Origin of the sequence: Micromonospora sp. CPCC 205546, assembly GCF_036902715.1 — a bacterium.
Classification (GTDB): domain Bacteria; phylum Actinomycetota; class Actinomycetes; order Mycobacteriales; family Micromonosporaceae; genus Micromonospora.
Map to the genome: position 1 here is coordinate 114,280 of NZ_JBAKHL010000006.1, position 57,671 is coordinate 171,950.

At 72.2% G+C, this 57,671-nt stretch carries 48 protein-coding genes, 1 tRNA gene and 1 pseudogene (2 of these 50 only partly in view); 18 read left to right on the forward strand and 32 right to left on the reverse strand.

Features of this window, described 5'->3' with window-relative positions:
- Positions 1 to 685, forward strand: partial view of an FUSC family protein gene (locus V6U77_RS05405; RefSeq protein ID WP_334605048.1) — the 3' portion only. 455 nt of this gene lie to the left of the window's left edge; 685 of the gene's 1,140 nt are visible here — the last part of the coding sequence; its start codon lies off the left edge, out of view; it ends in the stop codon at positions 683 to 685.
- Here V6U77_RS05405 and V6U77_RS05410 read toward each other — a convergent pair.
- The 3 genes and pseudogenes from V6U77_RS05410 to V6U77_RS05420 all read right to left on the reverse strand — a co-directional run.
- Positions 652 to 1,344 (reverse strand): RibD family protein, encoded by a 693-nt coding sequence (locus tag V6U77_RS05410; protein ID WP_334605049.1) that lies wholly within the window; start codon positions 1,342 to 1,344, stop codon positions 652 to 654. The two genes, V6U77_RS05405 and V6U77_RS05410, sit on opposite strands and share 34 nt — an antisense overlap.
- Positions 1,337 to 1,993, reverse strand: coding sequence for a GTP cyclohydrolase II (locus V6U77_RS05415; RefSeq protein ID WP_334605050.1), 657 nt, complete (start codon positions 1,991 to 1,993; stop codon positions 1,337 to 1,339). Before V6U77_RS05415 ends, V6U77_RS05410 begins: the two co-directional genes overlap by 8 nt.
- 11 nt (positions 1,994 to 2,004) lie before the next feature.
- Positions 2,005 to 2,472, reverse strand: a pseudogene (locus V6U77_RS05420) (UPF0104 family protein); the annotation flags it as partial.
- A gap of 198 nt (positions 2,473 to 2,670) precedes the next feature.
- Between V6U77_RS05420 and bcp the strand changes: the two are divergent.
- Positions 2,671 to 3,147, forward strand: a complete 477-nt coding sequence (gene bcp, locus V6U77_RS05425; protein WP_101414399.1) for a thioredoxin-dependent thiol peroxidase — start codon at positions 2,671 to 2,673, stop codon at positions 3,145 to 3,147.
- A gap of 135 nt (positions 3,148 to 3,282) precedes the next feature.
- Positions 3,283 to 3,365 (forward strand) — tRNA-Leu (locus V6U77_RS05430).
- A gap of 23 nt (positions 3,366 to 3,388) precedes the next feature.
- On the opposite strand, the gene V6U77_RS05435 is transcribed toward V6U77_RS05430, so the two are convergent.
- The 3 genes from V6U77_RS05435 to V6U77_RS05445 all read right to left on the reverse strand — a co-directional run bounded on the left by V6U77_RS05435 (position 3,389) and on the right by V6U77_RS05445 (position 5,457).
- Positions 3,389 to 3,628, reverse strand: coding sequence for a hypothetical protein (locus V6U77_RS05435; protein WP_334605051.1), 240 nt, complete (start codon positions 3,626 to 3,628; stop codon positions 3,389 to 3,391).
- 40 nt (positions 3,629 to 3,668) lie between these two features.
- Complete coding sequence (locus V6U77_RS05440; RefSeq protein WP_334605052.1) at positions 3,669 to 4,496, reverse strand: MOSC domain-containing protein; 828 nt, start codon at positions 4,494 to 4,496, stop codon at positions 3,669 to 3,671.
- 127 nt (positions 4,497 to 4,623) lie between these two features.
- The gene (locus tag V6U77_RS05445) at positions 4,624 to 5,457 is read right to left on the reverse strand and encodes a class I SAM-dependent methyltransferase (protein WP_334605053.1); all 834 of its coding nucleotides are present in this window, start codon (positions 5,455 to 5,457) and stop codon (positions 4,624 to 4,626) included.
- 165 nt (positions 5,458 to 5,622) lie between these two features.
- Here V6U77_RS05445 and V6U77_RS05450 point away from each other — a divergent pair, with 165 nt between their 5' ends.
- Both V6U77_RS05450 and V6U77_RS05455 read left to right on the forward strand, forming a co-directional pair.
- Positions 5,623 to 6,672, forward strand: coding sequence for an LCP family protein (locus V6U77_RS05450; RefSeq protein WP_334605054.1), 1,050 nt, complete (start codon positions 5,623 to 5,625; stop codon positions 6,670 to 6,672).
- Positions 6,673 to 6,782: 110 nt separating this feature from the next.
- On the forward strand, positions 6,783 to 8,333 hold the full coding sequence (locus V6U77_RS05455; protein WP_334605055.1) for a sugar transferase: 1,551 nt from the start codon (positions 6,783 to 6,785) through the stop codon (positions 8,331 to 8,333).
- Between the two features lie 88 nt (positions 8,334 to 8,421).
- Here the strand turns inward: V6U77_RS05455 and rfbD are convergent, their stop codons facing one another.
- Complete coding sequence (gene rfbD / locus V6U77_RS05460; RefSeq protein ID WP_334605056.1) at positions 8,422 to 9,285, reverse strand: dTDP-4-dehydrorhamnose reductase; 864 nt, start codon at positions 9,283 to 9,285, stop codon at positions 8,422 to 8,424.
- The gene (gene rfbB, locus V6U77_RS05465) at positions 9,282 to 10,295 is read right to left on the reverse strand and encodes a dTDP-glucose 4,6-dehydratase (protein ID WP_334605057.1); all 1,014 of its coding nucleotides are present in this window, start codon (positions 10,293 to 10,295) and stop codon (positions 9,282 to 9,284) included. The genes rfbD and rfbB overlap by 4 nt, the downstream gene beginning before the upstream one ends.
- A gap of 87 nt (positions 10,296 to 10,382) precedes the next feature.
- On the opposite strand from rfbB, the gene rfbA reads away from it, so the two are divergent.
- Complete coding sequence (gene rfbA / locus V6U77_RS05470) at positions 10,383 to 11,270, forward strand: glucose-1-phosphate thymidylyltransferase RfbA (protein WP_334605058.1); 888 nt, start codon at positions 10,383 to 10,385, stop codon at positions 11,268 to 11,270.
- A complete protein-coding gene (locus V6U77_RS05475; protein WP_334605059.1) occupies positions 11,267 to 11,890 on the forward strand; it encodes a dTDP-4-dehydrorhamnose 3,5-epimerase family protein in 624 nt (207 codons plus the stop codon). The genes rfbA and V6U77_RS05475 overlap by 4 nt, the downstream gene beginning before the upstream one ends.
- Before the next feature lie 113 nt (positions 11,891 to 12,003).
- Here V6U77_RS05475 and V6U77_RS05480 read toward each other — a convergent pair whose 3' ends face one another.
- From V6U77_RS05480 to V6U77_RS05525, 10 genes are all read right to left on the reverse strand, one after another.
- Positions 12,004 to 13,110 (reverse strand): DUF1501 domain-containing protein, encoded by a 1,107-nt coding sequence (locus V6U77_RS05480; RefSeq protein WP_334605060.1) that lies wholly within the window; start codon positions 13,108 to 13,110, stop codon positions 12,004 to 12,006.
- Positions 13,111 to 13,264: 154 nt separating this feature from the next.
- Positions 13,265 to 14,530, reverse strand: a complete 1,266-nt coding sequence (locus V6U77_RS05485; protein WP_334605061.1) for a DUF1800 domain-containing protein — start codon at positions 14,528 to 14,530, stop codon at positions 13,265 to 13,267.
- A 173-nt stretch (positions 14,531 to 14,703) separates the two neighbouring features.
- The gene (locus tag V6U77_RS05490; RefSeq protein WP_334605062.1) at positions 14,704 to 16,677 is read right to left on the reverse strand and encodes a S8 family peptidase; all 1,974 of its coding nucleotides are present in this window, start codon (positions 16,675 to 16,677) and stop codon (positions 14,704 to 14,706) included.
- Positions 16,678 to 17,125: 448 nt separating this feature from the next.
- Entirely contained in the window at positions 17,126 to 18,298 is a 1,173-nt protein-coding gene (locus V6U77_RS05495; protein ID WP_334605063.1) for a glycosyltransferase family 4 protein, read from the reverse strand.
- Positions 18,295 to 19,125, reverse strand: coding sequence for a glycosyltransferase family 2 protein (locus tag V6U77_RS05500; RefSeq protein WP_334605064.1), 831 nt, complete (start codon positions 19,123 to 19,125; stop codon positions 18,295 to 18,297). The genes V6U77_RS05495 and V6U77_RS05500 overlap by 4 nt, the downstream gene beginning before the upstream one ends.
- Positions 19,122 to 20,273 carry a glycosyltransferase gene (locus V6U77_RS05505; RefSeq protein WP_334605065.1) on the reverse strand — a complete coding sequence of 384 codons (1,152 nt, stop codon included), beginning with the start codon at positions 20,271 to 20,273 and terminating at the stop codon, positions 19,122 to 19,124. The genes V6U77_RS05500 and V6U77_RS05505 overlap by 4 nt, the downstream gene beginning before the upstream one ends.
- Positions 20,273 to 21,382 (reverse strand): polysaccharide pyruvyl transferase family protein, encoded by a 1,110-nt coding sequence (locus V6U77_RS05510; protein WP_334605066.1) that lies wholly within the window; start codon positions 21,380 to 21,382, stop codon positions 20,273 to 20,275. The genes V6U77_RS05505 and V6U77_RS05510 overlap by 1 nt, the downstream gene beginning before the upstream one ends.
- Positions 21,379 to 22,818: a lipopolysaccharide biosynthesis protein gene (locus V6U77_RS05515; RefSeq protein WP_334605067.1), complete on the reverse strand. Its 1,440-nt coding sequence runs from the start codon at positions 22,816 to 22,818 to the stop codon at positions 21,379 to 21,381. The genes V6U77_RS05510 and V6U77_RS05515 overlap by 4 nt, the downstream gene beginning before the upstream one ends.
- Complete coding sequence (locus V6U77_RS05520; protein ID WP_334605068.1) at positions 22,805 to 24,085, reverse strand: O-antigen ligase family protein; 1,281 nt, start codon at positions 24,083 to 24,085, stop codon at positions 22,805 to 22,807. The genes V6U77_RS05515 and V6U77_RS05520 overlap by 14 nt, the downstream gene beginning before the upstream one ends.
- Before the next feature lie 404 nt (positions 24,086 to 24,489).
- Positions 24,490 to 25,860, reverse strand: a complete 1,371-nt coding sequence (locus V6U77_RS05525; protein ID WP_334605069.1) for a hypothetical protein — start codon at positions 25,858 to 25,860, stop codon at positions 24,490 to 24,492.
- A gap of 194 nt (positions 25,861 to 26,054) precedes the next feature.
- Between V6U77_RS05525 and V6U77_RS05530 the strand changes: the two genes are divergently transcribed.
- The 6 genes from V6U77_RS05530 to hutH all read left to right on the forward strand — a co-directional run bounded on the left by V6U77_RS05530 (position 26,055) and on the right by hutH (position 33,965).
- Entirely contained in the window at positions 26,055 to 26,906 is an 852-nt protein-coding gene (locus tag V6U77_RS05530; RefSeq protein ID WP_334605070.1) for a MurR/RpiR family transcriptional regulator, read from the forward strand.
- A 17-nt stretch (positions 26,907 to 26,923) separates the two neighbouring features.
- Positions 26,924 to 28,582, forward strand: a complete 1,659-nt coding sequence (hutU, locus tag V6U77_RS05535) for a urocanate hydratase (RefSeq protein ID WP_334605071.1) — start codon at positions 26,924 to 26,926, stop codon at positions 28,580 to 28,582.
- Positions 28,579 to 29,778, forward strand: coding sequence for an allantoate amidohydrolase (locus tag V6U77_RS05540; protein WP_334605072.1), 1,200 nt, complete (start codon positions 28,579 to 28,581; stop codon positions 29,776 to 29,778). The genes hutU and V6U77_RS05540 overlap by 4 nt, the downstream gene beginning before the upstream one ends.
- Positions 29,779 to 29,890: 112 nt before the next feature.
- Positions 29,891 to 31,249: a formimidoylglutamate deiminase gene (locus V6U77_RS05545; RefSeq protein ID WP_334605073.1), complete on the forward strand. Its 1,359-nt coding sequence runs from the start codon at positions 29,891 to 29,893 to the stop codon at positions 31,247 to 31,249.
- Complete coding sequence (hutI, locus tag V6U77_RS05550; protein WP_334605074.1) at positions 31,246 to 32,433, forward strand: imidazolonepropionase; 1,188 nt, start codon at positions 31,246 to 31,248, stop codon at positions 32,431 to 32,433. Before V6U77_RS05545 ends, hutI begins: the two co-directional genes overlap by 4 nt.
- The gene (hutH, locus tag V6U77_RS05555) at positions 32,430 to 33,965 is read left to right on the forward strand and encodes a histidine ammonia-lyase (protein ID WP_334605075.1); all 1,536 of its coding nucleotides are present in this window, start codon (positions 32,430 to 32,432) and stop codon (positions 33,963 to 33,965) included. Before hutI ends, hutH begins: the two co-directional genes overlap by 4 nt.
- A gap of 51 nt (positions 33,966 to 34,016) precedes the next feature.
- Here the strand turns inward: hutH and V6U77_RS05560 are convergent, their stop codons facing one another.
- The 10 genes from V6U77_RS05560 to V6U77_RS05605 form a co-directional block, all read right to left on the reverse strand.
- Positions 34,017 to 34,931, reverse strand: coding sequence for an AEC family transporter (locus V6U77_RS05560; protein WP_334605076.1), 915 nt, complete (start codon positions 34,929 to 34,931; stop codon positions 34,017 to 34,019).
- A gap of 22 nt (positions 34,932 to 34,953) precedes the next feature.
- Positions 34,954 to 35,571 carry an RdgB/HAM1 family non-canonical purine NTP pyrophosphatase gene (rdgB, locus tag V6U77_RS05565; protein ID WP_334605077.1) on the reverse strand — a complete coding sequence of 206 codons (618 nt, stop codon included), beginning with the start codon at positions 35,569 to 35,571 and terminating at the stop codon, positions 34,954 to 34,956.
- A gap of 52 nt (positions 35,572 to 35,623) precedes the next feature.
- Positions 35,624 to 36,355, reverse strand: coding sequence for a ribonuclease PH (gene rph, locus V6U77_RS05570; RefSeq protein ID WP_334605078.1), 732 nt, complete (start codon positions 36,353 to 36,355; stop codon positions 35,624 to 35,626).
- A 65-nt stretch (positions 36,356 to 36,420) separates the two neighbouring features.
- The gene (locus V6U77_RS05575) at positions 36,421 to 37,167 is read right to left on the reverse strand and encodes an MBL fold metallo-hydrolase (protein ID WP_334605079.1); all 747 of its coding nucleotides are present in this window, start codon (positions 37,165 to 37,167) and stop codon (positions 36,421 to 36,423) included.
- Positions 37,168 to 37,468: 301 nt separating this feature from the next.
- Positions 37,469 to 38,434, reverse strand: a complete 966-nt coding sequence (locus V6U77_RS05580; protein ID WP_334605080.1) for a PLP-dependent cysteine synthase family protein — start codon at positions 38,432 to 38,434, stop codon at positions 37,469 to 37,471.
- Between the two features lie 12 nt (positions 38,435 to 38,446).
- Positions 38,447 to 38,791, reverse strand: coding sequence for a MoaD/ThiS family protein (locus tag V6U77_RS05585; protein ID WP_334605081.1), 345 nt, complete (start codon positions 38,789 to 38,791; stop codon positions 38,447 to 38,449).
- A 73-nt stretch (positions 38,792 to 38,864) separates the two neighbouring features.
- The gene (locus tag V6U77_RS05590) at positions 38,865 to 39,353 is read right to left on the reverse strand and encodes a M67 family metallopeptidase (RefSeq protein ID WP_334605082.1); all 489 of its coding nucleotides are present in this window, start codon (positions 39,351 to 39,353) and stop codon (positions 38,865 to 38,867) included.
- A 53-nt stretch (positions 39,354 to 39,406) separates the two neighbouring features.
- Positions 39,407 to 39,901: a DUF2017 domain-containing protein gene (locus tag V6U77_RS05595; protein WP_334605153.1), complete on the reverse strand. Its 495-nt coding sequence runs from the start codon at positions 39,899 to 39,901 to the stop codon at positions 39,407 to 39,409.
- 2 nt (positions 39,902 to 39,903) lie between these two features.
- The gene (gene clpS / locus V6U77_RS05600; RefSeq protein ID WP_089001780.1) at positions 39,904 to 40,194 is read right to left on the reverse strand and encodes an ATP-dependent Clp protease adapter ClpS; all 291 of its coding nucleotides are present in this window, start codon (positions 40,192 to 40,194) and stop codon (positions 39,904 to 39,906) included.
- 178 nt (positions 40,195 to 40,372) lie between these two features.
- On the reverse strand, positions 40,373 to 41,908 hold the full coding sequence (locus V6U77_RS05605; protein ID WP_334605083.1) for a hypothetical protein: 1,536 nt from the start codon (positions 41,906 to 41,908) through the stop codon (positions 40,373 to 40,375).
- A 202-nt stretch (positions 41,909 to 42,110) separates the two neighbouring features.
- Here V6U77_RS05605 and V6U77_RS05610 point away from each other — a divergent pair, with 202 nt between their 5' ends.
- The 4 genes from V6U77_RS05610 to V6U77_RS05625 are packed head-to-tail and all read left to right on the forward strand — an operon-like array spanning position 42,111 to position 47,968.
- Positions 42,111 to 44,786, forward strand: coding sequence for a helix-turn-helix transcriptional regulator (locus tag V6U77_RS05610; RefSeq protein ID WP_334605084.1), 2,676 nt, complete (start codon positions 42,111 to 42,113; stop codon positions 44,784 to 44,786).
- Positions 44,787 to 44,802: 16 nt separating this feature from the next.
- Positions 44,803 to 46,089, forward strand: coding sequence for a nicotinate phosphoribosyltransferase (locus V6U77_RS05615; RefSeq protein WP_334605085.1), 1,287 nt, complete (start codon positions 44,803 to 44,805; stop codon positions 46,087 to 46,089).
- A 13-nt stretch (positions 46,090 to 46,102) separates the two neighbouring features.
- On the forward strand, positions 46,103 to 46,684 hold the full coding sequence (locus V6U77_RS05620) for an isochorismatase family protein (protein WP_334605086.1): 582 nt from the start codon (positions 46,103 to 46,105) through the stop codon (positions 46,682 to 46,684).
- A 48-nt stretch (positions 46,685 to 46,732) separates the two neighbouring features.
- Entirely contained in the window at positions 46,733 to 47,968 is a 1,236-nt protein-coding gene (locus V6U77_RS05625) for an MFS transporter (protein ID WP_334605087.1), read from the forward strand.
- A gap of 453 nt (positions 47,969 to 48,421) precedes the next feature.
- Here V6U77_RS05625 and ctaD read toward each other — a convergent pair whose 3' ends face one another.
- Both ctaD and V6U77_RS05635 read right to left on the reverse strand, forming a co-directional pair.
- Positions 48,422 to 50,182 carry an aa3-type cytochrome oxidase subunit I gene (gene ctaD, locus V6U77_RS05630; protein WP_334605088.1) on the reverse strand — a complete coding sequence of 587 codons (1,761 nt, stop codon included), beginning with the start codon at positions 50,180 to 50,182 and terminating at the stop codon, positions 48,422 to 48,424.
- A 157-nt stretch (positions 50,183 to 50,339) separates the two neighbouring features.
- The gene (locus tag V6U77_RS05635) at positions 50,340 to 51,452 is read right to left on the reverse strand and encodes an FAD-dependent monooxygenase (RefSeq protein ID WP_334605089.1); all 1,113 of its coding nucleotides are present in this window, start codon (positions 51,450 to 51,452) and stop codon (positions 50,340 to 50,342) included.
- A 300-nt stretch (positions 51,453 to 51,752) separates the two neighbouring features.
- On the opposite strand from V6U77_RS05635, the gene V6U77_RS05640 reads away from it, so the two are divergent.
- Positions 51,753 to 52,895 carry a GH12 family glycosyl hydrolase domain-containing protein gene (locus V6U77_RS05640; RefSeq protein WP_334605090.1) on the forward strand — a complete coding sequence of 381 codons (1,143 nt, stop codon included), beginning with the start codon at positions 51,753 to 51,755 and terminating at the stop codon, positions 52,893 to 52,895.
- A 146-nt stretch (positions 52,896 to 53,041) separates the two neighbouring features.
- On the opposite strand, the gene V6U77_RS05645 is transcribed toward V6U77_RS05640, so the two are convergent.
- On the reverse strand, positions 53,042 to 53,440 hold the full coding sequence (locus tag V6U77_RS05645; RefSeq protein ID WP_334605091.1) for a hypothetical protein: 399 nt from the start codon (positions 53,438 to 53,440) through the stop codon (positions 53,042 to 53,044).
- A gap of 12 nt (positions 53,441 to 53,452) precedes the next feature.
- A protein-coding gene (locus V6U77_RS05650; RefSeq protein ID WP_334605092.1) for a polymorphic toxin-type HINT domain-containing protein crosses the window boundary here: on the reverse strand, positions 53,453 to 57,671 show its 3' portion. Its footprint extends 2,603 nt past the window's final position; 4,219 of the gene's 6,822 nt are visible here — the last part of the coding sequence; its start codon lies off the right edge, out of view — the gene reads right to left on this strand; its stop codon occupies positions 53,453 to 53,455.

Sequence of the window (57,671 nt, forward strand, 5' to 3'; positions counted from 1 at the left end):
GAGCCAGCTCCTGGTGGTCCGTGACCCGCTCGCCCCGCTGGTCGTGCAGGCCCGGCAGAGCTTCGCCGACCTCGCCGAACTGCTCGACGAGCTCGACGACGCGCTCGCCCGGTGCGACGAGACCGCCGCCCGGGCGGTGCTGGAGCGGGCCCGGCGGCTGGACGAGTGCGTGGACCGGCTGCGCACCGCGGTACGGGCCACCGGGGAGACGCTGCGCTTCCGGGTGCGTCGGCGACGGCACGTCGGGCAGGTGCGGGAGGTGGAGGCGACCACCCGGCAGTTGGACTACGCCGTGCGCAACGTGCGGGTACTGGCCCGCGCCGGGGTGACCCTGACCCGGCTGCGCACTCGGACGCCGCCGGAACTCGGCGACGCGATCCCCGCCCTGGCCGCCGCCGTACGCGCGGCGGGCGAGGCGGTCGCGACCGACCTGACCGGCGAGGGCGCCGACCGGCACGCGGCACGGGCCGACGAGGCGGCCATGACGGCGGTACGGGTCGCCGGCCGGCTGGTCGGGTCCGACCCGGCGCTGCCCGTCATGATGATCGTCGGTCAGATCCGGGCGACCGCCATCGACCTGCTGCGGGGGGTGGGCCACGACGACGTCGCCGTGCTGGAGCGGGTGGACGAGGCGCTCGGGGTGGTGCCCGCTCAGGCCTCGTCGCAGCGCTCCGAGAGCGCATAGCGGACCAGCACGACGTCGCCGATCTGGCGGGTCTCCGCCACCCGGGCCCGGCGGCCGGGGTGCCAGGGGAACCGCCCGTCGCCGACGAACCGGGGCGCCCGCCGGTCGCCGACGAAGAACGGGGCCACCACCAGCTGCAGCTCGTCGGCGAGGCCGGCGGTGAGGAACTGCCCGAGCACGCTCGCCCCGCCCTCCACCATCAGCCGGCGCACGCCCCGGGCGGCGAGGTCCGCCAGCAACCACGCCGGGTCCACCGGCTCGCCCGCGTCGACCACGGTGGCCCGGCCGGCCAGCCGCTCCCCCGTCTTCGCCACGGCCGCGGTGGCACAGTAGACGATCCGGTCGGTGTCGCCGGTGGTGAAGAGGCGGGCCGCCGGGTCCAGGTCACCGCAGCCGGTCACCGTCACCCGGGTCGGCGAGGCGGGCAGGCCGCGCGCGACACGCGCGGCGCGGCGCCGCGCGGAGCGGACCAGCAGCCGCGGGTCGTCGCTGCGGACCGTGCCCGCGCCCACCAGGATCGCGTCGCAGCCCGCCCGGACCTCGTCGACCCGGTCCAGATCGGCCTCGTTGGACAGCAGCAGCCGCTGCCCGCTGGCGTCGTCGAGGTAGCCGTCGATCGACGTGGCGCAGCTGAGCAGGACGTACGGGCGCTCATTCACGGACGAGGGGAAGGTCGAGGGCGTGCCCGCCACGCCCGGCCTTGGCCGCCAGGTAGCCGGCGTTCGCGGCGGACAGGTACACCCCGGTGGGTACGCGTGAGGTGATCGTCACCCCGAGCCGACCGAGCTGCGCGGCCTTGTCCGGGTTGTTGCTCAGCAGGGCGATCCGCTCCACGCCCAGGGCGGCGAGCATCTGGGCGGCCACCGTGTAGTCCCGCTCGTCGCCGCGGTGGCCCAGCGCCAGGTTCGCCTCGTAGGTGTCCAGCCCGGCGTCCTGCAACGCGTACGCGTCGAGCTTGGCGTACAGGCCGATTCCGCGTCCCTCCTGCCGCAGGTAGAGCAGGTAGCCGCCGACGGTGGCGATGCGCTCGACCGCCTCCCGCAACTGGGGGCCGCAGTCGCAGCGCCGGCTGCCGAACACGTCCCCGGTCAGGCACTCGCTGTGCGGGCGGACCAGCGGCGACGACGGGTGTGCCGCGCCCCCGGTGGCGGACCCGGCCCGGTGGCCGAGGCCGAACGCGAGGTGCTCCCGGCCGTCGACGAGACCGTGGAAGGAGAACACCCGGGCGGTAGCGTGGTATCCGTCGGGGAACCGCAGCGGCACCGTGACCTGCGTACGGATGGTGGCGGCGGGCGGGGCTTCGGACATCGGGCTCCTCGTCAGACGGTGCCGGCGGGCACGCGGGCACGGCGGACCAGCAGGACGGCGGCGCCGGGCAGGCTCGCGGCGAGCACCAGGGCCCCGTACACCGTGGCGGTGGCGACGCCCTCGGCGGCGCCCAGGCCGGCCGCGCCGAACGCCCACGCCGCCACGCCCTCGCGGGGGCCGAAGCCGGCGACGTTCGCCGGCACCCCCATGGCCAGCAGCGCCAGCAGCGTCAGCGGCACCAGCAGGGTCAGCGGCGCGGTGGAGCCGGCGGTGCGCGCGGCCAGCACGAACGTGGCCAGGTGGCCGGCGACGGCGACGGCGGAGGCCACGAGCACGCCCAGCCAGGCGCGGCGGCCGAGCAACCCGCCGCGGACGTCGGCCGCCGCCGCGCGTGCCGCGCGGGCCCACCGCGACGGCCCGACGGTGGGCAGCGCGCGGGCCAGCAGGACGACGCCCAGCCCGGCCGCCGCCACCGCCGCCGGCCCCCTCCGTCTCCACGCCACCTCCCACCCCCCACCCCCTGCCCACCCCCCCGTCCCCACCCCACCCCCTCCTTCGCGGGTCGATCATGGAGTTGTGGTGGGTGACGAACCAGAGCAGAACGGGTCCGATCGGGCGCCATGAGTGCATGATCGACGCACCGGCGGGCGGGGGCGGGGCGGCGGTAGGGTCGGGTCATGACCGCGCCCGACCGCCTCTCCCCCGGTGACCCCGCCCCGGAGTTCAGCCTCCCCACCGACACCGGCGAGACGCTCTCGCTGGCCGACCTGCGCGGCCGCAAGGTCGTCCTGTACGCCTACCCGGCGGCCATGACGCCCGGTTGCACCAAGCAGGCCTGCGACTTCCGCGACTCGCTCGCCTCGCTCCAGGCCGCCGGCTACGAGGTCGTCGGGATCTCCCCCGACAAGCCGGAGAAGCTGGCGAAGTTCCGCGAGCGCGACGCCATCACCTTCCCGCTGGTCGCCGACACCGACAGGTCCGTGCTGACCGCCTACGGCGCGTACGGCGAGAAGCAGTCGTACGGCAGGACGGTGACCGGTGTGATCCGCTCGACCTTCGTGATCGACGCGGACGGCAAGATCGAGCGCGCGCTCTACAACGTCAAGGCCACCGGTCACGTCGCCAAGCTGCGCCGGGACCTCGGGCTGGACTGAGACGCCGGCGCACGCCGTTCACCCGTTGTTTCGCGGGCCTCGGGGCCCGGTCGCGCCGCCGGCCGGGCACCGGAGGGTCGCCCCGTGGCCGGGCCCACCACCGATGCGGCGCGACGCTCTAGACTCAGCGGGTCGGCGGGAGTGGCGTAACGGCAGCCGCGGTAGGTTTAGGTCCTATTGTCCGAAAGGACGTGGGGGTTCGAATCCCCCCTCCCGCACCGAGCACCGCCTGTCGCGCGGGTCACGATCGCGGGTCGGCGCGGTCGCGCGCGGTCAGGATCACCGGGTGAGGCGACGAGATCCTCATGTGGCTGGGCCTCACCGCCCCGCCGGCACCCGCTGGCTGATCCGTTCCGCCTCGGCCCTCCACGAGCGCCTCGTTCGGCGGCTGCTCTTCCTGCGTCTCCGCCAGGGCCCCGCGGGCGCCGACGGACAGCGCACGCGCGAGCCGCTCGGCAGCCGTCGCGATCCGCCACTCCACCCGCTGCCCCGTCCAAGGGGCGCGATCCGCGGTGGGCCACTCAGCTCTGCATCGAGGGCGGCATGAGCGGATCGCCCACCGCGATCCTGCCCGGCTCCTCGGGCACCAGGTGCAGTCCGAAGAGGAGCTTCCGGCCGACGTTGCGGTGCCGGGCGAGGGTGCGCAGCGGTTCCTTCCCGCGTACGCCCGTCTCCTGGTCGGTGGTCGTGACCACGCAGCGGTCGCACGGCCCGGCGGCGCGGAAGCGGACGGCGCCGATGCGCAGCGGGCGCCCGACCCAGTCGTCCTCCGCCCAGGCCGGCGTGCCCTCCACCACCAGGTTGGGGCGGAACCGCGCCATCGGCACGGGCTCCTCGCCGGCCTCGCCGAGCCAGCCGTTGAGCGCGTCGAGCGAGGCGGCGGAGGCCAGCAGCAGCGGGTAGGCGTCGGCGAAGCTGACCTGGTCGCCGGTGTCGTGCTCCCGGTCCCCCGGCGGGATGTGCCGGCTCGGCCGCGCGAGCCAGACCAACCGGACGGCACGGCCCAGGAACGCGCTGACCCAGGCGTCGGCCGCCGGCCCGGCGGGCAGCGCGGGCACCGGCAGCTTCCGGTTGCGGAAGGTCCGCACCGCGACCGGCACGCCGCCGGCCGGCTCCGGCACCTCCAGGTCGGCGTGGCCCTCGCCGCGCAGCAGCAGGCCGCCGTCGCGGGGCGTGGCGTGCAGCGCGACCAGGCGGGTGGTCTCCCGCTGGGTGACGCCGACGCCGTCGGCGTCGACGATCATCCAGCGCCGGTCGCCGGCCAGACCCCACGCCTCGACGCCCGCGGCGTCGTGGTCGAGCCGGTGACAACCCTTGACGGGGTACGTGTGGATGGCGCTCAACCGCATGCGCCCACCCTGCCACGGCACTCGGGCGACCGTTGCCCCGAGCGCGCGCCGGAAGGCTTGCCGCGCGGGCGTGGTCGCGGCGGGACGCCCCGCTCACGGCGAGAGGCCGACGCTCACTCCCGCGGTCTCACCAGGCCACGCCGATGCCGTCGCCCGGGTACCAGTGGTTGGCAGGGGTCTCCCGGTAGGCGAGGAACCGCCGGCCGGTGCGCTCGGCGTGCTCGGCGAGGACGTTGGTGGCGGTGACGTTGTCGGTGAGCAGGACCGCCCCCGGAGCCAGCTTGCCCTCGACCGCCTCGAACTCGCGCTTCTCGTGGGCCCGGCTGTGGTCGCTGTCGTGCAGGAAGAGGTCGACCGGCCGGTCCAGCGCGGCGATGGAGGCGATGGAGTCGCCGATGACCAGGTCGACCACCTCGGACCAGGGCGCCGTCCGGGCGAGGTAGCCGGCCTCGGGATTGATGTCCAGCGAGGTGACCCGACCGGGGTGCCCGTCGGCGGCGTTGCGCAGCAGCGCGGCGGCGAGCACGCAGCTGCCGAGCCCCTTGTCGACGCCGGTCTCGACCACGTGCGACGGCTTCGTGGCGCGCACGATGGCGTACCAGCCGATCCGGCGGGCGTAGCGGACCTGCCGGTCGGCGAGGCCCCGGCGGGCGGCGGTGGCGGTGGCGGACTCGATGTGCCCGCGCAGCGCGTCGTCCGACTCGATCTCGGCGAAGTACGCGCGGACCTGCTTGACGGGCACGTCGCAGACGACGCTGACGAACCAGGCGAGGTGGTGCCGGCTCAGCTTGGTCAGCTCGTACGTGTAGTTGTGGTGTTCCCGCGAGGTGACCAGCCAGCGGGCCGAGGTGCGCAGCACCTTGGCGTCGTGGCGGACGACGCGGGCCAGGCGCTTGGGGAAGGCCGCCACGGGGGCGAGGCGGGTGCGAGCGATGGCCCGTCGGAGCTTCGTTGCGTCCACGCAAGGGTTCTACCAGGCGGAGGCGGACAGGTGTAGGGGAAAGCTGCGTTGGCCCGGGCGAGGTGGACGGTGTGCGACGGGATGGGACGGGTCGACACGGATGGGGGCCGTCACCAGCCGGATGAGGGTACGCGCACACCCCCGCGGATAAGTAGCATCGCCGCCATGCCAGTTCCACAACAGTTCGTCGAGCCGGATCCGGTCGCCGGCCGCACCGGGCGTCAGCCGGGGAAGCACGCCGGGCCTCGTCGCCGGTGGCGGCGCGTCGTCCTCATCAGCCTGCTGGTGGTGGCGCTGCTCGGCGGCGGCGGCATGATCGCCGGCGGGCTCTACCTGCGTTCCGTGGAGTCGGACATCGAACGCGTCGACGCCTTCGCGGACGTTCCCGAGCAGGGCCGTCCGCAGACGGTGGCCAAGGGCGCGATGAACATCCTGATCCTGGGCAGCGACACCCGCGACCCGGAGAGCACGTCGGGTTCCCGCACGGACACGATCATCCTGGCCCACCTGCCGAAGGACCGGTCGAGCGCCCAGCTGATCTCGATCCCCCGCGACACCTGGGTCTCCGTGCCGCGGTCGAAGGACGGCAGCCAGGGCGGCCGGGACGCGAAGATCAACGCCGCGTACGCGTGGGGTGGCGTGCCGTTGATGGTGCAGACCGTCGAGAAGTTCACCAGCGTGCGGGTCGACCACGTCATGATGGTCGACTTCGCCGGCTTCAAGGAGATCATCGACGCCCTGGGTGGCATCGACATCGACGCGGAGAAGTCCTTCACCTCGATCCACCCTCCATTCCGCACCTTCCGGCAGGGGGTGCAGCGGATGGACGGTGAGACGGCGCTCGACTACTCACGCCAGCGCCAGCAGTTCCCGGACGGGGACTTCGCCCGCATCCGGCACCAGCAGCAGGTCATCAAGGCCATCCTGGACCGCGCCGTGTCCGGGGGCATCGTCACGAACCCGGGAAAGCTGAACTCCTTCGTCAAGGCGACGTCGAACGCGGTGTCGGTGGACGAGAGGATGTCCCTGTTGAGCATGGCGAGTGACCTGCGTGGACTGCGCGGCGACAACCTGCGCTTCATCACCAGCCCGACGAAGGGCACCGGTCGGGTGGGCAGCGAGAGCGTCGTGTTCGCGAACACCGACAAGGCCCGGTCCTTCTACGACGCGGTGCGACGCGACGCGGTATCGGAGATCGTCAGCGCCGGAAAGTAGGAGGTCGTACTGCCGTCCCGGCTCTGGTGACATGCGCGGACCGGTCGTATCCTTCGTTCGCCTCGAAGCTGCCACGAGCCGCCGAGGCGGTCAACGGGGGAAGGACCGACATGTCCAGGCAACAGGCGATGGGCCACCACGCCACCGCACCGCAGCGCGACGACATGGCGGCGCAGGGCACGGGGGCGGAGGCGCGCGGCGGGGCCGACGCCGGAGGCGGCGCCACCGGGCCGCCGCCCACCTCCACGCCGCCGGCAGGCGGCCAGACGGGCGACGCGCCGCCCCGCCCCGGCCTCGACGTGACGGCGGTGCTGCCGTACGCGAGCTCCCGTGCCTCCACGCGCACCCGGGGGCTGCGGGCCTGGATGATGACGGCGCCCGTCGACGTGGCCGCCCTGCTGACGCCCCTGCTGATCACCCTCCAGTACTGGCGCGGGACGCTGGCCATGGCCGGCCTGACGGTCGCCATCTTCGCGGCGGGCGGGCTCTACCGGGCCCGTCGCCACGTGAGCATCCTCGACGAGCTGCCGAGCCTCTGCGGGCGGCTGCTCGCGTCCGCGGCCGTGATCATCATCGTCGCGGCGCTGCGTCACGACTCCGCGGAGTACGTGGGCGGGTTCGCCCGCGGGGTGATCATCGCGGCCGGGCTGGTCCTCGTCGGTCGTGTCTTCTCGCGGGAGTTCGCCATCATCGCGCGCAAGCGTCGGTGGGTGGAGCACAACGCCATCATCATCGGCAGCGGGCCGATCGCCGTGGAACTCGCCCGGCTGCTGCGCCGCTATCCGCAGTACGGGCTGCGCTTCGTCGGCTGCGTCGACTCCACGCCTCCGCAGGCGTCGGCGGGGCTCCCCCTGCTCGGCACCCTGGACCAGCTGGAACCGCTCGTCCGGATGGTCGAGTGCGACGTGCTCGTCATCGCGGACCCGAGCTGCCCGGAGCTGACCCTGATGGAGGTCCTCCGCCAGCCGAGGAGCGCGAGCTGCGACCTGTGGGCCGTGCCCCGGCTCTGGGGCTCCCGCTCGTACGGCGACCACATCGGCGCGATCCCGATCGTCAAGGTCGGCGACATCACCCTGTCCGGCCCACGCTGGGCGCTCAAGCGTGCGTCGGACATCCTCTTCGCCGCCACCGCGTTGCTCCTGCTGAGCCCCGTCCTCCTGCTCTGTGCCCTCGCGACGCTCCTCGACGGCGGCCCGGGCATCTTCTTCTACCAGGAACGGATCGGCCGTCACGGCAAGCCGTTCCACATCATCAAGTTCCGCTCGATGCGTCCCGTCGACGAGCACGAGTCGCAGACGAACTGGTCGATCGCGCACGACCGGCGGGTCGGACCGATCGGCCGCTTCATGCGCCGCACGTCGCTCGACGAGCTGCCGCAGCTCTGGAACATCCTGCGGGGCGACATGAGCGTGGTCGGGCCGCGCCCCGAGCGGCCGTACTTCGTCGAGAAGTTCTCCGCCGAGTACCCCAACTACGCCATGCGCCACCGGGTCGCGGTGGGGCTCACCGGGCTGGCACAGGTCAGTGGCCTGCGCGGCGACACGCCGATCTCCGACCGGGCGCGCTTCGACAACTACTACATCGAGAACTGGTCGCTGTGGCTCGACGCGAAGGTGCTCATCCGGACGGTCGCGGAGGTGTTCCGCGCTGGGGGTCGTTGACAGGCACGGCCGCCGCCGGACGGCGTGGCCACAGCATGGACAGGTGCAGGGAGGACGCGCCCGGCGTCGCCGCCTCGGCCGCGACCCCCTAGTGGAGGGTGTCCAGCGCCTGGGTGAGGGCCGAGCGCCAGTCCGCCAGGGGCCGCAGGCCCGCTGCGGCCCAGCGGTCGTGGGCCAGAACGCTGTACGCGGGACGGGGAGCCGGGCGCCGGTAGCGGTCGCTGGTGGTGGGCCGGACGCGGTCGGCGTCGAGGCCGCGGAGCGTGAACACCGCGCGGGCGAGGCCGTACCAGGTGGTCTGGCCCGACGCGGTGCCGTGGTAGACGCCCGGGGCCGCGCGACCGGCGAGCGCCGCGTCGGCCAACGCGACGAGCTGCTCGGCCAGCGCGTACGACCAGGTCGGCTGCCCCCGCTGGTCATCGACGACGTCGAGGTGCTCGCGCTGCTCGGCCAGCCGGAGCATGGTGGCGACGAAGTTCGGTCCGTGTGCGCCGTAGAGCCAGGCGGTGCGCACGACGAAACCGGCGTCGGGGAGCAGCCGGGTGACGGCGAGTTCCCCGGTGAGCTTGCTGCGCCCGTACGCGTTGACCGGGGACGTGGTGGCATCCTCCGCGTACGGTGCGGTGGCGTCGCCGGAGAAGACGTAGTCGGTGGACAGGTGGATCATCCGCGCGCCGGTTGCGGCACAGGCCTCGGCGAGGTGGGCGACGGCGTGGCCGTTGACGGCGGTGGCGGCTTCCTCCTGCGCCTCGGCCCCGTCCACGTCGGTCCACCCGGCGGTGTTGATCACCATGTCGTGTCCGGCGACGGCGGCTCGTACCGCCTGCGGGTCGGTGATGTCGAGCTCGGCGCGCGTGGTCGCCCTGACGGAGAGGTCACCGCGGGAGCGCAGGACGGCGACCAGGTCCCTGCCCAGCATGCCGCCGGCGCCGGTGACCAGCAGCCGGCTCACGGGGCGACCCGCGGCCTGGTGCCCGCCTTCAGCGGCTCCCACCAGGCCCGGTTGTCCCGGTACCACTGCACGGTCTGCGCCAGGCCGCAGTCCAGGTCGACGCTCGGGGCGTACCCGAGCTCCGTGCTGATCTTGCTGATGTCCAGGGAGTAGCGGCGGTCGTGGCCCTTGCGGTCGGCGACGGGAACGACCTGTTCCCAGCTGGCGCCGCAGGCCTCGATCAGCCGGCGGGTGAGTTCGACGTTGGTGAGTTCGGTACCGCCGCCGATGTGGTAGACCTCGCCGGCTCGGCCCTTCTCCTGGACCAGTGCGATGCCCCGGCAGTGGTCGTGCACGTGCAGCCAGTCCCGGATGTTGCCGCCGTCGCCGTAGAGCGGCACGGTGCCGCCGTCGAGCAGGTTGGTGACGAACAGCGGGACGACCTTCTCGGGGAACTGGTACGGCCCGTAGTTGTTCGAGCAGCGGGTGACCACCACGTCCATGCCGTGGGTGCGGTGGTAGGCCAGCGCCAGCAGATCGGAGCCGGCCTTGGAGGCCGAGTACGGCGAGTTCGGCGCCAGCGGCCAGTCCTCGGTCCAGGAGCCCTCCGCGATGGACCCGTACACCTCGTCGGTGGAGACGTGCACGAACCGGGAGGTGCCGTGCCGCAGCGCGGCGTCGAGGAGGTTCTGGGTGCCCAGCACGTTCGTGGTGACGAACGCGGCGGCGCCGTCGATCGACCGGTCGACATGGGATTCCGCGGCGAAGTGCACGATCACGTCGTGGCCGGGGACGACCTCGTCGACCGCGGCGGCGTCGCGGATGTCCCGGTGCACGAACCGCAGCCGGGGGTCCTCGGCAACCGGTGCGAGGTTGGCGAGGTTGCCCGAATACGTCAGCGCGTCGAGCACGGTCACCGCCGAGGGTTCGACGGCCGGCACCCTCGCGGCGGCACCGCCGGGCACGCCCAGCAGCATCCGAACGTACTCCGACCCGATGAAGCCGGCACCGCCGGTGACGAGCATCCTCACGGGTCGGAGAGTGTACGCGAAACCCCAGGACAACCGGGGCAGCGAAGCCGGTTCTCAGGTGCCCGCCGGTGCGGGTAGTCTCCCCCGGTGCGCGGAATCCTTCTCGCCGGTGGCACCGGGTCCCGGTTGTGGCCGATCACCCGTGCCGTGTCGAAGCAGCTCATGCCGGTGTTCGACAAGCCCATGGTCTACTACCCGCTCTCCACTCTGATCATGGCAGAGGTGCGAGAGATCCTGATCATCACGACGCCGGAGGACCAGTCCCAGTTCCAGCGGCTGCTCGGTGACGGCAGCCAGTGGGGCCTGCGGTTGGAGTACCGCACGCAGGCCCGCCCGGAGGGCATCGCGCAGGCGTTCGTTCTGGGCGCGGACTTCATCGGCGACGAGTCGGTGGCCCTCATCCTCGGCGACAACATCTTCCACGGCGTCGGCCTGGGCCGGCAGCTCCCCGGCCACGGCGACCTGGTCGGTGGACGGATCTTCGCCTACCCGGTGGCCAACCCCGGAGAGTACGGGGTGGTCGACTTCGACCCGGCCGGGCGCGTGCTGTCGATCGAGGAGAAACCCGCCCGCCCCAGGTCCCGCTACGCCGTGCCCGGCCTCTACTTCTACGACAACCGCGTGGTGGACATCGCCGGCAAGCTGACCCCCAGCGCCCGTGGCGAACTGGAGATCACGGCGGTCAACGAGACCTACCGCGAATGGGGCGAGCTGTCGGTGACGGTGCTGGACCGGGGCACCGCCTGGCTCGACACCGGCACCTTCACCTCGATGATGCAGGCCGCCGAGTTCGTGCGGGTCATCGAGGAACGCCAGGGCCTGAAGATCGGATGCGTCGAGGAGGTCGCCTGGCGGGCCGGGCTGATCGACGACCACCAACTCCGCACGCTCGCCCAGTCCCTGAGCAAGAGCGGCTACGGCGACTACCTGCTCGGCCTGCTCGCCGAACGCCATCCCGGGGACGCCCACCGGTGAAGATGCGACCGCTGACCATCGACGGGGCTTGGGAGATCAACCCGCGGCAACACGGCGACCCGCGCGGGCTGTTCATGGAGTGGTACCGCTTCGACCAGCTCGCTGCCGCGGTCGGGCATCCACTCCGACTCGCCCAGGGCAACCTGTCGGTCTCCGCGCGCAGCGTGGTCCGCGGCATCCACTTCGCCGACGTGCCACCCGGCCAGGCCAAGTACGTGACCTGCGTGCGCGGTGCCGTGATCGACGTGGTCGTGGACATCCGCGTGGGCTCGCCGACCTTCGCGCAGTGGGAGGCGATCCGCCTCGACGACGTCGACCGGCGCGCCGTCTACATCGGCGAGGGGCTGGGCCACGGCTTCTGCGCCCTCACCGACGACGCGACCCTGAGCTACCTCTGCTCCACCACGTACAACCCCACGGCCGAGCACAGCGTCCACCCCCTCGACCCCGAACTGGCGATCGACTGGCCGGCGGAGTCACCGCAGCTGTCGGCCCGGGACGCAGCCGCGCCGAGCCTGGCCGAGGCGCGGGAATCGGGACTGCTGCCGGACTACCAGACCTGCCGCGCGTTCACCGACAGCCAGCGGCTGGGAGCTGACCCCGCCCGCGGCGGAATCTAGCCGCTTCCGCCCTGACGGGGACCGGCGTCCCTGGCGGGTGGGCGGGCCGGTGTGCGGGTGGCGACCGCGGCGGCACCGGTGATCGTCGCCGGGCGCCCGCCGGGGACCAGGGCTCAGTCGCGCGGGAGCAACGGCAGCATCTTCGGCTCGTAGCCGCCGAGATAGCGTGCCGGGTCCGCGTCCAACACCGAGGCCAGCAGCGTGCCGAAGACGTCCCGAAAGTCCGTCGTCGCCTTGAGGTCGCCGTCGTCCAGGTCGGTCAGGCTCGGCTGCTCCCCGTAGAGTCCGCCCGCGACCTGAGGACCCAGAACGAAGACGGGTCCGGCCGTTCCGTGGTCGGTGCCGTCGGAGGCGTTGGCACGGACCCGCCGACCGAACTCGCTGTACACGACCACGGACACCCGTTGGCCGGCCTCGGTCTGCGCCAGCCTGCCCGCGAAGCTGGTCAACGCCTGGTCGAGCTGGCGCAACAGCAGCTCGTGGCCGGGCCGCTCCGCCGCGTGCGTGTCGAACCCACCCAGGCTCACCGAATACACGCGGGTGGGGACCCCGGCTTCGACGCAGTGAGCCACCCGGGAGAGCTGTTCGGAGAGGAGGTTCGCCCCGCCCGTGCCCGTCGCCGCGATGTCCGGTTCGGCGGGGACGTCCGCCCGGGCGTCCACCGCTTCGGCATCCCGGATGAGCTGGTCGATCTTGATGAGATTCGCGTAGGCGTCCGCGGCCCGTGCCTGCATCCCGGACTCGTTCGGCTCCCGCCGCCCGAGCACCCCGATCATGTCGGTGGTGACTCCGGCCGGCAGCTTCAGCCCACCGATGCTCACGCAGGCACCGGTACGGGTCTCTCCCACGAGCAGGGGCGGGAGCATGGGTTCGAAGCTCACCGCGGCCTCTGGCGTGGCCTTGATGCCGTCCAGCCATCGACCGATCCAGCCGGAGGTGGCCGGATCACTCGGTGAGGCGGTCTGCCAGATGTCCATGGACCGGAAGTGACTACGGTCCGGTCTGGGGTAGCCGGCCCCGAGGACGACGGCCAGGCGCTGCGCGCTCCACAGTCGACTCAGGCCCTTCATCACCGGGTTCAGCCCGAGCGAGTCGTCGATCCGAAGCACCCGGTCAGGCTCGTAGGCCAGTTCGGGTCGGGCCGCGTGGTAGGCCGGGTCCGCGTAGGGCACGACCGTGTTGAGCCCGTCGTTGCCGCCGTACAGCGTGACGATGACCAACTTGCGTGCCTTCCGGTGATCCTCGCTGGCAGACGCGTCGCTCGCGGTCCGCAGGAGTTCCGCCAGGCCCAGACCCCCCACTCCGGCGGCGATGGCACCGCCGCCGACGACGCCGGAAGCCAGGAGGAACCTGCGTCGGGTCAATGCGTCCATGTCACGTCACCAGGTATTCCGGGCTGGCCAACCCGAGGGTCAGCAGGCGCTGCGGATCGGTAGTGCCCTTCAGGGCCGAGTACGTCCTGTTGGTCCACGTCTCGACAGCCAGGACGTGCGCCACGTCCTCCGGGGTCAGCCGCTGGGCCGGGACCAGTTGGGCGATCCGACCGGCAAGGTTCAGGCGGACCTGCGCCGCCCCGACCGTCAGCCACTCCGCACCTGCGGCCCAACCCTCGACACTCGGGGGCGCGAACGGCAACTGCCCCATTCGCTCCAGGGCGTTGAGGGCGTACGTCAGCACCTCGTCGGACAGCCTCCCCGGTCGCAGACCCAACTGCCGCATCGCGCCGACGAACCACTCCGTCGGCTGCTTCACCAGCCCGCCGGCGCTGGCCCGGAACGCATCGTCCTCGAAGAGCCTACGCAGCATCGCCATCGTGTCCGGGAACGCGCGAACCATGTTGTCGCGGGTGGACATCGGGATCAGCTCGGTCGACGAGGCGTACCGGAACCACAACCGCTCGGCGATGAACCCCGGGCAGGCCTCGTGCGCGAGCAGGAGATCCACCAGCGAGTGGGCGTCGAAGTTCTTCGTGACGCCGAGGATGCTCTTCCTGCCGCCGTCGTGTGAGGCAGGACTGAAGTACGCGCGCCCGCTGTCGTAGTCGATCTTCCAGCCGGTCAGCGCACGGCCCGCCTCCTTGACGTCGCGTTCGGTGTACCTGCCGATGCCGAGCATGAAGAGTTCCATCAACTCGCGGCCGAGATTCTCGTTGGGCGCGGTCCGCGTGTTGAGTTGCCCGTCGAGCCAGTAGATGAGCGCCGGGTCGGTGACCATCCGATGGGCCATCGTCGCGAAGTCGAGGGAGCTGCGCAGCGTCCTGTGTTGCACGAGCATCAGTTGCGGGCGGATCACCTTCCGGACCGAGGTGGCCCAGTGCCCGTGCCAGAAGAACCACAGCTTCTCGCGGGTCTGGTGGTCTGCGACCGTGAGGCGGTCCAGCCACCACTGGGTGATCCGCTTCGTCTGCTCCCGCCGCTTCTCGTCGCCCTTGCTCCGCTGGCTGGGAGTGGGGTTCGACAACCCGGCGAAGGGATCCGGGCCGAGTCCCGGCAGGGGAGCCTTCAGGGCCCCCACGTCCGGCGCTGTCGGCGCTGTCAGGGCGGCGACCGTCGCCTCGTATCCTGCCTTCTTCGCAGCAGCCAGCTCGGAGGCAGTGGGACCGAAGCCGGCGCGGCGCAGTAGCAACGAGGCGTCGGCCATGCAGCAAATGTAGGCGAAGCCCACGATGCCGGCGGACCCCGGGGCCCGGTACCAGCCGGGCAGGCCCGCGAGTGTCGCCGTGACGCGGATGGGCCGCCGAGACGCGCATCGCGCGTGTCTCGACGGCCCACCGGATCCGTCGCGTCAGGAACGGATCTTCAGTCGCCGGTCGTTCAGCCGACCTTCAGGACCTCGTAGGCGAACATCGTCGACGGGCCCGGATCGGCCACGAACGGATTGAAGCTGGCGATCAGCGGCGAGTTGCCGTTGTTCGGCGCCTGCACCAGGAAGTCGTTGGTCTGGGACTGGAACAGCAGGTTGCCGTCACCGTAGTGGTAGAGCCAGAACGACTGCGCCGTGCCGATCGCGGTGGCGTTGGCGATGAGCGGCTGGGTACCGCCCGACGGCGCGCTGACGTAGCGCCGGTTGACGTGGGAGCGCAGTGCGACGGCGTCGCCGCCCATGTCCAGCATGTCGAACTTCTGCCAGTCGCTGATCGCGGTGGAGTTGGCGATCAGGGCGCTCCTGCCGGCTTCCGCCGCGGTGACGAGCTTCCCGTTGACGGCCGCGCGGAGCACGACGACCGCAGCGGGTGAGGCCCAGATGAACTTCTCCGGTACGCCGATGGTGGTGGCGTTGTTGATCAACGGCTGGGTGCCGCCGGACGGCGCGGTGACGTACTTTCCGTTGATCTTGGCCATCAGGCTGACGGTGCCGTCGCCGTTCATGACGACCTGGAAGCGCTGGGCGTCGGTGATGGTGCTGCTGTTGGCGTACAGCGCGGCGCTGCCGCCGGCGGTGGCGGTGACGTGCTTGCCGTTTGCCCAGGACGCGAGCGCGATGTGGCCGCTGCCGGCGTCGATCACGGTGAACTTCTCCGTGTCGCCCATCTGGTTCATGGGCTGGCTGGCCGTCAGCGGCTGGGTGCCGCCGGCCCCGACCGAGACGTTCTTGCCGTTGGTCAGGGACCGCAGGCCGGTGACCTGCGGCACGGCGGTGGTGCCGATGCGCAGCATCACGTCGCTGGTGTTGTAGGCGGCGGTGTTCCGCACGACCCGCCGGGTGCCGCCGTAGACGATGACGTTGCGCACCTGGGTGGGCTCCCAGGACGGGTTGGCCGACAGCAGCAGCGCGGCGGCACCGGCGACGTGCGGGCTGGCCATCGAGGTGCCGCTGTACCGGTCGATCGCGGTGTCGCTGGTGACCACCGACGACGGGATGTGGTGCCCCGGCGCGTGGATGTCCACACACGGTCCGTAGTTGGAGAACGAGGCGCGGAAGTCGACCTCGTCCGTGGCACCCACCGTGATCGCCGAGGCCGCGCGGGCCGGCGAGTACTGGCAGGCGTCGTCCTGGCTGTTGCCGGCGGCGACGGCGTACGTGACACCGGAGGCGATGGACGCCTCCACCGCGGCGTCGATCGCGACGCTGCTCGCACCGCCGAGGCTCATGTTCGCCACCGCCGGCTTGACCGCGTTCGCCGTGACCCACTCGATACCGGCGATGACACCGGCCTCCGTGCCGCCGCCGGTGCAGTCGAGCACCCGCACGCCCACCAGCTTCACTTCCTTGGCCACACCGTAGTTGGTGCCACCGATGGTGCCCGCGACGTGCGTGCCGTGCCCGTCGCAGTCGTCCGCGACCGGGTCGTTGTCGACGAAGTCGTAGCCGTGGCTGGCCCGCCCACCGAACTCCTGGTGGGTGACCCGGATACCGCTGTCGATGACGTAGGCGTGCACGTTGCCCGCCGTGTTCGGGTACGTGTAGCGCTTGTTCATCGGCGCGAAGATCTGGTCCAGCCGGTCCAGCCCCCACGACGGCGTGTTCAACTGGGTGTCGCTCTTGGACACCTTGCGGTTCTGCTGCACGTACGCAACCTCGGGGCTGGCGGCCAGGCGCTTGGCCTGCGCCTCGCTCATCCGCCCCGCGAAACCGCGGATCGTGCGCGTGTACGTACGCGACACCGTGCCGCCGTACCGCTTGGCCAACGCGGTGGCGCTCGCACCGACCTGGCCCGGCGTGGCCTTGCCGTCCTTGAACACCACGATGTAACTGTCCTTGATGGCGCCCGTGTCGGCGGCACCCAGGATCCCCGCGACCTTCTTGTCGTCCGGCGGAGCCGCGGACGCGGCACCCCCGCCGGACATGGTTGCCGCGGTCGCGACAGCGGCGAGCGCGAACCCCGCCACAACCGACCGACAAGCTCGACGAACTTGAATCACGCCAGACTCCCCGTGGGAATGAACGTCCATCGGTGACAATGGACAGCCTTGCCCTTCGGCACAGACGCAGCCCATCTTCGTCGATCAACGTCATCGGCGGCTCAGCCGTTCGGACCAACTGGTGACTAATGCCGAGGGGACACCGCCGCCCCTATTGCCAAATGGCAAGCCGAGAACGACGGGTGATTACCAGCGGGCTCTACTCAGAATGTGAGAGGCCCGCCTATTGTTCGCGCAACCGGTACCGACAACACACCGCGGCGGGTCGCCGGTCGGTCCGACGACCGGTACCACGGTCGCGACCGGACGCCGCGGGCCGGCGGGCCTGGACCCGCCGGCGCGCGCGTCGTCTTCCAGCGTCTGCTGGCTCGGCTCACCGGCCGGGCGCGCCGTCCATCTGCGCGCTGGTGGAGAGCGAGGCGTACGCCGCCTGCAACTGCAGGCGAACCGCCGCCGGGCTGTGGTGTGCCGCCACCCACTCCCGTCCGTTGGCGGCCAGTCGCGCGGCGGTCTCGGGCGCGGACAGCAGCCCACCGACCGCCGCGATCCAGCCAGCCCTGTCGTCGGCGACGCGGACGTGGACACCGTCCACCACACCCGCGCGGTCGGCCACCATGCTGGTCGTCACGCTCGGAACTCCAGCCGACATGGCCTGGATGAGCTTCAGCTGGACGCCGGTACCCCGGAAGATCGGCGCGATGGCGACGGCAGCATCCGTGTAGTAGGGCTCGACCGCGGGCGCGTTGGCGTGGAGTTCGATGCCGTTTCCGACCAGTTCCTGCACGGCCTTGGGCGGGTCCGTGCCGACGATCCGGAGCCGGGCGTCCGGGACGGCGTCCCGAATGCCCTGCCAGCACTCACGCACGAACCACATCAGGCCGTTGACGTTCGCCTCGTAGCTGAGCCGACCCACGAACAGGACCGTCGGTGCGACCGGGCCCGCCTGCCGCTGGACGGAGAAGTCGCAGGGGCTTCTGACGAGGAAGGTGTTGGGCCGCTCCTGGCCGGGCAGGGCCGGAGCGGAGAGCATCAGGGGAACCCCCATGCCGACCAACCTGTCCTCCCGGGCCCGCATCCGGGGCGCCTCCACCCGGCCCAACGCCCGCCAGGCGGGGCTGGGCCCGTGCGAGGCGAGCTGCTCGTAGTACTCGCTGCGGAACTCGTCCAGGTCGACGATGACCGGCGTCGAGCCACAGGCCTCGACCAGGTGGACGGTACGGAAGACGTTGAGGTGCACGACGTCCGGCTGGAAGTCGTCCAGCTCCCGCCGCAGCGCGTCGGTGAGCGCCTTCGGGCTCGCGTATCCCGTCTGCAACGAGACCCCGGTGCCGAGTGCTCGCGCGGAGCGCAGCATGGAACCGACGCGTGGGTTGGGGACGAGAGTGCGCCCCTTGACCGGCAGGAGCTCCGCCAGGCGCGCCTCTTCCTCGTTGCGCACCAGCCCCAGGAAGCGGACGTCGTGCTCGGCGGCGAGCATCTCCAGGATCACGAGGCTGCGCGGGCGGACCGACGCCGGGATCCATGGCGCTACAAACAGAATCTTCAAATCGGCAGCCTCCTCAGGGCTGACGCGAGGAGTCGCTGACCCCGCGTGCCATGCTTTGCGAAATAGACGTACATGCCGGACCGGTACAGGGGGTTCTTGCCGACCGCGGCGGTGCTGGTGCTCTCCTTGTGTTCGGCGACACTCGTCCCGACCGACGCGACACCCCAGCCACTGGCGCGCAACTGCGTGCACAGGTCGACGTCCTCGAAGTAGAGGAAGAAGCGGGGGTCGAACCCACCGACGGACCGGAACGCCTCACCGCGTACGAGCATGCAGAACCCGGACACCCAGGCGGTCTCGCGCACTTGGCCGGTCGGTTCGACATCGAGATACTCGAGCATCTGGAACTTCTTGCGCAAGGGTGCGGCCCGGGCCAGATACTGCTTCAGTCGCCTCGGCACGAGATGGTCGACCTTCAGCGCCGCCAGCCATTCCTTCGCGATGCTCGGCTCGGGCCCCGCCGCGATCCCGAAGCGCCCGTCCGGGTATCGCATCAGCGGCGCGACCACACCCAGCTTCGAGTCGGCCCGCAGGGTCTCCACGAGGTGCGCGAAGGACTCGGGGTCGATGTGGCAGTCGGGGTTGAGCAGGAAGTAGACGTCGGCGCCGGGGAGGGTCTCCGCCGCGGCGTTGATCGCCTTGCCGAAGCCCACGTTCGGCAGCGAGATGACCGGATACCCGAAGGACTTCGCGACCTCGACGCTGTCGTCCGTGGAGGAGTTGTCCACGACCACGACATGGTCCACCGGCAGGGCGGCCAGGCAGCCCAGACTCTGGGGGAGCTCCCGGGCCGAGTTGTAGGAGACGATGATGGCTGCGATTTTCACTGTCGACTCGCAATCCCGTAGGCGTCGAGGTACGAGCGGACCGTGTCGTCCCAACGGAACGTCCGCTCGATGTGTGCGCGGGCACGCCGACCGCGCTGTGCCGCGTCGTCGGGTGTTTCGACCGCGGACCGGACCGCCGCCGCGATCTCGTCGGCCGTCGACGCGGTGTACAACATCGAGGCGTCACCGCGTACCGACGCGGCCGGTCCACCCGACGTGATGACGGGACAGCCGAGGGCCATGGCGTGTGCCACCTTCATCAGCACTCCGCCGCCCACGATCGACGGCACGACGACGGCGTGGGCGTCGAGCATCTCCGACCGGAGGTCGGGCACCGCACCCGTCACCACCACCCTGCTGTCGCCCTCGCCGAGGCCGACCACGTCGGCGGAGGGCTCCGCCCCGACGATCCTGAGTTCCGCCTGCGGCAGGCCCTGCCACACCAGCGGCATCACCTCACGCGCGAGGAACTCAGCGACGAGTGCGTTCGCGCGTCGCCACATCGCCCCGGCGAACACCAGTCGCGGTCGCTCCGTCGCGGGCGGCGGCGACCAGGACCGGTCACCGACGTGGATTCCCGGCCGGGCGAGCACGGTGTTCGGGTTGCGAGCGGCGGCGACCGCGAAGTCGGCGTCGGACAGGGTGACGACGGCGGCCGCCCGGCGGATCGCGGCGCGTTCGAACCGTCGCGTCCGAAGCAGCTCGACGAGACGGTACGGCCGCTCCAGGCCGGACGAGGCCCGGTAGGACTCCAGCATCACCTTCTCGGTGATGTCGTGCAGGCCCAGCACCGACGCGGGGCTGATCCCGACGACCTCGGCGGACTGCAGGTACTCCGAGTGCACGACGTCGGGCCGGATCCGGCGGATGAGCTCGGCGGCCTCCCGGGTCGCTTCCCGCGGCCACGCCTGGCGGAGCCACGCCGGTTCCAGGCGGAGACGGTCCCGGTGGCTCGGACGAGCGGTGACCGTGGCGGGCAACAGCGTGTACTTCAGATCGTCCGGCCCGGATGGCGCCGTGTGCTCCGGCGAGTATACGAAGAGGTCGACCTGCTCGGCCAACCGCGGCGTGAGCTGCACGATCGTGTCGGCCGCGGCGTGGTGGTGGTGCGCGTTGGGCGCGAACGGGGTGAGTAGGAGGACGCGCATCAGCCCAGCCGCTTCACGAGCGCCGTGACGAACCCTTGCGCGACCCGCCCCTGGGCCGCGACCCGCTGGGCGGCCTCCCGGAACTGCTCGGGGGACGCGGCAGCCGCGGTCGCCGTACGGTAGAGCGTCTCGGCGTCGACGTCCGGTGGCACCAGGTACTCGCGGAGCCCCAGGTCGACGAAGGCGTCATGGACCTTCCGCTCGTACGCGATGGCCACCGTCGGAACGCCGATCGCCACGGCGAGGAGTGCGGCATGCAGGCGGGTGCCGAGGACGAGCTGGTTCGTCGCGAGCGACTGCAACCAGTCGCGGAGCGCTCCGACGAGCGGTCGGCTGCCGTCCAGCGGGGTCGAGTCCAGGTCCAGAAGGTCGCGGAAGGTGCGCTCGTAGATGACGCGGTCGTCCTCGCCGTGCGCTCCTCGGCCGAAGGCCATCGGAAGGAAGGTGCCCGACCATCCCTCCCGGCGGAGGCGATCGGCGCATCCGGAGGTCGCCGCCAGCAGCGGACCCTCGAGGTCGGGCGCGAGCGGCCGCATCGACAGCGCGAAGCGGCGGCCGGCGTCGACCCGGTCCAGTTCGGGCAGCGGCAGGGTGTACGCCATGTCGCCGATGACCTCAGCGCCGGAGCCGAAGTGCGACGCGGTCCGCTCATCGCGCACCCCCACCGCGACACAGGACGCGCCGATGAGGCGGAGCACCTGACGACCGAACGGCGTCCCTCCCTCGCGCACGCCGACGCCGACGGTGGCGACGGGCGTTCCCGCCAACTTGGCCATCGCGATGATCCGCGCGAACATCGGCAGGGTGCCGGGCCAGGACAGGTTGGGGGAACGCTCCTGGAAGACCGTCCCAGGGCCGAGCAGGAGCAGTTGACACGACTTGATCGCGCGCTGCACCGCGACCTGACGCTCGGAGGCGCCACGAGCCCGCAGTACGGGCATGTGCTCCGTCTGCACGCCATGAAGCTCGGCGACCCGGTCCGGGTTGGGGCAGAAGACCACGAAGGACGCGTTCTCCTTGACCTCGCGGACGCAGGTGATGAGCGAGTGGAGGAGGATCTCGTCTCCGAGATTGTCCGATCCGAACCACCCGACTATTCCGACCCTCACATGTCCTCCGTCGTCGCAGCCCGCAGTTCGCCTGCGGCCCTCCGTTGTCTCACAAATCTGACGGCAGTCAGAGCGAGGATGACGCCCCCGAGAGTGGCGGACGCCGAGGCGGATCCCATGACGGTCAGCAGCCCGGCGAGCGCCCATGCCGCCGCTGCCACACTTCCGAACGAGATGAGGACCGGCCACACCAGTTCCCTGATCCGCAGGAACCACATCAGCGACCCGGCCACGACAAGCTCGTTCAACACCATCGCGCAGGCGGCGCCGTAGGCGCCGTACCGGCCGTCGAGTGCGAGGTTGAATCCGACGCTGCCGCAGATGCTCAGCACGAGCACCACCAACCGGCTGGCGGCACGGCCCCGGGCGAGCAGGATGGCGGACAGCCCGAAGTTGGCGAATCGCAGTGCGAGGAACAGGGTGAGCACCATCGCGAGCTCCGGGATGTTCCCCGCCTGGTCACCGAAGAGCACCAGGGTCGCGATCGGAATGCCGACGAACATGACGCCGGCGGCGCCCTGGCCCGCGAGCCCGAAGAATCGGAAGATCGTGAGCGGGTCGTTCGCCTGGGCGGTCCCGGAAGCCCGCTGTGGCGCGGCATAGGCAAGGGCGCCGAGACCCATGGACGCCGCGACCTGGACCGCCGGTCCGATGATGGCGGCGGCGGAGACGTACTCGCCGACCTCCACGGCGGTGACGAAGAACGCGAGGATGAAGACGTCGCCGCGGAAGTAGAAGAGGCCGAGAAGGTCGGAGGCGAAGTACGGCAGCGCCAGCCTGATGTGCTGGGCCGAGCGGACGCCCCGGGAGGCGCGCAGCGACGGCAGGATCCGCACGACGGCAACCGCGGCCGTCGACCGGAGGACGGACGTCAGGAGGAAGTAGACGGCAGCGTCACCGAGGGTGAGCCCGTCCATCAGCCACACGTCGACCGCGCACGCGCCGACGAGCAGGAGGCCGGTGGAGGTGTTCGTGAGCGGTTCGGCCCAGGCCGTACGCGTGCCTCGGATGAGGACCCACGCCGTCTCGTTCCACTGCTCGAAGAGGCTGGCGACGAAGACCAGGAAGAAGGCGAGCTGCGCTCCGGGCGGAAGAAGCACGCCGATCAGCACGTACGCGACGGCGGCGGCCGACATCAACACGACGAGACGGCCGCCGTGGATCCGGGCGACCACGGGCGGCGAGACCGACCCCGCGGCGGCCTCCCTGGTCAGGTAGGTCGGCAGACCGAGGGAGAGCGCGGCGGCGGTGAAGGACGCGGAAAGCGTGGCCATCCCGTAGAAGCCGACGGCCTCGACGCCGGCGCCCCTGGTCAGCAACGCCATGACCACGAGGGTGGTCAACCGCGTGGCCAGGGTGGAGAGTCCCAGCAGGCCCGACACGACCGTCAGCGACGTGCGCCGCCCCGCCGGCGCCCTGGCCTCAGTCGCGACCATCGCCGGTCGCAACCGCCGAAGACCGCGTCCGGGCATGGAAGTAGCCCGCCACGAGCGCCAGCATCAGGAGATAGGGACCCTGCATCAGTCCCCAGCCCGTCATGCCGATGAGGACGAGAGCGGGCAGAGCGCTGACCAGGACCCTGGGTGCCAGTTCCGAGGTCCGCGTGCGGAAGACGGCGCGGACGGCCGCCGTCGCGGCCCACACGAACGGCAGCCAGAGGAGCAGCGCGCCGACGATGCCCACCTCGGCGGCGCTCAGCAGGAACACGTTGTGTACGGGCACGCCGCTCGCGGTGAGCGGATCCGAGGCGCCGACGACGGCGACGTAGCTGTTGGGTCCCACCCCGGCCCACGGATGCGCGCGGATCGCGTCCACCGCGACCATGAGGAGGTGTTGACGGGAGCCCCCACCGGGGTCCGCCATGAATCGCTCGATCAGCCACGGTAGCGACGCCACACCGAGCACCCCGGTGAGGCCGAGGACCACGAAGTACTTCTTCTGCCACCGCCCGGTCATCAGCTCGAGCAACATGAAGATGAGGATCATGGAGACCACGGCGGCGAGAACCGTGCGGCTCCGGGTGAGGGACACGCCGATGAGGACGACACCGAGCGTCGTCCAGGCCACCCATCGTTCCCGCACCGTCCGCTGCGGCAGGGTCAGCGCGCACAGGCCGCAGAAGAACAACAGCTTCGCCAGCTCGCCCGGATGGCTCGTCAGGCCGGTGGCACGCCCGAGCACGTCGAGCGCCTGCTGGCCGGAGACGCGTCGCAGCGGAAAACCGAGGACCGCGGCGGTGATCGCGAAGAGTTGCAGCCACGCCACGGCCGCGAAGGCCCAGAGCAGGATCGAGTGCCGCCGGTCCGCGCGCTCGGCCGTGGCCCCGACGGCGAACACGACCGCCGCCAGGCAGAAGTGCAGCAGGCCGCTCACGGTACGCAGGGACGCGTCCCAGTGGAGCGCCGCGAACAGGGCCAGCCACCCGAGAAACGGCACCCACAGGAGGAGTACGCGGACGAATCGACGACGCGTGCGCATCGTGACCAGCACCAACGCCACGGCGATCGCGATGGTGTACGAGTAGAGCGTCGGCGTTCCGGTCGACACACCGGCGTAGATGACGACATCGGCGGGAGCAAGGGCGATCGGCACCAGCCCGAGTGTCGCCACCAGGAGCGCCAACGCGGCGACGATGCGCTGATCCGGATCAGACCGCAGGCCTGCGGCGATCGACCGGCCGGCCCGGGTCAGCTGGACGACCACGCCCGGGGCACGGTGGCGGCCCGGCCCGCGGACCCCGCGGCTCTCGCCGCCCGGGCCGGCGGGTGTCCGAACTGGCTCCTGACCGCCGCTGCGCCATGTCGCCGGGGCATGGCGTGGACCACCCTGGGGATGACCATCGGCCGTACCGGTGAACATGACATCTCCGTATCAGCCTTGGTCGGCCAGTCGCTGTCACGGCCGCGCTGGTCGTGCCGCCGGGCGGGGGTTTCGCTCACGCCCGGAGGGCGGGATCCGGAGCCGATGACGGATCGCTCCGGCCGAAGCGGGACTTCGGGCGCTCATCATAGATGTGGGTGTCGGACCCACTTCGGTGACCGCTGCCGCTCAGCACGCCCGTTGGTCGGATCGCTACGGGCTCTCTCGCCAGCCGGTCCGGATGTCGCTCAGAAGCCCGCGTTGTCACGAATGGAGTTGACCACCCGCCGGATGACGTCCACCCAGTCCTCCGGGGCGGTCATTCGCAGCACGAGCTGACGGTCGATCGCACCGTCCGGCTGCGAGCGCCAGAAGGCGACCACGACGATGCCGTATTTGTTGGCGCCGTTCAGCTTCACGGTCTCGGCCAGGACGACGTACGGCCCGCCGCTGCGCCACTGCAGCCCCCACGCCTCCTCCGCCTTGCGCAGGGCGACGCGCTGCTCCTCGCCGCATTCAACACAGTCACGGACGATCAGTTCGCCGCCGATCTCCGAGTTGTCCCCGATCGAGGCACCGCAGTTGTACTTGACCTGCCCCTCGGTGCTGCCGCCCGGAGTACACGTCCAGTCGGCCGGTGCCACGAACTCGAAGCCCAGACCATCCGGGCTCAGCGTCCGTACGGCATCGCCCCTGCGGAAGACCTGCCACCGGGGCCAGTCCCCCGGCCGTGGCGGCTCGATGCCCGGCTGCTGCGGACGCGCGGAAGGTGACCAGCTCGGGGCGGCGGACTGGACCACGGCGGTGGGTGAGGGGTTCGCCGTCGGCTCGGTCGTATCCCTGAGCCCGGTCCAGGCGAAGGCGCCCGCACCGCCGACGAGGACCAACACCAGTGCGGCGATCCCGACCCGGAGGCCGGTACGCCGCCGGCGCGTCCCGGAGGGCGCGATGCGGCGAGCAGTCGCGGCGAGCGGGTCGTACGGCGGGATGCCGGCCGGCGCGGGAGCATGGGTGGCGGCCGGCGCGGGAGCATGGGTGGCGGCCGGCGACTGGGGCGTCTCGGCGACCGGCTGCGCCGGCATCGCGGTGGTCGGCGCGTCCCAGCCTGGCGCCGGCGGGCCCGAGGCCGGGTGCGGGACCGACGACACCGGCTGGGTGGGGTGCGGACCCGCGTGCATCGCCCACGGCAGATGCGGCGGCCCGGAGATCGACTGCGGGAGACCGGAGACCGGGTGCGGAACGCCGGAGACGGGGTGGGCCACCCCGCTGACCGGTCGGGGCACCCCGGAGACCGGCCGTGCGGCCGTCGGGTCCGGGGTGTACTCCACGCCGAGTGCACGGATCAGCTTCTCCGCCCCCGGCCCGACCTCCGCCGAGTACGCCACCCAGGGCGCGGCGGCCGAGAAGTCGGCGTAGGCGTAGGGCAGGGGGTCCGCCGCCTGCGCCAGCGAGTTCGTCATCCCGGCGAACGCCTCGCGCCAACCGGGTGCGGCGGCGACGGCGGCGTCCAGGACGGCCACGGTGACGAGGCGACCCTGCTCGTCGATCGCCGCCCACGCCTTACCCACCGGAGACCCGCCCAGCACGTGGGTGAACCTGTAGGGACCTCCCGGCTGCATGCCAACTCCTCTGCTCAACCGCCGTGCGGATCCTACAGAGGCGGCGCCAGCACTTCCGTCCACCCGTCGTCGGCCCGACACATGCGGGGAGGCGTTACAGGTCCGCCGCTTCCCGTCTTCCTTCGTGTGCCACACAGGGCGAGCGCCGGACGGAAGTGTTGCTTTGTGAAAGTTTTCATGCATACAGTCACGGCATGAATGAGGGAGCTGTCGGGGTGCCCACCGAGCGGGTGCTCGACCTGTTCCAGGGGGTCCGGCTCACCCCCACCCAGCGCCGGATCGCGCACTGCCTGGTGCAGCACGCGCCGGCCGCCGCGTACCTGTCGGCGGCCGAGGTCGCCGAGCTGGCGGGGGTCAGCCAGCCGTCGGTCACCCGGTTCGCGGTCGCGCTCGGCCACGACGGCTACCCCGCGCTGCGCCGCCGGCTCCGCGAGCTGACCGCCGGCGTCCCGGGCGACGCCGCCGACGCCGGCAACGAGCTCCAGCAGGCGGTACGCGCCGAGATCGGCAACCTCGACCGCCTCGCCGGGCAGCTCGCCGACCGGGACCGGATCGCCGAGACGGGCAGGCTGCTGGCCGCCAGCCGTCCCCTGCCGGTGCTCGGGCTGCGCGCCGCCGCCCCGCTGGCCGCCTACTTCGCGTACTTCGCCGCCAAGGTGCACCCGGACGTGCGGGTGCTCGACGACGGCGGCAGCCTGCTCACCGACCGCCTCGAGCAGGCCGCCGAGGCCGGGGCGGTCGCCCTGCTCGCCTTCGTCCTGCCCCGCTACCCACGGGAGACCCTGGACGCGCTGCGTGAGGCCCGGGCCGCCGGCCTCACCGTGGTGGCCATCACCGACTCGCCGGTCAGCCCGGCCGCCGAGCACGCCGACGTGGTGCTGCCCGCCGCGGTCGGCGCACAGCTCGTCTTCGACCTGCACACCGCGCCGATGACGCTGGCCATGGTGCTGCTCCAGGCCATCTGCGACGCCGCCCCGACCGACACCCAGCGCCGGCTGGAGGCCTTCGAGGCCTCCGCCGCCCGCCGCCAGTTGTTCCTCGGATGACCCGGAGGAGAACCGAGATGACCAAGCCCGTCCGCGCCGCACGCGGCACCGAACGCACCGCCCGTGGGTGGCCCCAGGAGGCCGCGCTGCGGATGCTGATGAACAACCTCGACCCGCAGGTGGCCGAGCGCCCCGAGGACCTGGTGGTCTACGGCGGCACCGGCAAGGCCGCCCGGGACTGGCCGTCGTACCACGCGCTGGTGCGCACCCTGACCGACCTGCGCGACGACGAGACCATGCTGGTGCAGTCGGGCCGGCCGGTGGGTGTCATGCGTACCCACGAGTGGGCGCCCCGCGTGCTGCTGGCCAACTCGAACCTCGTCGGCGACTGGGCCACCTGGCCGGAGTTCCGCCGCCTCGAACAGCTCGGCCTCACCATGTACGGGCAGATGACCGCCGGCTCGTGGATCTACATCGGCACGCAGGGCATCCTCCAGGGCACCTACGAGACGTTCGCCGCCGTCGCCGCCAAGCGGTTCGGCGGCACCCTGGCGGGCACGCTGACGCTGACCGCCGGCTGCGGCGGGATGGGCGGGGCGCAGCCCCTCGCGGTCACCATGAACGGCGGCGTCTGCCTGATCGTCGACGTGGACCGCAGCCGGCTGGACCGGCGGGTGCACGACCGCTACCTCGACGAGGTCGCCGACTCCCTGGACGACGCCGTCGAGCGGGCGCTGGCCGCGAAGCGGGACCGGCGGGCGCTGAGCGTCGGCGTGGTCGGCAACGCGGCCACGGTCTTCCCGGAGCTGCTGCGCCGGGGCGTCGACATCGACGTCGTCACCGACCAGACCAGCGCGCACGACCCGCTGTCGTACCTGCCGGAGGGGGTGGAGCCGGCCGACGCCCGGGACTACGCGAAGGCGAAGCCGGCCGAGTTCACCGACCGGGCGCGGGCGTCGATGGCGAAGCACGTCGAGGCGATGGTCGGTTTCCTCGACGCCGGCGCGGAGGTCTTCGACTACGGCAACTCGATCCGGGGCGAGGCGAAGCTCGGCGGCCTCGAGCGGGCCTTCGACTTCCCCGGCTTCGTGCCCGCGTACATCCGGCCGTTGTTCTGCGAGGGCAAGGGCCCCTTCCGGTGGGCGGCGCTCTCCGGCGACCCGGCCGACATCGCGGCCACCGACCGGGCGATCCTGGAGCTGTTCCCCGAGAACGAGTCCCTCGCGCGGTGGATCCGGATGGCCGGCGAGCGCGTCGCCTTCCAGGGCCTGCCGGCACGGATCTGCTGGCTCGGCTACGGCGAGCGCGACAAGGCGGGCGTGCGGTTCAACGAGATGGTCGCCTCCGGCGAGCTCTCCGCGCCCGTGGTGATCGGCCGGGACCACCTGGACTGCGGCAGCGTGGCCAGCCCGTACCGGGAGACCGAGGCGATGGCCGACGGCTCCGACGCCGTGGCCGACTGGCCGCTGCTCAACGCGCTGGTCAACACCGCCAGCGGGGCGTCCTGGGTGTCGATCCACCACGGCGGCGGGGTCGGCATCGGCCGCTCCATCCACGCCGGGCAGGTCTGCGTGGCCGACGGCACCGCGCTGGCCGGGCAGAAGATCGAGCGGGTGCTCACCAACGACCCGGCGATGGGCGTCATCCGGCACGTCGACGCCGGCTACGACGCCGCCCGCGAGGTCGCGGATGCCACCGGCGTGCGGGTGCCGATGGCGGAGGGGGGTAACCCGTGACGGGCCTCGCCGACCGCTTCCGGGCGCTGTGGGACGAGATCGCGCCCCTCGGGCGGGACGAGGGCAGCGGCGGCTACCTGCGGTACGCGCTGACCGAGCCGGAGCTGCGGCTGCGGGAGTGGTTCCGCGAGCAGGCCGACCGCCGGGGCATGCCGGTCACCGACGACGGCAACGGCAACCTGTTCGCCCGCTGGGGCGACCTTCAGGCCGGCGACGCGGTGCTGACCGGCAGCCACTTCGACTCGGTGCCGCACGGCGGGGCGTACGACGGGCCGCTCGGCATCGTCAGCGCGTTCCTCGCCGTCGACGAGCTGCGTGCGGCGGGCGTCGCACCGGACCGCCCCGTCGTGGTCGGCGCGTTCGTCGAGGAGGAGGGCGCGCGGTTCGGCGTACCGTGCCTGGGGTCCCGGCTGCTCGCCGGGGAGATCGCGGTGGAGCGCGCGGCCGGGTTGCGCGACGCCGCCGGGGTGAGCTTCGCCGAGGCGCTGGGCGCACGTCCGGCGGGCGCCCGGCCCGAGCTGCTCGGCCGCTTCGCGGCCTTCGTCGAGCTGCACGTCGAGCAGGGCCGCGCGATGGTCGACGCGGACGCGGCGGTCGGGGTGGCCAGCGCGATCTGGCCGCACGGCCGCTGGCGCTTCGAGTTCACCGGCGAGGGCAACCACGCCGGTACGACCCGGATGGCCGACCGCCGCGACCCCATGCTGACGTACGCCTTCACGGTGCTGGCGGCCAACAAGGAGGCGCGGCTGCGCGGCGCCCACGCCACCGTCGCGCGGGTGGCGGTGGAGCCGAACGCCACCAACGCGATCCCGTCGAAGGTGACCGGCTGGCTGGACGCCCGGGCCGCCGAGCCGGAGACGCTGACGGGGCTGGTCGACGCGGTGCGCGCGAAGGCCGCAGAGCGGGCCCGCCGCGACGGTACCGAGGTGGCGCTGACGGAGGAGTCGGCCACCCCGCTCGTCGCCTTCGACGGCGGATTGGCGGGCCGGCTCGCGGCCCTGCTCGACGCGCCGGTGCTGCCCACCGGGGCCGGGCACGACGCCGGGGTGCTCGCCGCGCACCTGCCCACGGCGATGCTCTTCGTGCGCAACCCGACGGGCGTCTCGCACTCCCCCGCCGAGTCGGCCGCCGACGCCGACTGTGCGGCCGGGGTGACCGCCCTGGCCCGGGTGCTGGAGGAGCTGACATGCCGCTGACCGGGGTGCGGGGCCGCCGTTGGTGGCCTGTCGAGCTGATGTCGCAGACGACTCGCCCCCGTGATGATCGACTGATGTCGCAGACGATTCAGCTCGACAGGAGGCGAACCAGATGACCGGGACCCGCTGGCTCGCCGAGTACGCCTGGCTGCCCGACCACACCGAGCCGACCGCCGACGTGCTGATCGAGACCACCGACGGTCGGATCACCGGTGTGACCCCGCTGACGGCCGGGAGCACGCCGTCCGCCGGGGTCGAGGTCATGGCCGATGCCGAGCGGCTGCCCGGGCTGACCCTGCCCGGGCTCGCCAACGCCCACTCGCACGCGTTCCACCGGGCGTTGCGCGGGCGCACCCACGGCGGGCGCGGCGACTTCTGGACCTGGCGCGACCGGATGTACGCGGTGGCGCAGCGGCTCGACCCGGACTCGTACCTGGCCCTGGCCCGGGCCGTCTACGCCGAGATGGCGCTGGCCGGCGTCACCTGCGTGGGCGAGTTCCACTACGTGCACCACAACCCGGACGGCACCCCGTACGCCGAGGCGAACGCGATGGGCGAGGCACTGGTCGAGGCCGCCGCGCACGCCGGGATCCGGATCACCCTGCTGGACACCTGCTACCTCACCGCCACCGTCGACGGTGAGCCGCTCGCCGGACCGCAGCGGCGCTTCGGCGACGGCGACGCGCTGCGCTGGGCGGAACGGGTCGACGCGTTCCGGCCCGCCGACGAGCACGCCCGGGTGGGCGCGGCGATCCACTCGGTGCGGGCGGTGCCGGCCGGACAGCTCGCCACCGTGGCCGGATGGGCGGACCGGCGCGCCGCGCCCCTGCACGTGCACCTCTCCGAGCAGCCGGCCGAGAACGACGCCTGCCGGGCCGCGCACGGCTGCACCCCGGCCCGGCTGCTCGCCGACCGGGGGGCGCTCGGCCCGAACACCACGGCCGTACACGCCACCCACCTGACCGGCGCCGACCTCACCCTGCTCGCCGACGCCGGCACGGGCGTCTGCCTCTGCCCGACCACCGAGCGGGACCTGGCCGACGGGATCGGCCCGGCCCGGCGGATGGCCGACGTCGGCCTGCCGCTCAGCCTGGGCAGCGACAGCCACGCCGTGGTCGACCTCTTCGAGGAGGCCCGCGCCGTGGAACTGGACGAGCGGCTGCGCACCCGTCGGCGCGGCCACTTCAGCCCCGCCGAGCTGCGCGACGCGGCCACCGTCGGCGGTCACGCCGCGCTGGGCTGGCGCGACGCCGGACGGATCGCCGTGGGGGCGCGCGCCGACCTGGTGACCGTACGGCTGGACAGCCCGCGCACGGCGGGCGTACCGCCGGTGGGGGTGTGGTTCGCGGCGGGTGCCGCGGACGTCTCGCAGGTCGTGGTGGACGGCCGCACGGTGGTGCGCGACGGCCGGCACCTGACCGTCGACGTGCCGGCCGAGCTGGCGTCGGCCATAGCGGAGGTGACCTCGTGAGCAGTCTGCTGGTCGACGACATCGGCGAGCTGGTGACCAACGACGTCGAGGGCGAGGCCGGGCCGTTGGGCATCCGGCGCGACGCCGCCCTCCTGGTCGAGGAGGGGCGGGTGGCCTGGATCGGGCCGTCCCGGGACGCGCCGGCCGCCGACCGGCGGCTGGACGCCGGGGGCGCCGCCGTGCTCCCCGGCTTCGTGGACAGCCACGCCCACCTGGTCTTCGCCGGGGACCGGGCCGCCGAGTTCGCCGCCCGGATGGCCGGGCAGCCGTACACCGGCGGCGGCATCCGGACCACCGTCGGCGCGACCCGGGCCGCCACCGACGACGAGCTGCGGGCCACGGTGCGCCGGCTGCACGGCGAGGCGTTGCGGCAGGGCACCACCACCATGGAGATCAAGAGCGGGTACGGGCTCACCGTCGCCGACGAGGCCCGCTCGCTGGCGATCGCCGCCGAGGTCAGCGAGGAGACCACCTTCCTCGGCGCCCACGTGGTCCCCGCCGAGTACGCCGACCGCCCCGACGACTACGTGGGGCTGGTCTGCGGGCCGATGCTGGCCGCCGCCGCGCCGCACGCGCGCTGGATCGACGTCTTCTGCGAGCGGGGCGCGTTCGACGTCGACCACGCCCGCGCCATCCTCGCCTGCGGGCAGGCCGCCGGGCTCGGCGTGCGGGTGCACGGCAACCAGCTCGGCCCCGGGCCGGGCGTCCAGCTCGGCGTCGAGCTGGGCGCGGCGAGCGTCGACCACTGCACCCACCTGACCGACGCCGACGTCGACGCGCTGGCCTCGACCCGGGTCGACGGCGGGCACACCACCACCGTGGCGACCCTGCTGCCCGGCGCCGAGTTCTCCACCCGCTCGCCGTACCCGGACGCCCGCCGGCTGCTCGACGCCGGCGTCACCGTGGCGCTGGCGACCGACTGCAACCCCGGTTCGTCGTACACGTCGTCGATGCCGTTCTGCGTCGCGCTCGCCGTACGCGAGATGCGGATGACCCCGGCGGAGGCGGTCTGGGCGGCGACCGCCGGCGGCGCGCGGGCGCTGCGCCGCGACGACGTCGGGGTGCTGCGGCCCGGGGCCCGGGCCGACCTGATGATCCTCGACGCCCCGTCCCACCTGCACCTGGCCTACCGGCCGGGTGTGCCACTGATCCGCCAGGTCCTGCGCAACGGAGTGCCCCAATGACCGTCACCATCCTGCCCACCGGGATCTCCCCCGCCGACGTGCTCGCCGTGGCGCGCGGCACCGCCAAGGTCGTCCTCGACCCGGCCGCCGTGGACGTCATGACCACCAGCCGGTCCATCGTCGACGGCATCGAGGCCGCCGGCCGCCCGGTCTACGGCGTCTCCACCGGCTTCGGCGCGCTGGCGAACACCTTCGTCGCGCCCGAGCGGCGGGCCGAGCTCCAGCACGCGCTGATCCGCTCGCACGCCGCCGGCGTGGGCGCGCCGATGCCGCGCGAGGTGGTCCGGGCCATGATGCTGCTGCGGGTCCGCTCGCTGGCGCTCGGCCGCTCCGGGGTCCGACCCCTGCTCGCCGAGGCGCTGGTCGACCTGCTCAACCACGACGTGACGCCGTGGGTGCCGGAGCACGGCTCGCTGGGCGCCTCCGGCGACCTGGCGCCGCTGGCGCACTGCGCGCTGGTGCTGCTCGGCGAGGGCTGGGTGCTCGGCCCGGCCGGGGAGCGGCTGCCCGCCGCCGACGCGCTGCGCCGGGCCGGCCTGACGCCGGTCGAGCTGGCCGCGAAGGAGGGGCTGGCGCTGATCAACGGCACCGACGGCATGCTCGGCATGCTGCTGCTGGCGATCCACGACGCCGCGCACCTGTTCACGATGGCCGACGTCACCGCCGCCCTCGCCATCGAGGCGATGCTCGGCTCGGAGCGGCCGTTCCTGCCGGAGCTGCACGCCATCCGGCCGCACCCGGGGCAGTCGGCCTCGGCGGCGAACATCCACCGGCTGCTGCAGGACTCCCGGGTGATGGACTCGCACCGCGACGACCTCGCGCACGCGGTGCAGGACGCGTACTCGATGCGGTGCGCGCCGCAGGTCGCCGGGGCGGCCCGGGACACGCTGGACTTCGTCCGCACCGTGGCCGGCCGGGAGCTGGTCTCGGTGGTGGACAACCCGGTGGTGCTCCCCGACGGCCGCGTCGAGTCGACCGGGAACTTCCACGGCGCGCCGCTCGGCTTCGCCGCGGACTTCCTGGCCATCGCCGCCGCCGAGGTGGGCGCGATCGCCGAACGCCGGGTGGACCGGCTGCTCGACGTCACCCGGTCCCGGGACCTGCCGGCCTTCCTCTCCCCCGACGCCGGCGTCAACTCCGGGCTGATGATCGCCCAGTACACGGCGGCCGGGATCGTCGCGGAGAACCGCCGGCTCGCCGCGCCCGCGTCGGTGGACTCGCTGCCCACCAGCGGGATGCAGGAGGACCACGTCTCGATGGGCTGGGCGGCGGCCAAGAAGCTGCGCGCCGTGCTGGACAACCTGACCAGCATCCTCGCCGTCGAGCTGCTCGCCGGGGTACGCGGGCTCCAGCTGCGCGCCCCGCTCGACCCGTCGCCGGCCGGGCGGGCCGCCGTCGCGGCGCTCGGCGGGGTCGCCGGGGAACCCGGGCCGGACGTCTTCCTGGCCCCGCTGATGGAGGCCGCCCGGGCCGTGCTGGCCGGGCCCGACCTGCGCGCCGCCATCGAACGCGAGATCGGCGCCCTGGACTGACGGCCACCCGGGTCACCGTCGCGCCACGGTGGCCCGGGCGTCCGCCGGGTGTCAGCCCGCCAGCAGCGCCACCCCGATCAGCACGGGCACGGCGGTCACCGTCGACAGCAGGATCGAGTCGCGCGCCAGGACCGTGCCCCGGCCGTAGCGGATGGCGTAGACGAAGACGTTCTGCGCCGTCGGCAGGGCGGCGGTGACCGTGCAGGCCAGCACGAGACCGGCCGGCAGCCCCATCGCGAAGCGCGCGACGAGGTAGGCGACGGCGGGCTGGGCCACGGTCTTGAGGACGACCGCGAGGCGTACGTCGGGGCCAGTGTCGCCGGAGCCGGGCCGCGGCGCACCGTGCAGGGAGACGCCGTACGCGATCAGCGTGGCGGGGACCGCCATCGCCGCGACCAGTTCGATCGGCCGCAGGACCGGCTCCGGCGGCAGCCACCCCGTCAGGCTGGCCGCGACGCCCGACGCGCACGCGATGGTGACCGGGTTGGTGAGCGGCTGGAGCACCACCGTGCCGAGCGACGGTCTCCTCTGCGCCGTGGCCGCCTCCAGGAAGGCGAACGCGACCGGCGTCATGACGACCAGCTGGAACATCAGGACGGGCGCGACGAACGAGGCGTCCCCCAGGACGTAGACCGCGACCGGGATGCCGATGTTCGCCGCGTTGACGTACGACGAGGCCAGGGCGCCGATCGTCGCCTCCGCGACGGAGCGGCGCCAGCAGAGGCTCGCGACGGCCACGAACACCGACGCCACGGCGGTGGTGCTGACCACCGTGACGACGAGGGAGGACGAGACGACCGCGGGCACGTCGGCCCGCGACACCGTCTCGAACAGCAGCGCCGGCGTCGCCACGAAGAACGCGACGCGGGAGAGGACCGTGGCGGCCTCCGGCCCCAGCACCCCGCCGCGGCCGAGCGCGTAGCCGACGGCGATGACGGTGGCGATGACGGCGAAGCCCGTCAGCACCCCTCCCACCGGGGCGGGGCCGTCAGCTCGCGGGCGGCAGCACCTTGGCGACGAGCTTGGCCAGCTCCCGCAGCGCCTTGCCCCGGTGGCTGACCGCGTCCTTCTCCTGCGGGGTCAGCTCGGCGTTGGTGCGGTCCTGCCCGTCGCCGAGGAAGATCGGGTCGTAGCCGAAGCCGCCGTCGCCGCGCGGCGCCCGGAGCAGCCGGCCGGCCTGCCGGCCGTCGACCAGGTGCTCCTTGCCGCCGGGCAGCACCAGGGCGACCGTGCAGACGAACGACGCGCTCCGGTGCTCGTCGGGGAGGTCCGCGATCTGGTCCAGCACCAGCTGCAGGTTGGTCTGGTCGTTGCCGTGCCGGCCGGCCCAGCGGGCGCTGAACACCCCCGGCATGCCGTTGAGCGCCTCGACGGCGAGCCCGGAGTCGTCGGCGATCGTCGGCAGGCCGGTGCGCCGGCAGCCCTCCCGCGCCTTGATCAGCGCGTTCTCGCCGAAGGTCAGGCCGCTCTCGGGCAGCTCCGGGTATTCCTCGACGTCGTCCAGCCCGATCAGGGCGACGCGGTGCGCGCCGAGCGCGCCGTCGAGGATCCGCTGCAGCTCGACGAGCTTCTTGCGGTTACGGGTGGCGAGCAGCACCTTGGTCATCAGAATCCACCTTTGTTCGCGACTGCGGGGCTCGCAAGCTCACTCCTCGCGCTCACGGGAGCAAGAGCGCCTTGCGCTGGGCTTCGGCCAGTTCCACGCAGCCGGCGACGGCCAGGTCGAGCAGGGCGTCGAGCTGCTCGCGGGCGAACACGCCCGCCTCTCCGGTGCCCTGCACCTCGACGAACTCGCCGGCCCCGGTGCACACCACGTTCATGTCGACCTCGGCGACCACGTCCTCGGTGTAGTCGAGGTCCAGCCGCGGCTCGCCGCCGATGATCCCGACGCTGATCGCGGCCACCGAGCGGTGCATCACCTTCTCCGGCTTGCCGACCAGCGACTTGCGCCCGGCCAGCCAGGTCACCGCGTCGTGCAGCGCCACGTACGCGCCGGTGATCGCGGCGGTACGGGTGCCGCCGTCGGCCTGGAGCACGTCGCAGTCGAGCACGATCGAGTTCTCGCCGAGGGCCTTCAGGTCGATGGACGCCCGCAGGCTCCGGCCGATCAGCCGGGAGATCTCGTGCGTACGCCCGCCGACGCGGCCCTTCACGCTCTCCCGGTCGGAGCGGGTGTTGGTGGCCCGCGGCAGCATCGCGTACTCGGCGGTGACCCAGCCGAGCCCGGAGCCCTTGCGCCAGCGGGGCACGCCCTCGGTCACGCTGGCCGTGCAGAGCACCCGGGTGCCGCCGAACTCCACGAGCACCGAGCCCTCCGGATGGGTGCTCCAGCCCCGGGTCAACGTCACAGGTCGGAGTTCGTCGGGTCGCCGCCCGTCAGGTCGTGCCATCCCTGCACCCTATGCGGTGCCCCGATCGGTTCGCCCCTGGGTGTCCCACCCGGGGCACCGGCGGGTCAGATCTCGTAGCTGGCGCCGGGACGGACCACCTCGAGCGCCCCGTCGAAGGCGGCGCGCGCCGACTCCACGGTGTGCGCCTCGCTGCCCCACGCGGCCACCAGGTGGGTGAGCAGCAGCCGGCCCGCCCCCGCCTTGGTCGCCGCCTCGCCGGCCTCCCGGCCGGTCAGGTGCAGGTCCGGCGGGTTCTCCACGCCGTCGAGATAGCTGGCCTCGCAGAGGAACGTGTCGGCGTCCTGGGCCAGCCGCAGCAGCGCGTCGCAGGGCGCGGTGTCCGAGGAGTAGCAGAACACCCGGCCCTCGTGTTCGAGCCGGACGCCGTACGTCTCGACGGGGTGGTTCACCCGGTCGACGGTGACGGAGAACGGGCCGATCGGGAAGGTGCCGGGTTCGAGGGCGTAGAACCGGTAGACGTCCTCGACCGTGCTGTCCTCCTGCCCGTAGACGGCGGCCAGCCGGTCCGGCGCGCCGGACGGGGCGTAGACCGGCAGCGTCGGGTAGGGGCCGTCCGGGGCGTAGCGGCGGACCACCACGTACGAGGCGGCGTCGAGGATGTGGTCGCAGTGCAGGTGGGTGAGGACGATGGCGTCCGGCGCGTGCAGCCCGGCGTAGCGTTGGAGGTTGGACAGCGACCCGGAGCCGAAGTCGAGCAGCAGCCGGAAGCCGTCCGCCTCGACGAGGTAGGCCGAGCACGGTGACTCGGGACCGGGAAAGCTGCCCGCGCAGCCCAGGACGGTCAGTCGCATCGAGTCATCTCACTGTCACGCTCAGTAGCTTCCACGCCGACGGTCCCGCTGTGGATGATCTCTACCGACGCGTACGCCACGCAGGGCAGCCTACGCGCGACCGCATGGCGACAAGGGGCATCCACCGGAAGTTGTCATCAACGTGACACCCCGCCGCGCCGCCCGTCCGCGCCGCGTGACGAGACGGTGCCGCCCGGTGAGTGGACCGGGTGCGCCTCGGACCCGTGGCGTCGCCGCGGGTGCCGCCCGACGGGACGGGGGCCGGGTCGCCGACGCGGATCGGCGGCCCGGCCACGCGACGTCAGGCCCAGAGCTGGCCCTCCAGGGCGTCCTCGGCGTCGGCGAGGGTGCCGCCGTACGCCCCGGTGGAGAGGTACTTCCAGCCACCGTCGGCGACCACGAAGGCCACGTCGGCCCGCTTCCCGGCGCGGACGGCCTCGTGCGCGACCGCCAGGGCGGCGTGCAGGATCGCACCCGTGGAGAACCCGGCGAAGATGCCCTCCACCTCGACGAGCTGCCGGGTCCGCAGCACCGCGTCGCGGGTGCCGACGGAGAAGCGCCGGGACAGCACCGACGCGTCGTAGAGCTCCGGGACGTAGCCCTCGTCGATGTTGCGCAGCCCGTAGACCAGCTCGCCGTAGCGCGGCTCGGCCGCGACGACCTGGATGCCGTCGACCTTCTCGCGCAGGTAGCGCCCGGTGCCCATCAGGGTCCCGGTGGTGCCGAGGCCCGCCACGAAGTGCGTGATCGTCGGCAGGTCGTGCAGCAGCTCCGGACCGGTGGTCTCGTAGTGCGCCCGGGCGTTGGCGTCGTTGCCGTACTGGTAGAGCATGACCCAGTCGGGGTGCTCGGCCGAGATCTGCTTGGCGGTGGCCACCGCCTGGTTGGAGCCGCCCGCCGCCGGCGAGAAGATGATCTCCGCGCCATACATCCGGAGCAGCTGCACCCGCTCGGTCGAGACGTTCTCCGGCATCACGCAGACCAGCCGGTAGCCGCGCAGCTTGGCGACCATGGCCAGGGAGATGCCGGTGTTGCCGCTGGTCGGTTCGAGGATGGTGTCGCCCGGCCGCAGCCGGCCCGACTCCTCGGCCGCCCGGACCATGAACAGGGCCGCCCGATCCTTGATGCTGCCGGTCGGGTTCCGGTCCTCCAGCTTCGCCCAGAGCCGCACCGGCGGCGCCCCGTCGGGCACCGTCGGGGAGAGCCGGGGCAGCCCGACCAGGGGCGTTCCCCCGCAGGCGTCGAGCAGGCTGTCGTAGCGCGCCATGGCGACGCCGCCTCAGCGGGCGGCGACGGTCGAGCGCGCCGCGCCCTGCTGGGCGATCGCGGCGGCCGCGGCGAAGCCGAACGCGCCACCGGCGACGGCCGGCAGGATGGTCACGCTGTCGCCGTCGTTGAGCTTCGCGTCCAACGCGCCGAGGAAACGGACGTCCTCGTCGTTGACGTAGACGTTGACGAAGCGGTGCAGCGCACCGGCGTCGGTGACCAGCCGGGCCCGCAGGCCGGCGTGTCGGGAGTCCAGGTCGGCGAGCAGGTCGGCGAGCGTGTCGCCGGCGCCCTCGACGACCTTCGCGCCGCCGGTGTAGCTGCGCAGGATGGTGGGGATGCGAACCTCGATGGCCATGATGTCGTGCTCCTCGATGATGGTCGGGCGTGCCGGAAGGTGACGGGACGTGGACGGGTGCGGCGGCGCTGGATCAGCGACCGGAACACTCGTAGTCGACCGTCGCCGGGCTCTGCCCGAACATGTAGGACTGCACGGCGTGCGGGTCCACCCCCGCCTCCACGATCCGCACCGGCTCCTCGGTCACCACGCCGTCGACGATCCGGAAGGAGCGGATCTCCTCAGAGTCGGGGTCGCGGGTCGAGACCAGCAGGTAGTGCGCGCCGGGCTCACCGGCGAAGGAGATGTCCGTCCGGGACGGGTACGCCTCCGTGGCGGTGTGCGAGTGGTAGATGACGACGGGTTCCTCGTCCCGGTCGTCCATCTCGCGCCACACCCGCAGCTGCTCCATGGAGTCGAACTCGTAGAACGTCATGGAACGGGCGGCGTTGTCCATCGGGATGTGCCGGGTGGGGGTGTCGCTGCCGGCGGGACCGGCGACCACGCCGCACGCCTCGTCGGGATGGTCCCGACGAGCGTGGGCGACGATCGCGTCGACGATCGACCGGTCGATGCTCAGCACGTGCTCCAGCCTAACGCGTACCTGCCGCGACCTTAAGGTGGCGGCGGTCACGCCTAGTCGATCAAGGCGTTGAGCAGGGATTCCTGGAGATAGCCGAGGTACGCGTAGACCGACAGTTGGAACACCCGGCTGGAGGTCGGATCCTCGGCGACCGCGTCGTCGAGCTCCTCGCCGAGGTCGGTGCCGTCCTTGATCTCCAGCCGGACGCCCATCGCCAGCCGGGCGTCGTTGAGCGCCCGCAGCCACGCCTCGGCCGCCTCCGCGTCGAGACGCACCTCGCCGCCGGCGGAGTCGGGCAGCGAGGCGAGGATCGCACCGGCCTGGTCGATCTTGGCGGTCTTGAGGTCGCCCTCGGTGTAGCGGCGGAACTCGGCGGTGCCGGCCGCGTCCTCCGGGTAGACCTCGGGGAAGAGCCGGCCCACCACCGGGTCGGTGTGGTCGAAGCCGTCGGTGAGCAGCCCCACCACCTCGGATGCCACCTTCCGCAGCACCCGCACCTCGTCGACGGCGAAGCTGGCGACGTAACGGTCGCCCTGGCGACGGAACATGCTCACGACCTGTCCACCGTCGCCCACAGCCCGTACGCGTGCAGCTGCGACGCGTCGTGCTCCATCCGCTCCCGGGCGCCGCTGGAGACCACGGCGCGACCCTTGTGGTGCACATCGAGCATGAGCTGTTCCGCCTTCTCCCGGCTGTAGCCGAAGAGTTTCTGAAAGACCCAGGTCACGTACGTCATGAGGTTGACCGGGTCGTCCCACACGATCGTCACCCACGGTCGGTCGGACGCCGGCACCTCATCGGTGTCCGGCGTCTCGACAGGTGCAACCTGCGGAGCCGCCATGCCCCCCATCGTGCCACCGGATCCGGCGAACCGAGGAACCGGAACGCCGGCCCCGCGGGGATCGTCACGTCCGGCCTGGTCAGACGCCTCGGCGACGACGGGCGGCGACCACGGCGCGCCCGGCTCGACGACCGGGCCCGGGCCCGGGGGGCCGACGCCGCGGGCGACCGGGTCGCCGTCAGGCGAGCAGGATGCCGTGGTCGACAGCATCGGAGAGCACCCCGTCCAGCGAGAGGCGGACCACCTCGAACCGCCGGGACACCTCCCGGGACAGCTCCAGCTCGACCTCGCGCAGCGCGCGCTGCGCCCAGGCCCGGGCGGCGTTGGCGTCGTGGTTGCCGGGACTGCGCCAGTGCTGCCAGCAGCCGCCCGACAGGGCCACGGCCACCGGCGGGAGCACCTCCACGTGCGGCACGCCCGGGTGGCTCGCCAACGCGTCGGTCGCTCCGGCGCCGGTCAGCCCGGCGACGCCCCCGGTGCTGGTGACCAGCAGCACGCGGTCCAGCTCGTGCTCGCCCCGGTGGTCCGCCAGGCCCCAGCGCACCGGGGCGAACAGGCGCCGGCGTACGCCCGCCGGCAGCGGCGTGCCGAAGACCCGACCGGCGGCTGCCTCCAGCAGCCCGCGCACCGCCTCGTCGCACTGGGCGGTGGCCAGCAGCGACAGCGCCTCCATCTCGCGGTCGAGCAGCTGCGGCAGGCCGGCGCAGCCGACCCCGAAGACGATCTCCTGCACCACCCGGAGGTGGATGTTCGCCAACTCCAGGGCGAGGTGCTGGCGGATGCGCCGGGAGACGGACCGGGCCTGCCGGTCGAGCTGCTCCGACCAGTCGCCCGGGTCGGCCACCACCGGCACCCGGCCGTGCGACCCGGGCAGCACGGGCGGCTCGGCGCTCGCGCGGCGCAGCCCCTCGTCGGCGGCCCAGCCGACCAGGGCGCGGCGCAGGTCCGCCCCGTCATCCGCCGCGTCGAGCGGGAACCAGCGGGCGTCGGCGAGCCCGGGGACGGCGGCCAGCAGCGCCGCCCGGTGGGCCTCGACGGTGACCGCGACCGGATCCACCGGGGCCGAGACCGACCCGGCGGACCCTCCCGTGTCCTGCGTCGCGGCCGTGCCCTCCGGCACCGGGGCCCAGCCGCCCGCGCCCGGCGTGACGGCGAAGACGACCTCGACGCCGGCGCGGGCCAGGTCGGCGAGCAGGTGGAGCTCGACGGCGGTGAAGGCCTGGTCGGAGGCGATCACGAAGAGCACCGCTCCGGACCGGCCCGCCGCGTCGAGCAGCAGGTGGCCGCCGGCCACCCCGAGGCCGCCGGTGTCCGGCGTGTCGATGAGGCTGAAGTGCCGCAGCAGGGGCTCGGGCAGGCTCAGCTCGACGCGGCGCGGCGGGCGGGCGAGCGCCGGCCCGGCGGCCAGCCGGTCGGCGCCGTAGGAGTGGGGCTGGCGGTAGCCGGGCACGTAGGCCGCCCGCGTCGGCACCTGGGAGTGGCGCACGACGAGCCAGCTGCCGGTCGGCACGGCGAGCATGGCGGTGTCGAGCCGGAGCAGGCGGGCGAGGACCTCGCGCCGCGCGGCGCCGGCCGGGCCGACGGCGATTACGGCCAGCGGCTCCTCGGGGCGCGGCTCGGTCACCCCCAGCCTGGCGGGCAGCCGCTCCCGGCGGCGCGGCCCCGCGGCGTCGTCGCCGGGGCTGTCGACGGCGGGGAGAGGGCCGGGCTTCATCGAAAGCGGCCTCCCGTGGCAGGCGACCGGCAGCGACCGGCCGCGTGGAAACATCCGGTGACGGCACCCGGATGCCGGAAGAGTACGGCTGAGCGGGCCGCCGGGCCGAAGACTTCAAATACTCAGAGGTAACCGCGGGATTACTCAACTTCGGTGCGTGACCGAGTGCACGCGGACGGAATCCGATCGATATGCTGCCCCGATGAGTCGGTGGGGTTTCGTCGGCCGTACGGATGAGCTCAACCGTCTGCTGTCGGCGGTGACCGGCACGGAGGGACGGGGCCTCTTCTTCAGCGGCAACGCCGGCATCGGCAAGAGTCGGCTGCTGCGCGAGGGAATGACGGCCCTGCCGCGCGACGGCTACGCCGTCTGGTCGATCGCGGCCAGCGCCACCACCGCGGCGCTCCCCTTCGGCGGTCTCGTCCAGGTGCTCCCGACCGAGCAACCGCAGGGTCTCTCCCCCGCCGGCATCCTGCGCTGGGCGGTCGACGTGCTGCAGCAGCAGGCGGCCGGCCGCCGCATCGTGCTCGCGGTCGACGACGCGCACCTGCTCGATCCGCCGTCGGCGGCGCTGGCGCACCTCGTCGCGAGGTCCGACAACGCCACGGTCGTCGGCACGTTGCGCGACGGCGAGCAGCTCCCGCCTCCGATCCGGGCCCTGTGGACCGACGGCCTGGTCGACCACGTCGAGCTGAAGCCGCTGCCGCCGGCCGAGACCACGCGGCTGCTCTCCGAGATCCTGAAGGGGCCGGTCGACGCCACCTCCGCCGATCGGCTCGGACGGCTCTCCGAGGGCAACCCGCTGCTGCTGCGCGAGCTGGTGTTCGCCGCCGACCGCGGGGAGCTGACCCGCACGTACGGGATCTGGAAGTGGACCGGCCGGCTGGAGCTGGCGCCCAACCTGACCGACCTGATCGACACCCGGATCGGCCAGCTCACCCCGGGCGTACGCGGGGTGGTGGAGCTGGTCGCCTTCGGCGAGCCGCTCGGCCTGCACCTGCTCAACCAGGCCGCCGACCCGGTGGACGTGGAGACCGCCGAGGAGCGCGGGCTGATCGCCGTCGAACAGGACGACCGCCGGGTCAACGTGCGGCTGGCCCACCCCCTCTACGGCGAGGTGATGCGCCGCCGTTGCCCCGTCAGCCGGACGCGGCGGTTGCAGGCCCGCCTCGCCGAGCTGCTGGAGCTCATCGGCAAGCGGCGCCGCGACGACCTGCTGCGGGTGGCGGTCTGGCGGCTCGACTCGGGCACCGCGCAGGACCCGACCCTGCTGCTCGACGCGGCCGGGCAGGCGTTCGCCCGCTACGACGTGCCGCTGGCGACCCGGCTGGCCCGCGCGGCGCTCGACGCCGGTGGCGGCTTCGACGCGGCGGAGCTGCTGGCCACCATCCTGATGTTCGCCGACCGGCCGGAGGAGGCGATCGAGGTGCTCGACGCGGTCTCCGCCGACATCGAGGGCGACCGACGGCTGAGCCGCTGGCTGACCGTGCGGGGCATGGTCAGCTACTGGGGGCTGAGCCGGGAGTCCACGGTGGAGGAGATCGCGGCCCGCCGGTCCACCCTGCGCGACTCCGCCGACCAGGCCAGGGTGCTGGCCTTCGAGGGCATCATGCGGCTGCACCGGCTGGACACCGGCCTCGCGTTGCGCCTCGGGCAGACGGTGCTGGACCGGCCGGCCGCGAGCGTCGCCGCCCGGGAGCTGGCCCGCAGCACCATCGCCCACCTGCAGGCCGCGCAGGGGCAGCTGCACCGCAGCGCCGCCGCCATCATCCGGGTGCAGGCCGAGGCCGGCCGGTGGCGGGCGGACATGCCGTACCTGCAACTGGCCCTGGAACTGGCCCGGGGCACCCGGCTGGCGCTCGCGGGCGACCTGGCCGGCATCGACGCGATCGTGGCCGACGAGTTCGCCGACCTCGCCGGGGCCGGGGACTTCCGGCTCGGCACCGGCTACCTGGCCATCCTCCAGGCGTACGCGGCCCGGCTGCGCGGGCAGAGCGACACGGCGCTGCGGACCAGCCTCGGCGCCTGCGCGGTGCTCGCCACCAGCCGGGTCTACGCGGGCCTGGCCCAGGCCGAGCGGGCCCAGGCGGCGGCGCTGCGGGGCGACGCCGCGCAGGCGGCCGAGGCGATGGCGGAGGCGGACCGCACCCACGCCCCCGGGATGGGCGTGCTCTACCCGTGGCTGGAGCAGGCCCGGGGCGCGGTGCTCGCCGCCGGCGGCGACGTCTCCGGGGCCGTCAAGCACCTGAGCGCGCTGGCCGACCGGCTGCGTGCCGACGGATTCGCCGGCCACGAGGTGCACGTGCTGCACGACCTGGTGCGGCTGGACCAGGCGAGCGCGCCGCTCGGCCCGATGTGCTCCGACGGCAGCCGGCGCACCGTCGCGCAGCGGCTCGCCGAGCTCTCCGAACGGGTCGACGGGGTGCTGCCGCCGCTGCTGGCCCGGCACGCCAGGGCCGCCACGGGCAGCTGCGCCGACGAGCTGCTGGCGGTCGCCGACGGCTTCGACGCGCTGGACCTGGCGGTCTACGCGGCGGAGGCCACCGCCACCGCCCTGGACCGACTGCGCCGGCAGCGGTCCCCGGCGGCGGCCACGGCCCGGGAACGCCTCGCCGCTCTGCTCGGGCGCTGCGACCTGATCCGTACCCCGGCGTTGCAGGCCGGTTCCCCGGCGCTGAGCGAACGCGAGTGGCAGGTGGCCCGGCTGGCCGCCGACGGGGTCACCAGCCGGGCCATCGCCGAGCGGCTCTACCTCTCCGCCCGCACGGTGGAGAACCACCTGCAGCGCATCTACGGCAAGCTCGGCGTCGCCGGCCGGGCGGAGTTGCGAGCCGCCCTGCGGGCGATCCCGGGCCACGACGACGTCGGGAGTGGGTGAACCCTAGGCTGGGGAGGTGAGCACCCTTCGTCCCGCGCTGCTGACCGACCACTACGAGCTGACCATGGTCAGTGCCGCCCTGCGCGACGGCACCGCCGACCGCCGCTGCGTCTTCGAGGTGTTCAGCCGCCGGCTGCCCGCCGGTCGCCGCTACGGCGTGGTCGCCGGCACCGGCCGGCTGATCGAACTGATCCGCGACTTCCGCTTCGACGTCGACGAGGTCGACTTCCTACGCCGTACCGGGGTGGTCGACGAGCAGGCCGCCGCCTGGCTGCGCGACTACCGCTTCACCGGCGACGTCGAGGGCTACGCCGAGGGCGAGTTGTTCTTCCCCAACTCGCCGATCCTCACCGTCTCCGGCGGCTTCGCCGAGTGCGTGGTGCTGGAGACGCTCGTGCTCTCGGTGCTCAACCACGACAGCGCCGTGGCGGCCGCCGCCGCGCGGATGGTCACCGCGGCCCGCGGGCGGGCCCTCATCGAGATGGGTTCCCGGCGCGCCCACGAGGAGGCGGCGGTGGCCGCGGCGCGGGCCGCGTACCTGGCCGGGTTCCGGTTCACCTCGAACCTCGCCGCCGGGCAGCGCTACGGCATCCCGACCGCCGGCACGGCCGCGCACGCGTTCACGCTGTTGCACGAGGACGAGCGGAGCGCCTTCGCCTCGCAGGTCGCCACGCTGGGCAAGGACACCACGCTGCTGGTCGACACGTACGACATCAGCCAGGGCATCCGCAACGCGATCGCGGTGGCGGGACCCGACCTGCGGGCGGTGCGGATCGACTCGGGCGACCTGGCGGTGATCGCCCAGCAGTCCCGTGAGCTGCTCGACTCGTTGGGCGCCACCGAAACCAAGATCATCGTTTCCGGTGACCTCGACGAGTACGCCATCGCCTCGCTCGCCGCCGAGCCGGTCGACATGTACGGCGCGGGCACCGCCGTCGTCACCGGCTCCGGCGCCCCCACCGCCGGGCTGGTCTACAAGCTCGTCGAGGTCGAGGGACGCCCGGTGGTCAAGCGCTCCGAGCACAAGGCCACCATCGGCGGCCGCAAGGTGGCCGTACGCCGGCACAAGCCCACCGGCACCGCCACCGAGGAGGTCATCGTGCCGCAGGGCGTGCCCGACCACCGCCCCAACGACCGGCTGCTGCAGCACCCGTTCGTGGTCGACGGCGAGCCGGTCGCGCGGCCGAGTCTGGACGAGTCGCGCGAACACCTGCGGCAGTGCCTGATCTCCATCCCCTGGGAGGGTCTCAAGCTCTCCGCGGGCGACCCGGCCGTCCCGGTCACCGTCGTCCCGGCCGACTGAAAGGAGCACCACGGTGAGCAACGCGCTGATCGTCGTGGACGTGCAGAACGACTTCTGCGAGGGCGGCTCGTTGGCCGTCGGCGGCGGAGCGGGCGTGGCGGCCGGTATCACCCGGCTGCTCGCCGCCGAGCCGGACCGCTGGGACCACGTCGTCGCGACGAAGGACTACCACGTCGACCCGGGCGCGCACTTCGGCGACCCGCCGGACTTCGTGGACTCCTGGCCCCGGCACTGCGTCGTGGGCACCCCGGGCTCGGAGTTCCACCCCGACCTGGCCACCGACCGGATCGAGGCGATCTTCCACAAGGGCGAGCACGACGCCGCGTACTCGGGCTTCGAGGGGCACGCCGAGGACGGCGAGTGCCTGGCCGACTGGCTGCGCCGCCACGGGGTGGACCGGGTGGACGTGGTCGGCATCGCCACCGACCACTGCGTACGGGCAACCGCCTTGGACGCCGCCCGCGAGGGCTTCGCCACCACGGTGCTGCTGGACCTGACCGCCGGGGTCGCCCCGGACACCACCGACGTGGCGCTGCGCGCGATGGAGGGGGCCGGGGTCGCCATGCGCGGGGAGCCTGTGCTCAGGGGCGCATGACGCGGTAATTCGTTGGCGGGGTGTCGTACCTCCACCCGAGGATGTCGGGTGGAGGTACGCACCGTCGTGAACACGAAGCCCTACCGACAGGCGCTGGCCCTGCCCGGTCTCCGGTCGTTGCTGCTGGTGTCGGTGCTCGCCCGGGTCCCGCTCACCGCCACCGGGGTCACCCTGACGTTCTACGTCGTGCTCGACCTCGGGCGCGGCTACGGAGCGGCCGGGCTCGTCGGCGCGGCGATCACCGTGGGCGCCGCGATCGGCGGCCCACTGCTCGGCCGCCTGGTCGACCGGCGCGGCCTGCGGCCGGTGCTCGTGCTGACCGGGACCGCCGAGGCCGTCTTCTGGTCCACCGCGCCGATGCTGCCGTACCCGGTGCTGCTGCCCGCCGCGTTCCTGGCCGGCTCGCTCGCCCTGCCCATCTTCTCGGTGATCCGGCAGTCCATCGCCGCCATGGTGCCGCCGGAGCGGCGCCGCCCCGCCTACGCGCTGGACTCGATGTCGGTGGAGCTGTCGTTCATGGTCGGTCCCGCGCTCGCCGTGGCCGCCGTCACCACGATCTCCGCGCGCACCACGCTCTACCTGGTCGGCGCCGGCATCGTCGCCGCCGGGGTCGCGTTCTGGGTGCTGAACCCGCCCACCCGGGGCGGCGGCGAGCCGGCCGGGCCGCAGCCGCGGGTGCCTCGCCGGTCGTGGCTCACCCCGCGGCTGCTCGCCGTACTGGCGGTCAGCGCCGCCGGCACGCTGGTGCTGGGCGGCACCGACGTGGCCGTGGTCGCCGTGCTGCGGGAGAGCGGCGACGTCGGGTGGACGGGCGCCGTCCTCGCCGTCTGGGCGGTCGCCTCGCTGGCGGGCGGCTTCGCGTACGGGGCGGTCACCCGATCCTTCTCCCCGCTGGCACTGATGGCGGCGCTCAGCCTCTGCACCATCCCGGTCGGGCTGGGCGGGGCGCACTGGTGGCTGCTCTGCCTGGCGCTGATCCCCGCCGGGGCGCTCTGCGCGCCGACGATCGCGGCGACCTCGGACGCGGTCAGCCGGCTGGTCCCCGCCTCCGTACGCGGTGAGGCGATGGGCCTGCACGGCTCGGCGGTGACGGTCGGCATCGCGGTTGGCGCGCCGCTCGCCGGCGCCGTCATCGACGCCTCCGCGCCGGCCTGGGGCTTCGCGGTCACCGGGGCGGTCGGCGCGCTGGTGGCGCTGGCGGTGCTCCCGATCGAGCTGCGCCGCCGCCGCACCGCCGCCGCCCGCACGTCCGCCTCCGAACTGGTCCCGGCCCCCGCCGCCTGACCCGACGCCCGGACCCGGCGCCCCTCGGCGCGCGGGTCGCCACCTCGGCCGGTCCCGACAGCTACGGTCTGCCAGCCGCCGCTGATCTGGCGTGCCGCGCAGCTGCTCACCCGCGTCGTCGTCGTGAGTGGCTGGCTGCTGCACCGCACCTCGACGACGGCGGTACAGCCCTCTGCGCCGATACCAAGGAGGTATCTTTATGCCACACAGGTATCAGCGTTCAAGGGCAGTTGTTCGTCAGCTTCGCGCGCCTTCCACGCCTTTCCGTCGGCCCGAACGCCGCCAGGACTGCGATCAGAGCCACCACTTCTCAAGGCACGCCATGGGCACCCGGGGATGGCCCGGGCGGCGTACGGGATCGAACGTTCCCCGGTCGCGGTGGGCGTACCTTTCGGCAACGCGAACGGGCGCCACCCCGGGTGGGGTGGCGCCCGTCGTGCGTGGTGCGGAGCGTCAGCGCCGGTCGGCGTCGCTCGCGGTGTCCTCGCGGTAGCTGGCGCCGCCGTCGGACTCGCTGGTCAGCGGCTTGGCGCCGCCCTCCGGCGGGCCGGCCAGGCTCTGGCCGCCGGCCGCCAGCTCCGGGAACTTGAGGTCGAACGCCGGCCGCTCGGAGCGGATCCGCGGCATCCGGTCGAAGTTACGCAGCGGCGGCGGGGAGCTGGTGGCCCACTCCAGGGAGTTGCCGTGGCCCCACGGGTCGTCGACCTCGACCACCGGGCCGGCCTTGTACGACTTCCAGCAGTTCCAGATGAACGGCAGGGTCGAGATGCCGGTGATGAACGCGCCGATGGTGGAGACCATGTTCAGCGTGGTGAAGCCGTCGCCGGGCAGGTAGTCGGCGTACCGGCGCGGCATGCCCTCGTTGCCCAGCCAGTGCTGCACCAGGAACGTGGTGTGGAAGCCGATCATGGTCAGCCAGAAGTGCACCTTGCCCAGCCGCTCGTCGAGCATCCGGCCGAACATCTTCGGGAACCAGAAGTAGATGCCGGCGAAGACGGCGAACACGATCGTGCCGAAGAGCACGTAGTGGAAGTGGGCCACCACGAAGTACGAGTCGTGCAGGTGGAAGTCGAGCGGCGGGCTGGCCAGCAGCACACCGGTCAGGCCGCCGAAGAGGAAGGTGACCAGGAAGCCGATCGAGAAGAGCATCGGCGTCTCGAAGCTGATCTGGCCCCGCCACATCGTGCCGATCCAGTTGAAGAACTTCATACCGGTCGGCACGGCGATCAGGTAGCTCAGGAAGCTGAAGAACGGCAGCAGCACCTGGCCGGTGGCGAACATGTGGTGCGCCCAGACGCTCATCGACAGGCCGGCGATGGCGATGGTCGCGGCGACCAGGCCCTTGTAGCCGAAGATCGGCTTACGGGAGAAGACCGGGATGATCTCCGAGATGATGCCGAAGAACGGCAGCGCGATGATGTAGACCTCGGGGTGGCCGAAGAACCAGAAGAGGTGCTGGTAGAGCATCGGCCCGCCGGTCGCGGGGTCGTAGACGTGGGCACCCAGGAGCCGGTCGGCGGCGAGCGCCATCAGCGCGGCGGCCAGCAACGGGAAGACCAGGATCACCAGCAGGGCGGTGACCAGCATGTTCCAGGTGAAGATCGGCATCCGGAACATCGTCATGCCGGGCGCGCGCAGGGTCAGGATCGTGGTGATCACGTTGACCGCGCCGAGGATCGAGCCCAGACCCGAGATGACCAGGCCGACGACCCACAGGTTCGCGCCCACGCCGGGCGAGTGCTCGACGGAGCTCAGCGGCGCATAGGCGGTCCAACCGAAGTCGGCGGCCCCGCCCGGGGTGAGGAAGCCGACCATCGTCATCGTGCCGCCGAAGACGAACAGCCAGTAGGCGAAGCTGTTCAGCCGGGGGAACGCCACGTCGGGCGCGCCGATCTGCAACGGCACCACGTAGTTCGCGAAGGCGAACACGATCGGCGTCGCGAAGAACAGCAGCATGATCGTGCCGTGCATGGTGAACAGCTGGTTGTACTGCTCGGGCGACAGGAACTGCAGCCCGGGTCGGGCCAGCTCGGCCCGCATGATCAGGGCCATCAGGCCACCGATCATGAAGAACACGAACGCGGTGACCATGTACATGATCCCGATCTGCTTCGCGTCCGTGGTACGCAGCAGACGCGCGATGGCCGACCCCTTGACCGGCGCTCGGACCGGCCAGGGCCGGGTCACGACCGGCTTGGGTGCGACGGTGGTCACGAGTGGCCTCCGGTTCTGGGTTGTCCCGCTCGGCGCGCGCTGATTATCTGCGGGCCGTCATCCGCAAGGAGGATAGTCCCCTGCAGGTGGCTGCGCCGCGTGGGGTGGTCGGGTAGCCTGCCGCCCGCCGGTGGGAGGGCACTCGCCGCCCCCGGCGTCACAGCGGGCCGAGCAGCAGTCGGTAGTGCTCGCCGAAAATCCGGCCGCCGCGCCCGCGCAGCAGCGGGTCGCGCAGCGCCGGCGGCACGTCCCGGGTGCGGTTGCGGTCCCGGGTCCGGTCCCGCACCCATCGCGTACGCGGGCGACGACGACTCTCGTACGCCGCCAGCGCCGCAGGCACGTCGTCGCTCCCGGCCGCGCGGAGGGACTCGGCGAGCACCACGGCGTCCTCCAACGCCATCGCCGCGCCCTGGGACAGGGTCGGCGCGGTGGCGTGCGCGGCATCCCCGACGAGCAGCACCCGTCCCCGGGACCAGCATCCCAGCTCCACCTCCTCGGTGGTCCCGACGTGCACCCGATCCAGCGCCTCCAGCACGGCCGGCACCGGGCCGCCGTAGCCGCCGAAGAGCTCGCGCAGGCGGGCCGGCGGGTCGGCCGGCACGTCGGCGCCGGCCTCGTCGGCGTAGCAGTGCAGCCGCCCGGCGCCGAGCGGCACGACCAGGAAGCCGGCGCGCTGGCCCAGCAGGGCGGTCCATTCCTCGACCCGGGGCCCGTCGCGCACCACGGCGCGGTAGACGACCTGGCCGGCGGGCCGGGGCGGGCCGCCGAGCGCGGCCAGGGCCCGGATCGCGGAGCGTGGTCCGTCGGCGCCGACGACGAGGTCGTACTCGGCGGCGGTGCCGTCGGCGAAGGTGACGCCCACGGAGTGCGGCAGCAGGTCGAGGGTGCGCACCTCGGCTCCGTGGCGGACGGCGCCCCCCGCGCCGGTGAGCAGCACCCGGTGCAGTTCCGCCCGGGGCAGCGCCCGGCACTCGCCGACCCCGGCCCAGAGGGCGTCGAGGTCCACCTCGCACAGCGGCGTCCCGGCGGCGTCGAGGAACCGCTGCCGGTGGATGACGTGCCCGAGCGGGCGTACGGGCCCGTCGAGGTCGAGACGGCGCAGCGCTCGGGCCGCGTTGCCGGGCAGGTAGAGGCCGGTCTCGGCGTTCTCGCCCGGAGGAAGCCTCTCGGTGACGTCGGGCCGGAATCCCGCCATCCGCAGCGCCCGGGCCACGGCCAGACCGGCGATGCCCGCGCCGACGACGAGGATGCGCAGGGGAGAGCCACCCATGGTGGTGTACGCCTCCGGGAGGGGATCGGCACGCGTTGGAGGCAAGACACTACTCGGCGCAATCGGCACACACCAGAGTCAATCGTCCCAGGCGAAACACTCCTCGGCGGCGGTCACGACTGCTTCGGTGCACCCCTGCCCGCCGACCGGTCCGTGCGTGACAAACCTCACTTAATTCCCCAATACCCCAGGCCCGTTGCGCCATGGTTTCAGAGGTGTAAATGTGTCGAAGGAACATGGGAGCGCTCCCGCGCCCCGCCGACTCCGCCCGGCGTCCCGCGCCGAAGCCGAAGGAGCACCATGAAACGTCCACTCCGGGCCCTCGCGGCAGCCGCGCTGCTCGCCACCGGCTCGATCGTCGCCGTGGCCCTCGGCGGCACCGCCAGCGCCGACACGCAGATCTGCGAGCAGTACGGCTCCACCACCATCCAGGGCCGCTACGTGGTGCAGAACAACCGCTGGGGCACCACCGCCCAGCAGTGCATCAACGTCACCGACAGCGGCTTCGAGATCACCACCCAGAACGGCAGCAACCCCACCAACGGGGCACCGACCGCGTACCCGTCGGTCTTCCTGGGCTGCCACTACACCAACTGCTCCCCCGGCACCAACCTGCCGATCCAGGTCAGTCAGATCAGCAGCGCCACGAGCAACATCTCCTACCGGTACGTCAGCAACGCCGTCTACAACGCCTCGTACGACATCTGGCTGGACCCGTCGCCGAAGCGCGACGGGGTGAACCAGATGGAGATCATGATCTGGCTCAACCGGCAGGGCCCGATCCAGCCCATCGGCTCCCCGGTCGGCACCGCCACCATCGACGGCCGCAGCTGGGAGGTCTGGCGCGGCAGCAACGGCTCGAACAACGTGATCTCGTACCTGGCCCCGTCGGCGATCAGCAGCGCGAACCTCAACCTGCTGGCGTTCATCAACGACACCCGCAACCGGGGCGCGATCACCAACTCCTGGTACCTGACCAGCATCCAGGCCGGCTTCGAGCCCTGGCAGGGCGGCGCCGGCCTCGCGGTGACCTCGTTCTCGGCCGCGGTCAACGGCGGCGGCAACCCGCCACCCACCACCGCGCCGCCGACCACGCCCCCGCCGACCACCCCGCCGCCGGGCGGCGCCGGGTGCTCGGTGAAGTACACGCCGAACTCGTGGAGCAACGGCTTCACCGCCGACGTGCAGATCACCAACACCGGGTCCAGCGCGATCAACGGTTGGACGCTGAACTACAACCTGCCGGCCGGGCAGCAGATCACCAGCTCGTGGAACGCCACGGTGAGCCAGAGCGGCTCGGCGGTGACCGCGCGGAACATCAGCTGGAACGGCACGCTCGCCCCGGGCGGCACGGCCAGCTTCGGCTACCAGGGCACCCTGAGCGGGGCGTACGCGTCCCCGCCGAGCTTCTTCCTGAACGGCGTCGCCTGCTCGCGCGCCTGAGGAGGTGCTGGCATGTTGCAGGGGCGCAGCCTGCGGGCTACGCCCCTGCAACACTTGACGCAGGTACTGATGTCAACCCGCCCGGCCGATTTCGGAGGCAGTCACGACATCACAGCGAAATTCGCCGTCGCAAAGCCGTTCATCATTCACGGCGCATCACCCGCTTCACTTTCCATCCCTTGGAGGGCCTCAAAAATCGCCCACCCAACAGCCTGCACGTTCTCGCCATAAAAGCCATATCGATTGTGAAATGCTTCTTCGGAAGAACGGTTCAGAAAGGCGAACGTCAAAGCCCCGCACAAAGCTCGCAGATCAGCATGACTCAGCGTCAAACGAATGCCTTCTCGTGACCGAAAGTCGACTTCCCGGCCCCTCATCTCGAGGAGCCCCTCTGAGGCCTTTCCGGCCACGACGGCAACTACCTTCGAGGAGTGACTGCCGCCATAAAGATCGACAAGAACCCTCCTGATCAGCTCAAACTGAGTCGGAGTGAGCGTGAGCGCATAGTGGCCACCAGACCTTTTGAGGCCGACTCTTCGGTACACTTTGGACTCACCTCACTTGAAGATGCTATTGAACTCGGCCGCCGATTGATGATAGGCATGAACCATGTAGGAGTTCTGGACGATCGTCACACCCCTACCACTAGAATCCCTTCTAGTCTCATCCCGCCTGGCTGTCGTTCCTGGCTTCCTCCGGTCGGTATGGGTCATACCCAAATCGCGCTGGCCGGTCAGGTAATTAGCTAAGCCGTCTACGTTATTGCCGATTCCGCTGATGGTATGATCTGCCGCGTCGCTAGCTGAGTTGCAGTCCGGGCACATGCGCTGGAGATTATAGTCAACTCCATCGGCAATATCGTTTCCGTAAGTATCCTGAATTCTTGCATGCGCCGCATCGTCAAGGCCCCCGCAGTTGTGTACGAGGAGCGGAGTCTGACCCGCGATCACATAGTACGTGTGGATGTCGTCGATCGTGAGGTTGTGGACCTGTGCCGGCTCCGTCCACTGCCGGGTTGCGCTGATCTGCACGTGAGTACCGGCCGAGGTGCGCAGCCACTGGCCGGCCTGCAGATCGGCGGCGTCGACCCACTCGTCGAGCCCCGGCACCCAGAACGGGTGGTTGTCCGTGGCGACGACGCTCTCCGTGGCGTCACGGACGTCGCCGTCGGGGTCGATGGTGACCTCGACCAGGTTCTTGCTGCCCTGGCCGATGATGGTCGCCACGACCGGTTTGGCTGTCGTCTTGCCGGTCACCGGATCGGTCACCAGCACGACGTCGCCGGTCTCCACCTGCTCGATCGGCTTGCGAGAGCCGTCGGCCATCACCACCAACGTGCCCGGCACGAAGCTGTTCTTGCACTTGATGAACTTCTTCGCGCTGGCTACCAGATCGCCGAGTAGTCCCTTGACGCGGCTGACCAGTGCGGCGGCTTTCTCCCACTTCCATGGCGCGCCGTACCTGGCGGCCAGCTTGCCGAGCGCACCACCGAAGGCGGCCGACACCACGTTGATCGCCGTGGCGACACAGCCGTCCATGTCGCCCTTGAGGAAGCAGTCCAGGGCATCGGTGATGCCCAGCTCCTCCATCGCGATCTTCCCCAGCGCCTTGGCGACGTTGAGCATCCGCGCCTTGGCCTCGGCGATGCGGCGCTGCCGCTCCTTCTCCGCCGCCGCCCGTGCCGCCGCGGCCCGCTCCTCGGCCGACGCCCGCGGGTTGTTGTGCACGTTCTTCGTCGGCTCGTCCGGGTCGTACGCGCCCGAGCAGCCACCGCAGCCGTCGTTGTGGCCCTTGACCTTGTGGTAGTTGCCGTACATGTCCTCGTAGTCGGCGCCCGGACCGCAGGCGTCGTCGGAGCACGCCTTCAGCCCGTCCGGGTCCGAGTACGAGATCGGGTTGTTGTTGGCGTACGCGTACCCGTTCATCTGCTGCGGGTCGTTGACGTCGATGATCGGGTCGACCGAGATGAACCGGCCGGCGATCGTGTCGTACTCGCGGGCGCCGATGTTCACCAGGCCCGTCGTCGAGTCGATGTTCCCGTTGACGAAGCCCTTCTCCGTCGGCCACTGACCTGGCGCCGGTGCCGTGCCCCGGCTCTCACCGAACGGGGTGGTCCGCCGGTGCGTGATCGCACCGCTTCCGTCGACGGTCGCCTGGCCGGTGCCGTGGTGGTCGCTCGCCACGTACCGGATGCCGTCGGTCTTGCGGACCAGCGTCCCGCCACCCGGCAGGCCGTAGTAGCGGGTCGCGTCGGTGACCCGGGTCTGGTGGTTCAGCCGGATCTCCATGCCCGGCAGGTAGAGGGTGGTGGCGTTCGGCTCCTTGCGCAGCATCCGGGAGCCGTCGACGTCGTACGTGAAACTGGTCTTCTTGCCGGCGGCGTCGGTTACCGATTCGAGGTTGCCCTCCGCGTCCCAGACCAGGGTCTGGTCCTCGCCGGTCCTCGTCCGCTTCGTGGTGTTGCCGGCCGCGTCGTACTGGTAGGAGTACAGCCGGTCACCCGCCGGGGTCGACTCCGTCATCTGGCTCAGCGTGTGCGGCTGCGCCTGGCCGGCGGCGGGGTAGGTGTAGCTGCGCTCGATGAGCGGGGTGCCGTTGGCCGCGTACTGCGCCTCGGTCTTGCGGTTGCCGGTCGCGTCGAAGGTGTAGGCGTGGTGGTACGGCGCGATGCCGCCCATGCCGGTCACCGACGGGCCGCCGGCGCAGGGGTCGGTCGCGGTGCTCGCCGACGTCCACGCCCGGTCCATGCGGCGCAGGTAGTCGTAGGTGAAGCACTGCGTGTCCTGCGTACCGGACGGGTTGTTCACGATCCGCTGGATGTTGCCGGACGCGTCGTAGGTGTAGCGGGCGTCGATGTCGACGATCGGGGCAGACTCGCGGTCCAGCCGCTGACGGGTGAGCCGCTTGGAGCCCTGCTCGTACTCGTAGGTCGACCACACCTTCCGGGTGCCCACCTGCGCCTCGGTCTGGAGGACCTCGCCGGTGCTGGCGTACTCGATGTCCGTCAGGTAGGCGTTGTCACCCGTCGTCGCGGTGAGCCGCTCCAGGCCGTCGTAGGTGTAGGCGATCGTCTCGAACGGCAACCCACCGCCGTCCGACATGCTCATCGACTGGACGGTGCCGTCCCGGTTGTACTCCGCACCGAAGACGTACATGCCGGCGAGTTCGGCTCCGGCGTGGTTGGGCACCTGGATGTGGGTGGCGTGCGGCCGGTAGAACTCGTCGTAGTTCGAGTAGTAGGTGGCGTACTCGGCGCCGTCGACCCACCGGCTCGTCGCCGAGAGGTGGCCGACCATCTCCAGGTCGTACGTCCAACTGCTGAGGAGGGTGCCGGTGTCGGCCGCCCCCTTGTAGACGGCGGTCTTGCGGCCGATCGCGTCGTACGTGGTGCTGACCGTCTGGTTGACGCCGTTCGTGGTGCTGACGACCCGGTCCAGGTCGTCGTACGCCACCGTCGAGGTGCCGGCGTCCGGGTCGATCGACTTGGTCTTGCGGCCGAGCTGGTCGTACTCGTGCGACCAGACGTTGCCCGCCGGGTCCTTGACCGTCTTCAGCTTGCCGGCGTGGGTGTAGGTGTACTCGGTCTTGTCGAACACCCCCGTCGGGCCGGCGCCCTTGTACTGGAGCAGCTCGGTGGTCTGCCCCAGGGCGTTGGTGATCGACGTGGTGGGGGTGCCGCCGGCCGGCGGGTCGATCGAGATCCGGTCGCCGCCGTAGGTGGTCGTGGTGCGCCACTTCTCGTTACCGGCGACCGCGAAGATCTCCGCCGTGACCCGGTCCGCCCCGTCGTGGACGTAGAGGGTCTGGCCGTTGACGTCGCCGTTGACCGCCGGGTAGATCAGGTCGCTGGGCGCGCCCGCCACCGTGTAGGTCGCGTACGTCTTGGCGAGGCTGCCCGTCGCGGTGTAGAAGGTGTCCGCGACCGTACGGGTGCCGTTCGGGCCCTCCGACTGGACCTGCCGCGGACGCAGCAGACCGTCGTGCAGCTTGTATTCGACGTTGTAGGACCCGTCGTTCTGCCGCTTCTCGGTCTTGATGGCGACCGGCTTGTCCGTCCGGACGAGATACGTGTAGCGGATGCTCGGGTCGAGGCCGGCGGTGCCGGTCCGGTCCGGCAGCCAGACCTTCGTCAGCCGGCCCAGAGGGTCGTACTCGAGGATGCTCTTCAGACCGTTCGGGTCCACCTGGCTCACCGGCACGCCCCAGGCGGGGGCGTAGTCGGTGGTGGTGACGTGCAGCAGCGGACTGGTCTGCTTGACCTTGGTGGTCAGGCCGTTCGTGTCGGTGTACTCGGTCTTCGTGAGGTTGCCGAGCGCGTCGACGGCCGTCAGCGGCCGCCCGTACGAGTCGAACGTGCCCTCCGACGCGCGGATGTACGTCCCCGTCGTGCCGTTGTGGCTCTTCAGCCGCTCGGAACGGGTCGGGTTGCCCGACGTCGGTGCGACGCCGAACGCGTTGCCGTCGTAGAGCGTCCGGGTGTCGGAGATGACGTGCTTGGTGCGGTCGGGGGTGACGGAGCACTTCACCGACACCGATTCGACCTGAGCGACCAGGCTGTAGAGGTGGCCCGTGGCGTTGTCGGCGTAGGTGGTGCGGCTGCACGACTCGTCACCGACGACGTCGATGTCGCCCTCGTTCTCGGTCCTGGTCACCCGGCCGAAGTCGGTCTCGAAGACCGAGGTCTGCTTCGTCTCCCGCCAACCGCCCGCGGCCAGCGCGACCAGGCTCCGCGCCGTCGTGGTGTTGATGAACCAGGCCTTCTTGCTGCCCCAGGTG

Excerpts from the sequence above, each read along its gene's own strand:
- V6U77_RS05545 (WP_334605073.1), top strand. The coding sequence starts at position 29,891 with ATGACCGGGACCCGCTGGCTCGCCGAGTACGCCTGGCTGCCCGACCAC.
- V6U77_RS05515 (WP_334605067.1), bottom strand. The coding sequence starts at position 22,818 with ATGGTCGCGACTGAGGCCAGGGCGCCGGCGGGGCGGCGCACGTCGCTG.
- V6U77_RS05635 (WP_334605089.1), bottom strand. The coding sequence starts at position 51,452 with ATGGGTGGCTCTCCCCTGCGCATCCTCGTCGTCGGCGCGGGCATCGCC.
- V6U77_RS05525 (WP_334605069.1), bottom strand. The coding sequence starts at position 25,860 with ATGCAGCCGGGAGGTCCCTACAGGTTCACCCACGTGCTGGGCGGGTCT.
- clpS (WP_089001780.1), bottom strand. The coding sequence starts at position 40,194 with ATGGCGGCTCCGCAGGTTGCACCTGTCGAGACGCCGGACACCGATGAG.
- rph (WP_334605078.1), bottom strand. The coding sequence starts at position 36,355 with ATGGCACGACCTGACGGGCGGCGACCCGACGAACTCCGACCTGTGACG.
- V6U77_RS05640 (WP_334605090.1), top strand. The coding sequence starts at position 51,753 with ATGAAACGTCCACTCCGGGCCCTCGCGGCAGCCGCGCTGCTCGCCACC.
- V6U77_RS05585 (WP_334605081.1), bottom strand. The coding sequence starts at position 38,791 with ATGGCCATCGAGGTTCGCATCCCCACCATCCTGCGCAGCTACACCGGC.
- V6U77_RS05450 (WP_334605054.1), top strand. The coding sequence starts at position 5,623 with ATGCCAGTTCCACAACAGTTCGTCGAGCCGGATCCGGTCGCCGGCCGC.
- rdgB (WP_334605077.1), bottom strand. The coding sequence starts at position 35,571 with ATGACCAAGGTGCTGCTCGCCACCCGTAACCGCAAGAAGCTCGTCGAG.
- V6U77_RS05455 (WP_334605055.1), top strand. The coding sequence starts at position 6,783 with ATGTCCAGGCAACAGGCGATGGGCCACCACGCCACCGCACCGCAGCGC.
- V6U77_RS05415 (WP_334605050.1), bottom strand. The coding sequence starts at position 1,993 with ATGTCCGAAGCCCCGCCCGCCGCCACCATCCGTACGCAGGTCACGGTG.
- V6U77_RS05580 (WP_334605080.1), bottom strand. The coding sequence starts at position 38,434 with ATGGCGCGCTACGACAGCCTGCTCGACGCCTGCGGGGGAACGCCCCTG.
- V6U77_RS05605 (WP_334605083.1), bottom strand. The coding sequence starts at position 41,908 with ATGAAGCCCGGCCCTCTCCCCGCCGTCGACAGCCCCGGCGACGACGCC.
- V6U77_RS05575 (WP_334605079.1), bottom strand. The coding sequence starts at position 37,167 with ATGCGACTGACCGTCCTGGGCTGCGCGGGCAGCTTTCCCGGTCCCGAG.
- V6U77_RS05490 (WP_334605062.1), bottom strand. The coding sequence starts at position 16,677 with ATGTCCGGCGGGGGTGCCGCGTCCGCGGCTCCGCCGGACGACAAGAAG.
- V6U77_RS05440 (WP_334605052.1), bottom strand. The coding sequence starts at position 4,496 with ATGCGGTTGAGCGCCATCCACACGTACCCCGTCAAGGGTTGTCACCGG.
- V6U77_RS05595 (WP_334605153.1), bottom strand. The coding sequence starts at position 39,901 with ATGTTCCGTCGCCAGGGCGACCGTTACGTCGCCAGCTTCGCCGTCGAC.
- hutU (WP_334605071.1), top strand. The coding sequence starts at position 26,924 with ATGACCAAGCCCGTCCGCGCCGCACGCGGCACCGAACGCACCGCCCGT.
- V6U77_RS05485 (WP_334605061.1), bottom strand. The coding sequence starts at position 14,530 with ATGGCCGACGCCTCGTTGCTACTGCGCCGCGCCGGCTTCGGTCCCACT.
- V6U77_RS05530 (WP_334605070.1), top strand. The coding sequence starts at position 26,055 with ATGAATGAGGGAGCTGTCGGGGTGCCCACCGAGCGGGTGCTCGACCTG.
- bcp (WP_101414399.1), top strand. The coding sequence starts at position 2,671 with ATGACCGCGCCCGACCGCCTCTCCCCCGGTGACCCCGCCCCGGAGTTC.
- V6U77_RS05610 (WP_334605084.1), top strand. The coding sequence starts at position 42,111 with ATGAGTCGGTGGGGTTTCGTCGGCCGTACGGATGAGCTCAACCGTCTG.
- V6U77_RS05505 (WP_334605065.1), bottom strand. The coding sequence starts at position 20,273 with ATGCGCGTCCTCCTACTCACCCCGTTCGCGCCCAACGCGCACCACCAC.
- hutH (WP_334605075.1), top strand. The coding sequence starts at position 32,430 with ATGACCGTCACCATCCTGCCCACCGGGATCTCCCCCGCCGACGTGCTC.